61 protein-coding genes and 1 pseudogene (2 of these 62 cut by a window edge) are annotated in these 56331 nt (G+C 57.0%); 18 read left to right on the top strand and 44 right to left on the bottom strand.

The window, feature by feature from the left end; genetic code table 11:
• The 13 genes from I6L49_RS05555 to potA all read right to left on the bottom strand — a co-directional run.
• Positions 1-292, bottom strand: partial view of a substrate-binding domain-containing protein gene (locus I6L49_RS05555; RefSeq protein ID WP_216950808.1) — the 5' portion only. It extends 713 nt beyond the left edge of the window; only the first 292 of its 1005 coding nucleotides appear in the window; it begins with the start codon at positions 290-292; its stop codon lies off the left edge, out of view.
• The gene (gene rbsK, locus I6L49_RS05550) at positions 292-1224 is read right to left on the bottom strand and encodes a ribokinase (RefSeq protein WP_216950807.1); all 933 of its coding nucleotides are present in this window, start codon (positions 1222-1224) and stop codon (positions 292-294) included. Before rbsK ends, I6L49_RS05555 begins: the two co-directional genes overlap by 1 nt.
• 108 nt (positions 1225-1332) lie before the next feature.
• Positions 1333-2208 (bottom strand): ribose ABC transporter substrate-binding protein RbsB, encoded by an 876-nt coding sequence (gene rbsB, locus I6L49_RS05545; protein WP_216951598.1) that lies wholly within the window; start codon positions 2206-2208, stop codon positions 1333-1335.
• Positions 2209-2238: 30 nt separating this feature from the next.
• Positions 2239-3207, bottom strand: coding sequence for a ribose ABC transporter permease (gene rbsC, locus I6L49_RS05540; protein WP_005336670.1), 969 nt, complete (start codon positions 3205-3207; stop codon positions 2239-2241).
• Positions 3204-4733, bottom strand: coding sequence for a ribose ABC transporter ATP-binding protein RbsA (gene rbsA, locus I6L49_RS05535; protein ID WP_139730691.1), 1530 nt, complete (start codon positions 4731-4733; stop codon positions 3204-3206). Before rbsA ends, rbsC begins: the two co-directional genes overlap by 4 nt.
• Before the next feature lie 36 nt (positions 4734-4769).
• The gene (gene rbsD, locus I6L49_RS05530) at positions 4770-5189 is read right to left on the bottom strand and encodes a D-ribose pyranase (RefSeq protein ID WP_058052594.1); all 420 of its coding nucleotides are present in this window, start codon (positions 5187-5189) and stop codon (positions 4770-4772) included.
• A 233-nt stretch (positions 5190-5422) separates the two neighbouring features.
• Complete coding sequence (locus I6L49_RS05525; protein WP_216950806.1) at positions 5423-6040, bottom strand: glutathione S-transferase family protein; 618 nt, start codon at positions 6038-6040, stop codon at positions 5423-5425.
• 253 nt (positions 6041-6293) lie between these two features.
• Positions 6294-6533: a hypothetical protein gene (locus tag I6L49_RS05520; protein WP_139432905.1), complete on the bottom strand. Its 240-nt coding sequence runs from the start codon at positions 6531-6533 to the stop codon at positions 6294-6296.
• A gap of 1 nt (position 6534) precedes the next feature.
• On the bottom strand, positions 6535-6819 hold the full coding sequence (locus tag I6L49_RS05515; protein ID WP_139432903.1) for a hypothetical protein: 285 nt from the start codon (positions 6817-6819) through the stop codon (positions 6535-6537).
• Between the two features lie 389 nt (positions 6820-7208).
• Positions 7209-8276, bottom strand: coding sequence for an extracellular solute-binding protein (locus I6L49_RS05510; RefSeq protein ID WP_216950805.1), 1068 nt, complete (start codon positions 8274-8276; stop codon positions 7209-7211).
• An 81-nt stretch (positions 8277-8357) separates the two neighbouring features.
• Positions 8358-9128, bottom strand: coding sequence for a spermidine/putrescine ABC transporter permease PotC (gene potC / locus I6L49_RS05505; RefSeq protein WP_005345410.1), 771 nt, complete (start codon positions 9126-9128; stop codon positions 8358-8360).
• On the bottom strand, positions 9125-10012 hold the full coding sequence (gene potB, locus I6L49_RS05500) for a spermidine/putrescine ABC transporter permease PotB (protein ID WP_216950804.1): 888 nt from the start codon (positions 10010-10012) through the stop codon (positions 9125-9127). Before potB ends, potC begins: the two co-directional genes overlap by 4 nt.
• Positions 9999-11102 (bottom strand): spermidine/putrescine ABC transporter ATP-binding protein PotA, encoded by a 1104-nt coding sequence (gene potA / locus I6L49_RS05495; RefSeq protein WP_216950803.1) that lies wholly within the window; start codon positions 11100-11102, stop codon positions 9999-10001. The genes potB and potA overlap by 14 nt, the downstream gene beginning before the upstream one ends.
• Positions 11103-11303: 201 nt before the next feature.
• Here potA and I6L49_RS05490 point away from each other — a divergent pair, with 201 nt between their 5' ends.
• On the top strand, positions 11304-12041 hold the full coding sequence (locus I6L49_RS05490; RefSeq protein WP_005351939.1) for a hypothetical protein: 738 nt from the start codon (positions 11304-11306) through the stop codon (positions 12039-12041).
• 16 nt (positions 12042-12057) lie between these two features.
• Positions 12058-12744 carry a DUF2987 domain-containing protein gene (locus I6L49_RS05485; protein ID WP_216950802.1) on the top strand — a complete coding sequence of 229 codons (687 nt, stop codon included), beginning with the start codon at positions 12058-12060 and terminating at the stop codon, positions 12742-12744.
• A gap of 103 nt (positions 12745-12847) precedes the next feature.
• Here the strand turns inward: I6L49_RS05485 and ttcA are convergent, their stop codons facing one another.
• The 11 genes from ttcA to ccoN all read right to left on the bottom strand — a co-directional run bounded on the left by ttcA (position 12848) and on the right by ccoN (position 23090).
• Positions 12848-13756, bottom strand: coding sequence for a tRNA 2-thiocytidine(32) synthetase TtcA (ttcA, locus tag I6L49_RS05480; RefSeq protein ID WP_005336634.1), 909 nt, complete (start codon positions 13754-13756; stop codon positions 12848-12850).
• Between the two features lie 74 nt (positions 13757-13830).
• Entirely contained in the window at positions 13831-14778 is a 948-nt protein-coding gene (uspE, locus tag I6L49_RS05475) for a universal stress protein UspE (protein ID WP_005345417.1), read from the bottom strand.
• 150 nt (positions 14779-14928) lie between these two features.
• On the bottom strand, positions 14929-15684 hold the full coding sequence (locus tag I6L49_RS05470; protein WP_005351934.1) for an FNR family transcription factor: 756 nt from the start codon (positions 15682-15684) through the stop codon (positions 14929-14931).
• Positions 15685-15752: 68 nt separating this feature from the next.
• Entirely contained in the window at positions 15753-16439 is a 687-nt protein-coding gene (locus I6L49_RS05465) for a sulfite exporter TauE/SafE family protein (RefSeq protein WP_158112594.1), read from the bottom strand.
• Positions 16423-16611 (bottom strand): cbb3-type cytochrome oxidase assembly protein CcoS, encoded by a 189-nt coding sequence (ccoS, locus tag I6L49_RS05460; protein WP_005336630.1) that lies wholly within the window; start codon positions 16609-16611, stop codon positions 16423-16425. Before ccoS ends, I6L49_RS05465 begins: the two co-directional genes overlap by 17 nt.
• Before the next feature lie 138 nt (positions 16612-16749).
• Complete coding sequence (locus I6L49_RS05455) at positions 16750-19134, bottom strand: heavy metal translocating P-type ATPase (protein ID WP_216950801.1); 2385 nt, start codon at positions 19132-19134, stop codon at positions 16750-16752.
• An 86-nt stretch (positions 19135-19220) separates the two neighbouring features.
• On the bottom strand, positions 19221-19721 hold the full coding sequence (locus tag I6L49_RS05450) for a FixH family protein (RefSeq protein WP_115521478.1): 501 nt from the start codon (positions 19719-19721) through the stop codon (positions 19221-19223).
• A 140-nt stretch (positions 19722-19861) separates the two neighbouring features.
• Positions 19862-20845 carry a cytochrome-c oxidase, cbb3-type subunit III gene (gene ccoP, locus I6L49_RS05445; protein ID WP_021230094.1) on the bottom strand — a complete coding sequence of 328 codons (984 nt, stop codon included), beginning with the start codon at positions 20843-20845 and terminating at the stop codon, positions 19862-19864.
• Complete coding sequence (locus I6L49_RS05440) at positions 20845-21024, bottom strand: CcoQ/FixQ family Cbb3-type cytochrome c oxidase assembly chaperone (RefSeq protein ID WP_005336620.1); 180 nt, start codon at positions 21022-21024, stop codon at positions 20845-20847. Before I6L49_RS05440 ends, ccoP begins: the two co-directional genes overlap by 1 nt.
• A 10-nt stretch (positions 21025-21034) precedes the next feature.
• A complete protein-coding gene (gene ccoO, locus I6L49_RS05435) occupies positions 21035-21649 on the bottom strand; it encodes a cytochrome-c oxidase, cbb3-type subunit II (protein WP_216950800.1) in 615 nt (204 codons plus the stop codon).
• A gap of 16 nt (positions 21650-21665) precedes the next feature.
• On the bottom strand, positions 21666-23090 hold the full coding sequence (gene ccoN / locus I6L49_RS05430; protein WP_005336616.1) for a cytochrome-c oxidase, cbb3-type subunit I: 1425 nt from the start codon (positions 23088-23090) through the stop codon (positions 21666-21668).
• A gap of 281 nt (positions 23091-23371) precedes the next feature.
• Between ccoN and I6L49_RS05425 the strand changes: the two genes are divergently transcribed.
• The 9 genes from I6L49_RS05425 to I6L49_RS05385 all read left to right on the top strand — a co-directional run bounded on the left by I6L49_RS05425 (position 23372) and on the right by I6L49_RS05385 (position 37043).
• Positions 23372-23833 (top strand): hypothetical protein, encoded by a 462-nt coding sequence (locus I6L49_RS05425; RefSeq protein ID WP_216951597.1) that lies wholly within the window; start codon positions 23372-23374, stop codon positions 23831-23833.
• A gap of 93 nt (positions 23834-23926) precedes the next feature.
• Positions 23927-24385 carry a GAF domain-containing protein gene (locus I6L49_RS05420; RefSeq protein WP_216950799.1) on the top strand — a complete coding sequence of 153 codons (459 nt, stop codon included), beginning with the start codon at positions 23927-23929 and terminating at the stop codon, positions 24383-24385.
• A gap of 102 nt (positions 24386-24487) precedes the next feature.
• Positions 24488-25126 carry an RNA chaperone ProQ gene (proQ, locus tag I6L49_RS05415; RefSeq protein WP_005351923.1) on the top strand — a complete coding sequence of 213 codons (639 nt, stop codon included), beginning with the start codon at positions 24488-24490 and terminating at the stop codon, positions 25124-25126.
• Positions 25127-25134: 8 nt separating this feature from the next.
• Positions 25135-27150, top strand: coding sequence for a carboxy terminal-processing peptidase (gene prc / locus I6L49_RS05410; RefSeq protein ID WP_194496439.1), 2016 nt, complete (start codon positions 25135-25137; stop codon positions 27148-27150).
• 144 nt (positions 27151-27294) lie between these two features.
• A complete protein-coding gene (gene pepN, locus I6L49_RS05405; RefSeq protein ID WP_216950798.1) occupies positions 27295-29919 on the top strand; it encodes an aminopeptidase N in 2625 nt (874 codons plus the stop codon).
• Between the two features lie 70 nt (positions 29920-29989).
• Positions 29990-30211, top strand: a complete 222-nt coding sequence (locus tag I6L49_RS05400; protein WP_033136823.1) for a DUF2835 domain-containing protein — start codon at positions 29990-29992, stop codon at positions 30209-30211.
• A gap of 278 nt (positions 30212-30489) precedes the next feature.
• Complete coding sequence (locus I6L49_RS05395; RefSeq protein WP_216950797.1) at positions 30490-35328, top strand: NAD-glutamate dehydrogenase; 4839 nt, start codon at positions 30490-30492, stop codon at positions 35326-35328.
• 77 nt (positions 35329-35405) lie between these two features.
• Positions 35406-36416, top strand: a complete 1011-nt coding sequence (gene pyrD, locus I6L49_RS05390; protein ID WP_005336601.1) for a quinone-dependent dihydroorotate dehydrogenase — start codon at positions 35406-35408, stop codon at positions 36414-36416.
• Between the two features lie 90 nt (positions 36417-36506).
• Positions 36507-37043, top strand: coding sequence for a cell division protein ZapC (locus I6L49_RS05385; protein ID WP_216950796.1), 537 nt, complete (start codon positions 36507-36509; stop codon positions 37041-37043).
• On the opposite strand, the gene I6L49_RS21020 is transcribed toward I6L49_RS05385, so the two are convergent.
• A complete protein-coding gene (locus tag I6L49_RS21020) occupies positions 37031-37174 on the bottom strand; it encodes a hypothetical protein (protein WP_254127550.1) in 144 nt (47 codons plus the stop codon). The genes I6L49_RS05385 and I6L49_RS21020 overlap by 13 nt on opposite strands.
• A gap of 248 nt (positions 37175-37422) precedes the next feature.
• Here I6L49_RS21020 and I6L49_RS05375 point away from each other — a divergent pair, with 248 nt between their 5' ends.
• From I6L49_RS05375 to rmf, 6 genes are all read left to right on the top strand, one after another.
• Positions 37423-37686, top strand: a complete 264-nt coding sequence (locus I6L49_RS05375) for a type B 50S ribosomal protein L31 (protein ID WP_005336598.1) — start codon at positions 37423-37425, stop codon at positions 37684-37686.
• A complete protein-coding gene (gene ykgO / locus I6L49_RS05370) occupies positions 37687-37812 on the top strand; it encodes a type B 50S ribosomal protein L36 (protein ID WP_005336596.1) in 126 nt (41 codons plus the stop codon).
• 139 nt (positions 37813-37951) lie between these two features.
• Positions 37952-40147 (top strand): bifunctional 23S rRNA (guanine(2069)-N(7))-methyltransferase RlmK/23S rRNA (guanine(2445)-N(2))-methyltransferase RlmL, encoded by a 2196-nt coding sequence (gene rlmKL, locus I6L49_RS05365; RefSeq protein WP_216950795.1) that lies wholly within the window; start codon positions 37952-37954, stop codon positions 40145-40147.
• Complete coding sequence (locus I6L49_RS05360) at positions 40147-40377, top strand: glutaredoxin family protein (protein WP_005360505.1); 231 nt, start codon at positions 40147-40149, stop codon at positions 40375-40377. Before rlmKL ends, I6L49_RS05360 begins: the two co-directional genes overlap by 1 nt.
• 73 nt (positions 40378-40450) lie before the next feature.
• Complete coding sequence (locus I6L49_RS05355) at positions 40451-42364, top strand: ABC transporter ATP-binding protein (protein WP_216950794.1); 1914 nt, start codon at positions 40451-40453, stop codon at positions 42362-42364.
• Positions 42365-42525: 161 nt separating this feature from the next.
• Positions 42526-42702, top strand: a complete 177-nt coding sequence (gene rmf, locus I6L49_RS05350) for a ribosome modulation factor (protein ID WP_010674759.1) — start codon at positions 42526-42528, stop codon at positions 42700-42702.
• Between the two features lie 84 nt (positions 42703-42786).
• Here the strand turns inward: rmf and fabA are convergent, their stop codons facing one another.
• From fabA to I6L49_RS05275, 14 genes and pseudogenes are all read right to left on the bottom strand, one after another.
• On the bottom strand, positions 42787-43326 hold the full coding sequence (gene fabA / locus I6L49_RS05345) for a 3-hydroxyacyl-[acyl-carrier-protein] dehydratase FabA (RefSeq protein ID WP_196783564.1): 540 nt from the start codon (positions 43324-43326) through the stop codon (positions 42787-42789).
• A 98-nt stretch (positions 43327-43424) separates the two neighbouring features.
• On the bottom strand, positions 43425-45401 hold the full coding sequence (locus I6L49_RS05340) for a Lon protease family protein (RefSeq protein WP_069554855.1): 1977 nt from the start codon (positions 45399-45401) through the stop codon (positions 43425-43427).
• Between the two features lie 411 nt (positions 45402-45812).
• Entirely contained in the window at positions 45813-46265 is a 453-nt protein-coding gene (locus I6L49_RS05335) for a hypothetical protein (protein WP_216950793.1), read from the bottom strand.
• Entirely contained in the window at positions 46262-46414 is a 153-nt protein-coding gene (locus I6L49_RS05330) for a hypothetical protein (RefSeq protein ID WP_216950785.1), read from the bottom strand. Before I6L49_RS05330 ends, I6L49_RS05335 begins: the two co-directional genes overlap by 4 nt.
• Positions 46407-46613 (bottom strand): hypothetical protein, encoded by a 207-nt coding sequence (locus tag I6L49_RS05325; RefSeq protein ID WP_216950792.1) that lies wholly within the window; start codon positions 46611-46613, stop codon positions 46407-46409. Before I6L49_RS05325 ends, I6L49_RS05330 begins: the two co-directional genes overlap by 8 nt.
• Before the next feature lie 100 nt (positions 46614-46713).
• The gene (locus tag I6L49_RS05320) at positions 46714-46962 is read right to left on the bottom strand and encodes a hypothetical protein (RefSeq protein ID WP_139473302.1); all 249 of its coding nucleotides are present in this window, start codon (positions 46960-46962) and stop codon (positions 46714-46716) included.
• 11 nt (positions 46963-46973) lie between these two features.
• Positions 46974-48048: pseudogene (locus I6L49_RS05315) on the bottom strand (zonular occludens toxin domain-containing protein).
• A gap of 51 nt (positions 48049-48099) precedes the next feature.
• A complete protein-coding gene (locus I6L49_RS05305) occupies positions 48100-48423 on the bottom strand; it encodes a hypothetical protein (protein WP_139473300.1) in 324 nt (107 codons plus the stop codon).
• A 1-nt stretch (position 48424) separates the two neighbouring features.
• Positions 48425-48949: a hypothetical protein gene (locus tag I6L49_RS05300; protein WP_216950789.1), complete on the bottom strand. Its 525-nt coding sequence runs from the start codon at positions 48947-48949 to the stop codon at positions 48425-48427.
• Entirely contained in the window at positions 48933-49394 is a 462-nt protein-coding gene (locus I6L49_RS05295; protein WP_216950788.1) for a hypothetical protein, read from the bottom strand. The genes I6L49_RS05300 and I6L49_RS05295 overlap by 17 nt, the downstream gene beginning before the upstream one ends.
• 652 nt (positions 49395-50046) lie before the next feature.
• Positions 50047-50265 (bottom strand): hypothetical protein, encoded by a 219-nt coding sequence (locus tag I6L49_RS05290; RefSeq protein ID WP_139473298.1) that lies wholly within the window; start codon positions 50263-50265, stop codon positions 50047-50049.
• Between the two features lie 13 nt (positions 50266-50278).
• The gene (locus tag I6L49_RS05285) at positions 50279-50524 is read right to left on the bottom strand and encodes a hypothetical protein (protein WP_199416873.1); all 246 of its coding nucleotides are present in this window, start codon (positions 50522-50524) and stop codon (positions 50279-50281) included.
• A 1-nt stretch (position 50525) separates the two neighbouring features.
• Positions 50526-50867 carry a hypothetical protein gene (locus I6L49_RS05280; protein ID WP_139473297.1) on the bottom strand — a complete coding sequence of 114 codons (342 nt, stop codon included), beginning with the start codon at positions 50865-50867 and terminating at the stop codon, positions 50526-50528.
• Positions 50855-52756: a phage/plasmid replication protein, II/X family gene (locus I6L49_RS05275; RefSeq protein WP_216950787.1), complete on the bottom strand. Its 1902-nt coding sequence runs from the start codon at positions 52754-52756 to the stop codon at positions 50855-50857. Before I6L49_RS05275 ends, I6L49_RS05280 begins: the two co-directional genes overlap by 13 nt.
• A gap of 141 nt (positions 52757-52897) precedes the next feature.
• On the opposite strand from I6L49_RS05275, the gene I6L49_RS05270 reads away from it, so the two are divergent.
• Positions 52898-53107: a hypothetical protein gene (locus I6L49_RS05270; protein WP_234915500.1), complete on the top strand. Its 210-nt coding sequence runs from the start codon at positions 52898-52900 to the stop codon at positions 53105-53107.
• Positions 53108-53779: 672 nt separating this feature from the next.
• Here the strand turns inward: I6L49_RS05270 and I6L49_RS05265 are convergent.
• The 5 genes from I6L49_RS05265 to I6L49_RS05245 all read right to left on the bottom strand — a co-directional run.
• On the bottom strand, positions 53780-54301 hold the full coding sequence (locus tag I6L49_RS05265; RefSeq protein WP_216950786.1) for a hypothetical protein: 522 nt from the start codon (positions 54299-54301) through the stop codon (positions 53780-53782).
• Positions 54298-54450 (bottom strand): hypothetical protein, encoded by a 153-nt coding sequence (locus I6L49_RS05260; protein WP_216950785.1) that lies wholly within the window; start codon positions 54448-54450, stop codon positions 54298-54300. Before I6L49_RS05260 ends, I6L49_RS05265 begins: the two co-directional genes overlap by 4 nt.
• Before the next feature lie 300 nt (positions 54451-54750).
• Positions 54751-54999 carry a hypothetical protein gene (locus tag I6L49_RS05255; RefSeq protein WP_139473302.1) on the bottom strand — a complete coding sequence of 83 codons (249 nt, stop codon included), beginning with the start codon at positions 54997-54999 and terminating at the stop codon, positions 54751-54753.
• 11 nt (positions 55000-55010) lie between these two features.
• The gene (locus tag I6L49_RS05250) at positions 55011-56135 is read right to left on the bottom strand and encodes a zonular occludens toxin domain-containing protein (RefSeq protein WP_216950784.1); all 1125 of its coding nucleotides are present in this window, start codon (positions 56133-56135) and stop codon (positions 55011-55013) included.
• On the bottom strand, positions 56136-56331 hold the 3' portion of the coding sequence (locus I6L49_RS05245) for a hypothetical protein (RefSeq protein ID WP_139473300.1). It continues 128 nt past the right edge of the window; 196 of the gene's 324 nt are visible here — the last part of the coding sequence; its start codon lies off the right edge, out of view — the gene reads right to left on this strand; the stop codon is at positions 56136-56138.

The raw sequence follows: 56331 nt of genomic DNA, 5'->3' as shown, positions 1-56331 counted from the left end.
CGGTGTTGCCCAGCATCAGGTTGTAGCCCTGCTCGAAGCAGTAGCGCTCCACCCCGCGCACCACCTCGGCAAAGAAGGGGTTGCTGGAGGTGGTGACCAGCATGCCGATACTGTTGGTCTCCTTCACCTTGAGGCTGCGGGCAACCAGGCTCGGGGCATAGTTGAGCTCGCGCATGGCCGCAAAGACCCGCTCGCGGGTCTCCTCGGCCACAAAGCGGGTTTCGTTGATGACGTGGGAGACGGTGGTGGTGGAGACCCCCGCCAGCGCCGCCACCTCCTTGATATTGGCCATCAGTGCCCCTGCGCAGTCTGCTCAAGCAGGAAGGTGTCGACCTCCTGCTTGCTCGGGATGGAACTCTGGGCACCGAATCGGGTGACGGAGAGCGCTGCGGCACCGTGGGCAAAGCGCACCGCGCTGTGGAAATCGGCACCGGCCAGTTCCGCCGCCAACAGGGCGCCGTTGAAGGTATCGCCCGCGGCTGTGGTATCCACCGCCTTGACCCGAAAGCCCGGGATCAGCTGTTGCTGCTGTGCGTTGCTGCAATAGACCCCCTGCGACCCCAGGGTGATCATCACATCCGCAATCCCCATCTGGTGGAAGCGGGCTGCCGCCTCGCGGGCACTCGCTTCATCGGTGACTTTCACGCCGGTCAACAGCTCGGCCTCGGTCTGGTTGGGGGTGATAAGATCCACCAGCGCCAGCAGTTCGCTCGAGAGCGGACGGGCAGGGGCGGGGTTGAGCACCACCCGGGTGCCGTGGGCGCGGGCCAGCCGTGCAGCTTCATGGACGCTCTCGAGCGGCACTTCCAGCTGCAACAGCAGGGTGTGGGCGTCGGCGATCATGGCTTCGTGGTTTTTCACCACAGCCGGAGTGATGGCCCCGTTGGCTTCGGCGGAGATACCGATACTGTTCTCCCCCTCATCGCTCACATAGATGATGGCGATACCGGTCGGGAGCTTGGGATCGAGCTCGACGGCACTGACGTCAATGCCATCTTTGGCAAAGCCGGCTTTCATCTGGTGGCCGATGGCGTCATCGCCGATGCGGGCGATAAAGGAGACGGGGGCGCCAAGGCGGGCGGCCGCAACCGCCTGATTGGCCCCCTTGCCACCGGGCACTACCTGATAGCTGTGACCGGTCAGGGTTTCACCCGGGCGAGGAAAGTGGGGAACACGCAGCACATGGTCTGCATTGACACTGCCCAGAACGACGAGACGATTCATGTTGACTACTCCTGATGCATCTTGGCTTGAACACTGTGATGGCGTGAGCTCAAGCCGGGAGGCACCTGAACGAGAGGGAAAAGGGGAGGCGAACCTCCCCTCGAGAACTTACTTGCTGACCACTTGCAGCGGTACCGGAATGGATTTCTCGACCGGCTGACCTTTCAGCACCTTGTCGGCAGTCTCGACGCCGATGGCACCGATCAGGGCTGGTTGCTGGGCCACGGTGGCGGCCAGTTTACCCTTGGCAACGGCGGCTTTGCCATCGTCAGTGCCGTCGAAGCCGACGATCATCACCTCTTTACCGGCAGCTTGTACCGCGCGGATGGCACCCAGCGCCATCTCGTCGTTTTGGGCGAACACTGCCTGTACGGTCGGATGGGCGGCCAGCAGGTTTTCCATGACGTTCAGACCCTTGGTGCGGTCAAAGTCGGCAGGCTGGGAAGCCAGTACCTGCAGCTTGTTGGCCGCCACGGCCAGGGCAAAACCTTCACCACGGTCGCGGGCGGCGGAGGTACCGGCAATCCCTTCCAGCTGGATCACCTTGGCACCGGTACCCAGTTTTTCGGTGATGAAGTCACCGGCCAGCTTGCCGCCCGCCACGTTGTCGGAGGCAATGTGGGCCTTGACCTCACCCTGCGCAGCGCCGCGGTCCAGAGTCAGCACTGGAATGCTGGCGCGGTTGGCCAGACGAATGGCGTTGCCGACCGCTTCGGAGTCGGTGGGGTTGATCAGAATGGCGCCGACCTTGCGCACGGTGAGATCTTCCATGTTGGAGAGCTCTTTGGCCGGGTCATTCTGGGAATCCAGTACCACCAGCTCGTAGCCAAGCTCTTTGGCTTTGGCTTCGGCACCCTCTTTCATGGTGACGAAGAAGGGGTTGTTGAGGGTGGAGACCACCATCGCCAGGGTATGGTCAGCAGCCTGGGCGGTGCCCAGCACGGACATGATGGCGGCAGCGAGCAGGGTATTGAGCTTTTTCATCATTTCATTCCTTGTGTGTGGCTTGTCTTATCAACGATTGCTTTTGTTATCGATCATCACGGCAAGCAAGATCACGCTGGCCTTGGCGATCATCTGGTAATAGGAGGATACGTCGAGCAGGTTGAGGGCGTTGTTCAGGAAGCCGATGATCAGCGCCCCTATCAGGGTCCCCATGATACGGCCCTTGCCGCCCATCAGGCTGGTACCACCCAGCACCACAGCGGCGATGGCATCCAGCTCGTAACCCATGCCCGCTGTCGGCTGGGCAGAGGAGAGACGAGAGGTAACGATAAGCCCTGCCAGTGCCGAGAGCGCGCCGCACAGACCATACACCGCCAGCTTCACCCGATCCACATTGATGCCGGAGAGACGGGTGGCAGACTCGTTGCCGCCCAGCGCGTAGATGTAGCGACCGAGGCGAGTGTGGTTGAGCATGAACCAGGCGAGCAGGAAGACGATGGCCATCAGCCAGATGGGCACCGGCAGACCGAACAGGTAACCGGTACCGAGCCAGGCGAAGTGATCGGCGCCGTCACTGAAACCGGTGGAGATGGGGCGCCCCTCGGTATAGACCATGGTGATACCGCGCAGGGCAGTCATGGTGACCAGCGTCGCGATAAAGGCCTGCACCTTGCCCTTGGCAATGATGAGGCCGCTGACGCCGCCCAGCAGGGCACCGGCACCCAGAGTGAGGGGCACCACCAGCCAGATCGGCAGCTCCATGGCGACCATGGTGGCGGCCAGCGCGCCGCACAGGGCCAGCACAGAGCCGACCGACAGATCGATACCGGCAGTGAGGATAACCAGCGTCATGCCGACCGCCATGATGGCGTTGACCGAGGTCTGGCGCAGGATGTTGAGCAGGTTGTCGGCGGTGAAGAAGTTGGGGCTCAGGAAGGAGACCACACCAATCAGGACCAGCAGCGCGACCAGGGATTTGTTCTCGATCCACCACGCCTTGCTCATGACGCCACGGCGGGAAAGGGTTTGGGTTGTCATTGGGATGCCTCTTGCTCTGCTTGCCACTGTTTACCGACTGCCGCCGCCATCAGCTTCTCCTGATTGGCATCGCGGGTGTTGAACTCTGCGCTGATGCGCCCTTCGTGCATCACCATGATGCGATCACTCATGCCGAGCACTTCCGGCATCTCGGAGGAGACCAGAATGATGCTCATCCCCTCCTTCTTGAACTGGTTGATCAGCTGATAAATTTCCTTTTTCGCCCCCACGTCGACGCCGCGGGTCGGCTCGTCGAGGATCAGCACCTTGGGCCGGGTCAGCAGCCCCTTGGCGATGGCCACCTTCTGCTGGTTGCCGCCGGAGAGCAGCTTGATCAGCTGATCCTGACTCGGGGTCTTGATGTTGAACAGGCGCACATAGTCGCTCACCGCCTGCCGTTCGGCCTTGCCGTCAATCTTGCCGTTGCTGATGAACTCGTCGAGGGCGCACAGACTCATGTTTTCGCGCACCGACAGCTCCAGCACCAGGCCATCTCCTTTTCGATCTTCGGAGATATAGGCGATGCCTGCGGCCAGACCATCGGCCGGGCTTTTGGGCACCAGAGCATGACCGTCAACTTGCACTTCACCGGCGCTGATGGGGCTGGCGCCATAGATCAGCTTCATCAGCTCGGTACGGCCGGAGCCCATCAGGCCGCTAAAGCCCAGAATTTCCCCCTGACGCAGGGAGAAACTCACCCCGCGCACACCGGGACCAGCCAGATCTTTCACCTGCAGGCTGACGGGGCCAAGCTCGCGCTCAAGACGCGGGTACTGCTCTTCCAGTCGGCGCCCCACCATCATCTCGATGATCTTGTCTTCATCCAGATCGCTCACCGCCTTCTCACCGATCCACTTGCCATCGCGCAGCACAGTGACCCGATCGCAGATCTCGAAGATCTCCTTGAGGCGGTGGGAGATATAGACGATGCCGCAACCCTGCTCACGCAGCTCGCGGATAACCTTGAACAGCTGCTCGGTCTCGGTATCGGTCAGCGCATCGGTGGGTTCATCCATGATGATGACGCTGGCATCGAACGACAGCGCCTTGGCGATCTCCACCATCTGCTGTTCGCCGATGGAGAGATCCCCGAGCCGGGTATCCGGCCCATGCTTGACGCCAAGTCGCGCCAACAAACCGCTCGCCCGTTCGCGCAACTGTTTGTGGTCGATGCTGCCAAAACGGGTGCGCGGTTCGCGACCGAGGAAGATGTTGGCGGCAATCGACAACTCCGGCAGCAGGTTCAGCTCCTGATGGATGATGCTGATCCCCTGATCCTGAGAGTCGCGCGGCCCCTTGAAGTGAACCGGTTGACCGCGATAGCTGACGCTGCCCGCATCGGCCTGATAGATGCCGGTCAGCACCTTCATCAGGGTGGATTTGCCGGCGCCATTTTCACCGAGCAGGGCCATCACCTGGCCCGGATAGACCCGCAGACCCGCTTCGTCGAGGGCGCGTACACCGGGGAAGGTCTTGACGATCCCGGTCAGCTCCAGAATGGGTGAGAGGGGGGAGGTTGTGCTCATTTGCAGCTTCCTTGAAGAGGCCTTCTTTGAAGAATGTCAGAACGCCACACCGGCGCAGAGGATCAGGTTGGCGTAGGGAGTCACCTCGCCGCTGCGCACGATCGCCTTGCTCTGGCGGGAGCGGGTTTTGAACTCCTCGTGCAGGCAGTATTCGATGGCGATGGGTTTGCCCTGGGCGGCTGCGTGGGCCTCAAGCTGATCGACCAGTGCCTGATGGGCGGCGGGGCTGATCTGCTTGATCTCGCTTGCCATGATCACCTTCTCCACCACCAGATCGGTGAGCAGGGCGGTCAGTACGGTTTCAAGGCTGGGCGTCCCCGCCATCAGCGCCAGATCGATCCGCTCCGGACCTGCCGGAATGGGCAAGCCTGCATCGCAGACGGTGATCTCGTCGGTGTGGCCCATCTGTGCTACCAGAGCACTCAGGGGAGCATTGAGCAGTACGCCTCGTTTCATACAGCACCTCATCAGGCCTTGGCCCGTCAATCTGTGAACCGCTAGGCAACCGGTTACGCAACCGGTTGCGTCATGGCGCAAAGATAGGCTTTTTACCGGGGAAGGGCCACGGCAAAACCACGGAAATGTGAAAACGATCTCAAAGGCGGGAGAAGAAGTGCAGGGGAGGAGGCAGGAAGGGTGTCAGCAGAGCCCTGACACCCTTGTTATGCATCGAGCTATTGATTTTATGGTTAGTTGGCCAGTGCCTTGGTGACAGCCGGACGGCTCAGCATGCGCTGATAATGCTCGGCAACCTTGGGGAATTCACTGATCTCGACCCCATCGCTTTTCAGCCAGCCCGCGACCACGAACAGATAGATATCCGCCACGCTGAACTGCTCACCCAGCACCCAAGGGCCTGCCAGATAGTGCTGCTCAATCTGGGCAAAGCCATCGCGCATATTGCTGGCGACTTTCCGCTGCATGGCGGCAATGGCCTGCTCGTCATCGGCCCAGCGGCTGCCACGGCGACCGTGGGCGTGGGAGACATGCACGGTGGAGGCGAGGAAGCTGTTGACCTCCTGCATGCGGGCCAGCAGGAACGGGTTGTCCAGCGGCGCCAGTTTGGCATCGGGGAAGCGCTGTGCCACATAGAGCAGCAGGGCCGGTGTCTCGGTCAGGGTGCCCTGCTCGGTGACAAGGGCAGGCACCCGCCCTTTGGGGTTGATGGCAAGATATGCGGGGTTACGCTGCTCCCCTGCGGCGAGGTTGACGAGACGGGGTTGGAACGGGGCATTCGCTTCCAGCAGGGCAATCTGCACGGCCATGGCACAGGTGCCGGGAGCGAAATAGAGGGTCAGATCGGACATGAATACTCCTGATTGGCTCAGGCCACCCGCGATATCGGCGAAACCTTGCTTCGCACAGCACTACGGGCAGTCATGAAAAAAGAGAGGGGGCAACGTTTGCCCCCCGACCAATCTACACCCCTAAGGGGTAATGAAAAAGCGCAGAATTAATCGACAGTGGCCGCTTTACATACAGCTTGGTCATATCTGAAGCAAATCGTCCGAGCCAACGAAACAGATAGTGTTAGGTAATAACTAGCTCTGTACATGCTTGTTATGTTTGTTTCCGAAATAGTCTACGAAGCAATGCATTCAGGTTAAGACCAAACCCCATAAAATTGGGTTTAAGTTCAACAATATCATCCTCACGCTCTACTTTATGGGGAGGTACATATACTTCATTATCTTTTGCTTTAAAACCTTCAACATTTTTGAGCTTAGCTAACTTCTCACAATTTGTCTTATTCCCTTCAAGTTCGATATCTTTACTATCTTCTATATCAAACATTGGCATATTAGTTCCCTTTTAAGTTTGTTATGTAGCTTTTAACTAAATAAGCTATTAAAGTCATTTGAATTCCATTAACTGTTTCTGATATAGCTGAATGTTCGATGTTACCTTTTGCAACTAAGCCTTTAACTCTACGAGCCTTAACTGGACTTTTCACTCTATCAAAGCGATTGCCACTTAGGTGTACTTCAGAGCTGTCTTCCACATCAATCCCACCATCTAAACCAGAAAAACCACAATCAGTAATCCTGACTTCTGAACAACCAACAATCTTAATGCCAACTGCCAATTTGACCTCCTAAGGCCATAGGTTCGATTAGCGAAGCGTAATTGGACGTTCGCGGTTTCAATAATACTGCATCGTCATTCCTCATAAACTCACCCATTGTGCCTATATCTCAACAATGGGGCAACTCTGAATCTTATAGGAATGGCTCATATTCACCGCTACCATCTTCATATTTTACTTCAAATCTACCCTGAAGCAGGCTGCTTTGGAGAACTTAAATGAGTTGTGGTTTGTCTGGTTTAAAGGTGACTGTTCATATTTGCCGTTCACCGTATTGCTAGGTGTCAAGGACTGTTGTGCTGAGAAATGGTGCTGATGGTGAAAAAGAGAAGGGGGCAAATATTGCCCCCTTTATCCATTAAGCCTATAAGGGCTGACTAACCGCAGACTTAACCCGCCTTGGCCACCATGGCTTTCAGCTGCAGGAAATACTGCTCGTAGAGGCGGGAGGCATCACCCACATCGGACTGGAACTCCCCCTTGCGCTTGATCTCGTCGCTCGGGAAGACCATAGGGTTGTTGCGAAACGCCGGGGTGAGCAGGGGAATGGCATCCTTGACCGGAGTGGAGTAGCCAATCGCCTCGGCCACCTTGGCGGCCACATCGGGGCGCATCAGGAAGTTGATCAGGGCGTGGGCTTCCTTCACATGCTTGGCCTTGGCCGGGATGGCGAGGTTGTCCATCCAGAGCACGGCGCCTTCTTCGGGGTAGGTCATCTGGATGGAGGGGTATTCGCGCTGGGCGCCGTAGGCCGAGCCGTTCCACAGCATACCAATATTGACCTCACCGGCGATAAAGGGGTCGGCCGGGTTGTCGGAGTTGAACGCCTTGACGTTGGGCATCAGTTTTTTCAGGTATTCGAACGCTTCGGCAATTTGCGCCTTGTCCTGGGTGTTGGGGCTGTAGCCGAGTTGCACCAGCGCGATATGGAACAGCTCGCGGGCATCGTCCATCAGCAGCAGGCTCTCTTTCCACTCCGGTGCCCAGAGCTGCTTCCAGCTGGTAACCGGCTGCTCGATGATATCGGTGTTGGTGCCGATCCCGGTTGCGCCCCAGATATAGGGGATGGAGTAGCGGTTGTCCGGGTCGTACTCGTGGTTGAGCAGGGTAGGGTCGAGGTGCTTGAAGTTGGGCAGCTGGGCGCGATCCAGCGGCTGCAGCATTCCCTCCTTGGCCATTTTCGAGATGAAATAGGTGCTGGGCACCACCACGTCATAGCCGTCGCCATGGGTTTTCAGCTTGGCGTAGAGGGTCTCGTTGGATTCGTAGGTGGAGTAGATCACCTTGATGCCGGTCTCTTGCTGGAACTGCTCCAGCAGGCCATCCGGCACATATTCCGACCAGTTGTAGAAGTAGACCACCTTGTCGTCGGCCGCGTGAGCGCTCTGGCTCAGCAGCGGGGTGGTGAGGGTGAGGGCGGCTGCCAGCAGGGCGCCGGCCTTGTGTTGGATTGTCATCAACAACTCCTTGGGGTTATGGGGCCTTGCGGCCCACCGTGACAGAGTTCGCCAAAGGTGGCGGGGACGAAACGGGCAGGGTCAACCCTGCCGTTTACGCAGTAACAGTTGCGCCAGCAGCACCATCCCGAGGGAGGCGACCAGCATCAGGGTGGCCAGGGCGTTGACCTCGGGGGAGACCCCCACCTTGACCATGGAGTAGATCTTGAGCGGCAGGATCTCGTAGGCCGGGCCGGTAACAAAGGAGCTCACCACCACGTCGTCCAGCGACAGGGTAAAGGAGAGCAGCCAGCCCGCCATCACCGCCGGCAGCGCCAGCGGCAGTATGATGCGGCGCAGGATGATCCACTCGCCAGCCCCCAGATCCCGCGCAGCTTCCAGCATCCGCACATCAAAACCGCACAGCCGCGAGTAGACAGTGATCACCACGAACGGCAGACAGAAGGTGATGTGGGCGATCAGCAGCGACCAGAAGCCCAGCGCAATGCCGGTGGCCACAAACAGAGTCAGGAGCGAAATTGCCATCACGATATCGGGGGACATCATCACCACGAACAGCATGCCGCTCACGTACTGCTTGCCGCGAAAGCGGTAGCGAAACAGCGCCACGGCGGTGAGGGTGCCGATCAGGGTGGCTGCGGTGGCGGTGAGGGCGGCGATGGTCAGGGAGTGCTGGGCCGCCTGCATCAGGCTGGCGCTGGCAAACAGCTTCTCATACCAGCCCAGGGTAAAGCCGCGCCAGTCGATGCCATATTTCGACAGGTTGAAGGAGTTGGCGATCAGCACCCCGATGGGCACATAGAGATAGCCAAACACCAGTAGCAGAAAGAGTGCTTTCAGTGCGCGCATCATGCCAACTCCCCCTTCTTGCTGAGCAGTTTGCCCGCCCGCCAGTAGCAGTAGACCAACAGCGCCATCAGCACCGTCAGCATCACGCTGATGGCCGCACCAAAGGGCCAGTCACGGCTGTTGAGGAACTGGGTCTTGATCAGGTTGCCGATCAGCAGGTGCTTGGCGCCCCCCAGCAGATCGGAGACATAGAACATCCCCATGGCGGGCAGGAACACCAGCAGACAACCGGCGATGATGCCGGGCAGAGTGAGGGGAAAAATGATCCGCACCAGCCGCTGCCAGCCGTTGGCGCCGAGATCTCGCGCCGCCTCCAGCAAATGGCCATCCAGCTTCTCGATGCTGGAGTAGAGCGGCAGCACCATAAAGGGGAGCAGCACATAGACCAGCCCGATGATGACGGCCACCTCGGTATACATCATCTGCAGCGGCCGCTCGATGAGCCCCAGATCCAGCAGCCAGCCATTGATCAGTCCCCGGGTGCCGAGCAGCACTTTAAGCGCATAGGTACGAATGAGGGAGTTGGTCCAAAACGGCACCACCACCAGAAACAGCAGCAGCGGGCGGATACGCGCTGGCAGATGAGCCAGCAGCCAGGCAAAGGGGTAGCCCACCAGCAAGCAGATGGCGGTGGCGAGCAGCGCCAGCCAGAGAGAGTGGAGCAGCACCTCGAAATAGAGGGGGTCCAGCAGGCGGCCATAGTTGCTCAGGGTAAAGAGCGGCGCGATAAGCTCGGACTCGTCACGGGTCAGGAAGCTGACGCCGATGATCATCAGGTTGGGCAAAAAGACAAACAGCGTCAGCCAGCCGAGGATCAGCGCAATGGCCCCGTTGCGAAAGCCGTTGTGGGCAAAGCTGTGCGCTACCCGCAGATTAGTGAGGCTCATAGGGCAGCACCACCTCCCAGCTGTCAACCCAGTGGATCGCCACCTCCTGACCCAGGCGATAGTCAAAGTCGGGGTCATCCTCGTCGAAGAACTCGGAGATAAGCAACTGTTTGCCACTTTCGAGCTCGATCACCGAATCCAGCGTCGCCCCCTTGTAGTTGCGCTCGCGGATATTGCCCCGCAGCGCGCCGCTCTGATCGTCATCCTGATCGATAATGCGCAGATCTTCCGGGCGCAGCAGCACCAGCACCTTGTCGTCTGGCTGGAACGGCAAGGTGGTATGAAGCAGGCACTCGCGCCCCTCTACCTCCGCTTGCCAGATACCGGGTTCGCGCTGGCTGATCAGCTTGCCATCCATCACGTTGATCTCGCCGATAAAGCGGGCCACGAACAGGTTGGCTGGCGATTCGTAGATATCGCGCGGGGTGCCGCGCTGGATGATCTTGCCGCCCTCCATCACCAGGATGCGATCAGACATGGTGAGCGCCTCTTCCTGATCATGGGTAACGAAGACAAAGGTGATACCAAGGCGACGTTGCAGCGCCTTGAGCTCGCTCTGCATCTGTTTGCGCAGCTTGTAGTCGAGCGCCGAGAGGGATTCGTCGAGCAGCAGCAGGCGTGGCTTGTTGACCACGGCGCGGGCAATGGCGACCCGTTGTTGCTGACCGCCGGAGAGCTGATCCGGGCGGCGGTTGGCCAGCTCGGTGAGCTGCACCATGGCGAGGGTCTCCTCGACCCGCTGGCGGATCTCGCTGGCCGGTACTTTCTGCATCTCGAGGCCAAAGGCGACGTTTTCAAACACCGTCATATGGGGGAAGAGCGCATAGCTCTGGAACACGGTGTTGATGTGCCTGTGTTCGGCGGGGATATGGGTGATCTCGTCACCGGCCAGATGGATGGTGCCACCATCGACCGATTCGAGCCCGGCCAGCAGGCGCAGCAGGGTGGTCTTGCCACAGCCGGAGGGGCCCAGCAGGGTAAGAAATTCACCGTCATAGATTTCAAGGTCAAGGTCACTCAGGATCACCTTGCCATCGTATTTTTTGCTGATCTTGTTCAGCGCGACAATTACCTGTGGATTGTTCATCATCCGCCAGTCTCACCCCAGCCAGTGGCCATCGTGTTGAAAGAGGGCCGCATTCTATGCAGCCGACACATGAAATTAAAGGCTTTTTGGCCCGAATTAGCCGCAAGTGCGCAGGAAAAACGGCTACGAATAGCAGACCAAATCGCTATAATGTGCCACCTGATTTGGTCGTTTTCGATATTGGATAGTCAATTGAGTAATAAAATGCGTATTGGCGGCTCCCTTGAGCAGTCTCTGAACCAGGGCTACCGCCTTGATCTGAAAGGGGTCATCCAGGAGGGATGGCAACAGACCCGCCGTACCGGATTTGGCCTGCTGCTGGCGATTGTCGGGGTGACGGCGATTTGGATCCTGCTTAGCAATGTGCTGCTGTTGCCCTATCTGGGGGATGACAGCCAGATGAATGTGGCCATGGTGCTGAGCTTGCTGATGACGGTGGTGATGGCCCCCATGACCAGCTCCCTCGATATGCTGGGGTTGCAGCAGTCGGTCGGGGTGCGCGCCCGCGCCAACCAGGTGTTCGACTTCTTCCGCCACTTTGTACGCCTCGGCATGTTGAGCCTGCTTGGCAGTCTGCTCACCAGCCTGTTTGGCCCGCTGTTCGATCTGCTGGGATTGCCCGCAGTGCTCTCTTTCATCCCCTCGGCCCTGATCGGCATGGGGTTGCTCTTTACCGTCCCGCTGGTGCTGGAGCGCGGCCTGACACCGCCCCAGGCTATTCTGGTCTCTCTCAAACTCTTTGCACGCGGCTGGCCCAGCATTGTGCTGTTCCACGGCGTGATGACCGCGCTCTTCTTCCTGGCTCTGATCCCCATGGGGTTGGGGCTTATCTGGGTGGCACCGCTCTATTTCAACTGCAAGGGGATCCTCTATCGGGATCTCTGCGGGGTGGGGGTAGAGGTTAACGAGGTGACAGAAGGCCCCAACCATTTCAATGCATGATGCAAAAGGACGTTGAATGACCCGTCGATATGGAGTGACCAAGGCTGTGCGCCAGAGTCTGCTGGGCACGCTCTTGCTGCCAGGGCTGGCGCTGGCTGAGCCGGTGCTGGATCTGCAATACAGCACCTTCTACAGCCAGATGAAGACCTTTGCCAAAGGGGAGTTTGGTCACGCCAGACTGGGGTTTTATCTGACCGATCCGCAAAATGGTCAGCGCTGTGGCCTCACCTTTGCCCGGGTTGCAACCGACAGCAAGGAAGTGGCGGGCGAGGTAACGGTTGATAGCGAATTGCGCCTGCCTTTTGATGAGGATCTCAACCTCGACAAGGGGATCGTGACCGTCGGCCTGAAAGAAGAGCACGCCACTTGCGATATGACGGTACAGGTGATGGCCGATGCGCCGAACGGGCCCGAACTGCCGCTGGCCGAGCTGGCGGCCCGTCAGCAGCAGATGCAGTTGCTGCTCGACAAGATGGCGGGCATGGTCGGCAAGCACTTCCTGCCGAAGATGGAAGGGGTACGCATTACCCTGGTGCAGCAGAGCGGCACTGCTTATCTGATTGATGGTGCCCGCCAGGAAGCACTGCCCTGGCAGGAAGGCCACCTGCTGCTGAGCAATGAGCAACTGGCCGCGTTCGCCGCCGGGCAGCTGCGCCTGCAGGCTGACGTGCTGCGACTGACCCCCTGGCTGCATAAAGGGTGAGATCGGTCGCGCTGTCACCGCAGTGACAGGCCAATCCAGAAAGCAAAAAGGAGCGATGATCGCTCCTTTTTTATTGTTTGGCGTTTACTACTGTGAGCGCGGCTTAGCGCACTTCAATCACATCCAGCATGTCCATCTCGTCGATGTCCAGCAGCGGCGCCTTTGGCATCTCGGGCGGATCAAACGCCTTGTCGCCACCATCGATGATGCCGGAGTCGCGATTGATGCTCTTGAAGTCAAACAGCTTGTGGTCGAGCAGGTGGCTCGGGATCACGTCCTGAATGGCGGTGAACATGGTTTCGATACGACCGGGGAAGCGGCGATCCCAATCCTGCATCATCTGTTTGATGGCCTGACGCTGCAGGTTCTCCTGCGAGCCGCACAGGTTGCACGGAATGATGGGGAAGGCTTTGACGTCGGCGTAGCGGATCAGATCCTTCTCTTTGCAGTAGGCCAGCGGGCGGATCACCACGTTCTTGCCATCGTCGCTCACCAGCTTGGGCGGCATGGACTTGAGCTTGCCACCGTAGAACATGTTGAGGAACAGGGTCTCAAGGATGTCGTCGCGGTGGTGGCCAAGGGCAATCTTGGTGCAACCCAGCTCCTGGGCGGTGCGGTAGAGAATACCGCGGCGCAGCCGTGAGCAGAGGGAGCAGGTGGTTTTGCCTTCCGGTACCTTCTCTTTGACGATGGAGTAGGTATCTTCCTCGACGATCTTGTACTCGATGCCGAGGGAATCCAGATACTCGGGCAGCACATGCTCGGGGAAACCGGGCTGCTTCTGATCCAGGTTGACGGCAACCAGATCGAAATGGATGGGGGCACTGGCTTTGAGGCTCATCAGTATGTCGAGCATACCGAAGCTGTCCTTGCCGCCGGAGAGGCAGACCATGACCTTGTCGCCCTCTTCAATCATGTTGAAGTCGGCGATGGCCTGACCTACGTTGCGCCGCAGGCGCTTTTGCAGTTTGTTGAAACTGTATTTTTCTTTGGCGTTCAGCTCTTCTAGCATGCTCGTAAAACCCGGGACACAAATAAGCGCGTTATTATAGCCATGTCCCGGGGGAGGGCAAGGTGCCAGGCACCTTATGATTGATTGCGACGACTGTCGACCGGGCAGCTATAGTCCGCCGGTTTGAGGATCAGGATGTCGCAGGAGAGGCGGTCAATCACATGTTCGGCTGTATTGCCGAGCAAAGCTGCAGAAAGCCCGGTACGGCCGACGCAGCCCATGATCATCAGGGTCGCCTTGAGCTCTTCGGCCATATCCGGCAACACCTCTTCCGGTAGTCCTTCAGCTACCCGGGTCCAGAGATGACCGATCCCGAACTTGTCGGCATGGCTGAGCAGCAGGCTTTCGTGGTGTTTGCGGATCGCTTCGTTGTAGGCGTTGGGATCAAACTCCGGCAGCTCTATGGCCACGTTGACCGGGGTGCCCGGGTAGGTGTTGACCAGATAGAGGTTGGAGCCCAATAGTTCGGCGATGTCGCTTCCCTCCTGGGTGATCCGTTCGTTGAGCAGTTTCTGATCCGGATCGTCGCTTGAGCAGTTGATGGCGGCGATGATGTTGCCGCCCCGTTGCCAGTGCCCCTCCTTGACCAGCAGCACCGGACAGGGGCATTTGCGCAGCAGATGCCAGTCGGTGGGAGTAAAGATGAAGGTTTGCAGGAAGCTGTGATGGTGAGTGGCTTTGACCACCAGATCGTGGCGCTGCTCCAGCACCTCCTGAATGACGCACTCGAAGGGACGATTGTGCCAGACTACTTTCACTTCGCACTCTATCCCCTGTGCCCGATAGGGGGTCAGGATCTCGTCCAGCCACTCACGTCGCTGTGAAATGACGCCGTCGCGCATCTCTTGCCGCTCGTCCACCGAGAGCATGGCGGTCATTTCATACGAGAAGTCATAGATGGTGAGCAGCAGGGTCAGATGGGCGTTTTCGTCCAGCTCGGCGACTTTGACTGCCCGTTCGAGGGCGATTTGACGCTCCTCTTCTGGATTGATAACCACCAGAATATTCTGATATTTGACCATCTTCTCCTCCTTGGAAAAGTCCAATGACAGCAGAATCTTAGCCATTACAGCTTAGCGCAGGAGGAGGGTATGGGGAACGTACCGGATCACATTCCAGAGGAAAGGATCCGGCAGGGAAAGCAGGAAAAAGTGAGAGGGTAAGCGGAAAAATCAGCCGCAGGGCGGGCGAGTGGCACCGGCCATCATGCCAAGGGCGACCTGATCAAGCACGGTAATGTATTTGCCTTTGACGCTGATGAGACCGGACTTCTGGAAGCGGCCAAGCAAACGACTGATGGTCTCGACAGTTAGTCCCAGATAGTTGCCAATGTCACCACGGGTCATGGATAGACGGAACTCCTTGGCGGAGAAACCACGCTCGGAAAAGCGTACCGACAGATTGTGCAGGAAGGCGGCGAGGCGCTCTTCGGCATTTTTCTTGGAGAGCAGCAGGATCATCTCCTGATCGCCCATGATTTCGCTGCTCATCAGACGCATGATCTGCTGGCGCAGTTTGGGCATCTTGCCGGAGAGATCATCCAGCACTTCAAACGGGATCTCGCACACCATGGCCGTTTCCAGCGCCTGGGCGAAGGAGGGGTGGGCCTGCTTGTTGATGGCATCAAAACCGACCAGATCGCCAGCGAGGTGGAACGCAGTGATCTGCTCATCCCCTTGCTCGGTGATGGTGTAAGACTTGATGGTCCCGGAACGGATGGCATAGAGCGATTTGAACTCATCGCCAGCCTTGAACAGCTCTTCACCCTTCTGGATCGGCTTCTTGCGCTCGATGATGCTGTCCAGCTGATCAAGCTCGTTGTCGTTCAGAGTGAAGGGGATACAGAGCTGACTGATGCTGCAATCCTGGCAATGAATTGCACAGCCACCGCTCTGGATACGTCTGCCAGGTTTCTTTTCCGGGATCATAGGCTCATACGAATAATTGATTTATATCAAACAAGTTTACCATCAACTCATCCGTTTTGGATAGGGTTTCAAAAGGAAGCAATGCCAATCCAGAAGGTATGTACCCCGAACAAAATGAGCAGCAGGGCACCGCCAAGGCGCAAACTGCGCAGGGTGAGCCAGTATCTCAGGCGATCGGCGAGCCCGCCCAACGCAAACAGGGTGGGCAGGGTGCCGAGGCCAAAAAAGAGCATGATGAGCGCACCGCCACTGGCCGAACCGGCCGCCGCGCTCCAGGTCAGCATGGAGTAGACCAGCCCGCAGGGCAGCCAACCCCACACCATGCCAAAGGGCAGTGCCTGCACAGGTGAGGTGAAGGGGAGAAATTTGCCCGCCAGCGGTTTGATACGGGGCCAAAGTCTTGCGCCGAGCCGCTCCAGCAGCAAGATCCCTTGCCACCAGCCCGCCAGATAGAGGCCAAGCGCAATCATCAATAGTGCAGCCACCAAGCGCAATCCGGCGATGGCGTGTTTGCCAGCCCCCAGCTCGCTGGTGGTGGCGAGCAGGCCGCCCACCAGAGCACCTGCAATCACATAGCTCAGGATCCGGCCGAGGTTGTAGTTGAGCAGATAGGCGAGCCGCCCCCAGAAGTGCTGTTTGTTGGCGGGGATCGCTATGGAGAGCGCGGCGGAGACGCCACCGCACATGCCGATACAGTGGGCAGAGCCTGCCAGTCCGACCAGCAGGGCGCCGGCCAGATCAAGGTTGTGGGTCATGGTCAGCAGGCTTTACCGGTTTGTGGGCAGGTTGCTCTTCGTCAAACAGGATGTTGGAACCCTGCCGGTCGAGATCTTCAAACTGCTCGGAGCGAATGGCCCAGAAGAAGACGACCCCGGCGATGATCACAAACAGGATGGCGATGGGGATCAGGACAAAAATTATATTCATGAGAGGTACCTTGGCGTTCATCCTTGGCAAGCGTCCCCTATGGTAACCCTGTTCGGGCAGGGGGCCAGCCGCTATCAGTGAGAAATGTGGCCTGCATCGGAGGCAGGCCACATTTTCAGCTATTTTCCGCCACCAGCCTCATCGGTTGAGGCGCATGGAGTTGGTTACCACGATGAGTGAGCTGAGCGACATGCCCGCCGCCGCCAGATAGGGGGGCAGCCAGCCGCAGGCCGCCAGCGGCAACACCAGCAGGTTGTAACCGATGGACCAGGCGAAGTTCTCGATGATGATCTTGCGGGTACGCATTGCCAGCACTCTGGCCTCGAGCAGTCGGCTCAGGTCATCGGCCAGCAGGATGGCATCGGCGCTGTTTTTCGCCAGATCGGTGCCACCAGCCATGGCAAACGAGGCGTGAGCGCCAGCCAGTACCGGCGCGTCGTTGATGCCATCGCCCACCATGATGCTGATATCCCCTTGGGCTTCCCGGGCCTTGAGGTAGGCCAGCTTGCCATCGGGTGAGACCCCCTTGACCAGCTCATCCACTCCCAGCTCGCGGGCAATCTCTTCTGCTTGCAGAGAGCTGTCACCAGTCAGCACGGTAGTTTGCAGACCTGCTGTCTTGAATGCCGCGATCAGTGCCCTGGCATCGGGGCGCAGGGTATCTTCCAGATTGAAGCGGGCCAATACCTGCTGCTCGTCGGCCAGATAGATAGCCAGACCGCGGCCGCGTTCTTGCGCCGGATCCAGCCCAAGCCAGCGGGCACTGCCGATGCGGTAGCGTACGCCATTCACCAGCGCTGTGATGCCGTGACCGATGACCGGGGTGATCTCGCGGGCGGATGGCAGCACACTGATACTGTCGGCGGGCAGCCGGAAGGCGCGGGCAATGGGGTGTTCGGATTGCGCCTCCATGGCCCGGGCGATGGCGAGGCATTGCGTCTCGTCCATCTCTGCCAAGGTGGTGGTGCCTGTCAGACTGATCTCACCTGTGGTGAGCGTGCCAGTCTTGTCCATCACGATCCGGTTAGCCTTGGTCAATATATCCAGCACATGGCCACGGCGCAGCAGGATGCCGTTGCGGGTCAGATTGGCGGTCGCCGAGGTCAGCGCTGTCGGGGTGGCCAGTGACAGGGCGCAGGGGCAGGTGGCAACCAGCACGGCCAGCGCGATCCAGAATGCCTGTTCCGGTTGGTGGAAATGCCAGAAGGTCCAGACCGCCGCGGCAATGATCAGCAGCACCAGAATAAAGTGGCGCGACAGCTGATCCGCCATCTGGGCGATGGCCGGTTTATCATCGAGAGCGTGATCCTGCAGCCGCATGATCTGGGCGATCCGCGACTCTTCAATACGGTGGCTGACCCGGATCTGCAGCGGCGCATCCGTGTTGATGGTGCCGGCATAGACCTGATCACCACGCTGTTTGAGCAGGGGCAGCTGTTCACCGGTCAGCATGGATTCGTTGAGGCTGGCTTGTCCTTCGACAATGATGCCGTCCGCCGGCAAGGTGGCGCCAGCCAGCACACGTACCCGATCGCCGACCTGCAAGGTCTTGGCCGCTACCTCATGTTCCCCTTCCTCATCGATGCGGGTCGCCATGATGGGCACCAGTCTGGCCAGGTTGGAGCTTGATTCCGACGCCTTGCGCCGGGCCCGCAACTCGAGAAAGCGCCCCAGCAGCAGGAAGAAGACGAACATGGTGATGGAGTCGTAATAGACCTCACCGGTATTGAACACAGTGGCCCACATGGAGGCAACAAAGGCACCGATCAGCGCAAGTGACACCGACACATCCATCGACAGATGGCCCTGTTTCAGGCTGCGCCAGGCACCCACGTAAAAGGGCTGGGCCGAGTAGATCATGATGGGGGTGGAGAGCAGCAGGCTTATCCACTTGAAGTAGACCATGAACTCATCTTCAACGCTGATGAAGAGATCCATGTAGAGGGCCACGGCGCACATCATCACCTGCATCGAGCCCAGCCCCGCCAGTGCCAGCCGGAACATATAGCTGCGCACCTCTTTGGCGTAGAGCGCCTCCTGTTGATGGGTCTGGAACGGGTAGGCACGATAACCGATCTGGGCAAATCCCTTGAGGATGTCACTCAGGGAGAGCTGGTCTGGATCCCACTTGATGCGGGCCCGGTGGGTGGTGGTGTTGACGTTGATGTAGCGCAGGCCGCCAAGGGTCATCAGGTGGCGTTCGATAAGCCAGGCACAGGCGGCGCAGGTGAGCCCTTCAACTGTCAGCTGGATTTCGCGAAGGGTACCGCTGTCGGTGACAAAATCCTGTTGCACTTCTGCCAGATCGTAGTGGGTGAGGGCGGCCAGCTCTTCGGGTACCAGATCTCCCTTGGTACCGGGGGCGGTGCGGTGATCGTAGTAACTGGCGAGGCCGCACTCCATGATGGTTTCTGCCACAGCCTGACAACCGGGGCAGCACATGGGGCGAACAATCCCCTTTATCTCGAGGGAATAGCCACTATTGGTGGGTACCGGCTCGCCACAGTGAAAGCAGGGGGTCATGCGTTATGCCTCCCTGAATGCAGAATGCAAGCAGCAGGGGCGCTGGCGAGCACCGGCTCGCCACAGTGAGAACAGCCGGTCATGGCTTAGCGTCCTTTCGGGTCGAGTTCGACAGGGGCCAGGGTGGGCAGCTGGACGGTCTCTTGCAATCGCCACTCGTGATCGAAGGCATCGACCCGAATGTGCCACTTGCCGACCAGCGGCTTGTCGAAATGGAGACGATAGGTGCCGCTCGCATCGGCGGTGATCATGTGTTCGCTGTCCTGACCGGCCAAGGTCGGGTGAAACAATGAGAGATAGAGAGCTTGCCCGGCAGGAATGTCACCGCTGATGGGTTTGAGGGTCAGCTCGTTGCCGTCAACCTCCAGCCCAAAGCGGATATTGAGCGCTTCGGAGCGGTCAAACTTGCTCAAGTCCTGATTGATCTCTTTCCCTTGTTTGTAATAGTCCTCGGCCACCAGATTGACCCCATCCTTGCTGGCGATGATGGCGGTGGCGATGCTGCCGACAACGGCGGCAGAGGGGAGGGCGATGATAAACCAGGGCCAGAATTGGCGATACCACGGTTTGGATAGAGGTTGGGTCATGATTGCTACTGCCATGAAACGAATGATTAACGTGGAAGATGGTTTTTACGCAACACAAGATAACAAAAAGCCTCGAGGAGTCGAGGCTTTTTGCTGTGTAATCACGTGTTTATCACATGTTACAACGTTACGGGCGAACCTTATTTGGCAGACTGTTGATGAGACAGGCTGTAAACGTAGGAGGCCAGCAGGTGAACCTTGTCCTCACCCAGAATATCTTTCCAGGCTGGCATCACGCCGTGACGACCATGGGTGATGGTTTGCACCACCACTTCGCGGGAGCCACCGTAGAGCCAGGTGTTGTTGGTCAGATCTGGCGCACCGACGGCAACACCGCCCTTGGCATCGGCCCCGTGGCAAGCTGCGCAGATGGCAAAGCGTGCTTCACCTTTCTTCGCTTCCACCAGGTCGACCTTGCGACCGGAGAGGCTCAGCACATAGGAGGCCACTTCCTGAACACCATCTTTGCCGAGGATTTCACCCCAGGCCGCCATGATCCCCTGACGACCGCCCATGATGGTGGTCTTGATTTGATCAGGCTGGCCGCCCCATTGCCATTCGCTGTCGGTCAGGTTCGGGAAGCCGCGGCCACCACGGGCATCGGAGCCGTGGCACTGGGAGCAGTTCTGCAAGAACAGACGCTGACCCACTTTCAGGGCTTCCGGATCCTTGGCGATCTCGGTGATGGCACGATAGGTTTTGCCATCCGCTTCGTAGGTGAGTTCACGGAACTTGGCGCCGTAGATCTCGTCAGCCTTGGCGACCTCGCGGTCATACTCCACTGCGCGACCTTCGGCCTTGGCCGATTCGGTTGCAGCCTTGGACTCGGCCAGCGAGCGCACATCCTGGTTGGAACTTTGCCAGCCCAGCAGGCCTTTGAAGTTGCCAAGCCCCGGGAAGGCGACCAGATAGACCAGACCGGTGACTATGAAGAAGAGGAACATGTAAGTCCACCACTTCGGCAGCGGGTTGTTGATCTCCTCGATGCCATCGAAGGAGTGACCCATCGATTTGCCTTCTTCAACACCCATCTTGTCCTTGCGGCACCACATCAGCAGCAAGAAGCAGCCGAGGATGGTTCCCAGACTGATGACAGTCACAAAAATGCTAAACAGAGTGCTCATTATTGTTTCGCTCCTGCGTTCTTTTTATCAGCACCGGGTTGCTCATCATCGGCAAAAACCAGATTGGCAGCCTCGTCGAAAGAGGTCTTGCGGCGTTTGCTGTAGGCCCAGACGATGATGCCAATCATGATGGCCATCAACAGCAGGGTATACAGACCGCGAAATGTGCCGTAGTCCATCTTCGCCTCCTTATTTCAGGGCATGACCCAGTGATTGCAGATAGGCCACCAGCGCATCCAGCTCGGTTTTGCCCTTGACGGCTTCGCCCGCACCCTGAATATCGGCGTCGGTATAGGGCACACCGAAGTGATCGCGGAAGAGCACCAGCTTCTTGGCGGTCATCTCGCCGGTCAGCACATTGGTATCAAGCCAGGGGTAGGCGGGCATGTTGGATTCCGGTACCACATCGCGCGGGTTGATCAGGTGAACCTTGTGCCACTCGTCGGAGTAGCGGCCACCAACACGGGCCAGATCCGGACCAGTACGCTTGGAGCCCCACAGGAAGGGGTGCTCCCAGACGCTCTCACCGGCGACCGAGTAGTGACCGTAACGCTCGGTTTCGGCACGGAACGGACGGATCATCTGGCTGTGGCAGTTGGTGCAGCCTTCGCGAATGAAGATGTCGCGTCCTTCCATCTGCAGAGCGGTGTAGGGCTTGAGGCCCTCCACCGGCTCGGTGGTTTGCTTTTGGAAGAACAGCGGAGTGATTTCAACCAGGCCCCCCAGACTGATGGCGAATATGATGCCGACCACCAGCATGGGAACGCTTTTTTCAAATATTTCGTGACGGTTATTGTTGCTCATGGGTTGACCTCTTCAATCATGCTGGCTGGGCGACAGGTTCCAGAGAACCTTTGGGCGCAGTGATGGTGCGATAGGCGTTGTAAGCCATCAGCAACATGCCGGTGACGAAGAAGCAGCCTCCCAGGAAGCGCACGAAATAGAAGGGATAGGATGCCTGCAGCGCTTCAACGAAGCTGTAGGTCAGGGTGCCGTCTTCGTTGACTGCACGCCACATCAGGCCCTGCATCACGCCGGAAATCCACATGGCAACGATGTAGAGCACTGTGCCCACAGTCGCCAGCCAGAAGTGAACGTTGATCAGCTTGACGCTGTACATCCGGCCCTGGCCGAACAGGTTCGGGATCAGGTGATAGACCGCACCGATGGAGACCATGGCAACCCAGCCCAGCGCACCGGAGTGAACGTGACCGACGGTCCAGTCGGTGTAGTGGGAGAGGGCGTTGACGGTTTTGATCGCCATCATCGGGCCTTCGAAAGTCGACATGCCGTAGAACGACAGGGAGACGATCAGGAAGCGCAGGATGGGGTCATAACGCAGCTTGTGCCAGGCACCGGAGAGGGTCATGATGCCGTTGATCATGCCACCCCAGGAGGGCACGAACAGGATCAGGGACATCACCATGCCCAGCGACTGTGCCCAGTCTGGCAGTGCGGTGTAGTGCAGGTGGTGCGGACCGGCCCAGATATAGAGGGAGATCAGCGCCCAGAAGTGGACGATGGAGAGGCGATAGGAGTAAACCGGACGACCGGCCTGCTTGGGCACGAAGTAGTACATCATCCCCAGGAAGCCGGCGGTCAGCAGGAAGCCTACCGCGTTGTGGCCATACCACCACTGCACCATGGCGTCCATGGCGCCGGAGTACATGGAGTAGGACTTCATGCCGGAGAGCGGCACTTCCATATTGTTGACAATGTGCAGCACCGCAACGGTGATGATGAAGGCGCCGAAGAACCAGTTCGCCACATAAATGTGGGAGGTGGTGCGCTTCATCAGGGTGCCGAAGAAGACGATGGCATAGGCGACCCATACCACAGTGATGGCGATATCAATCGGCCACTCCAGCTCGGCATACTCTTTGGCGGAGGTGTAACCCAGCGGAAGAGAGATGGCGGCAGAGAGAATGATTGCTTGCCAGCCCCAGAAGACGAAGGTTGCCAGCGGGCCACCAAACAGTCTGGTTTGACAGGTGCGCTGCACCACGTAAAACGAGGTGGCCATAAGTGCACTGACGCCGAAGGCGAAGATCACTGCGTTGGTATGGAGGGGCCGCAGACGACTGTAAGTCAGCCACGGGGTCTCGAAGTTGAGGGCAGGCCAGATCAACTGGGCTGCGATCAGTACGCCAACCGACATGCCGACAATTCCCCAGACAATCGTCATGACGGTAAACTGGCGAACAACGGTGTAGTTGTACTCAGGATGGTTAGTTGTATGGCTCATCGTTATATTCCGCTTCCGATGCTGCTGTTGTTTGGTTTTGTATCCGGAGAACCGGACTGGCTTCATCAGCCACCGCCGACCAGTTGTTAACATCTGTTAACGAAAGGAAAAGCAAAAGATGGCTAAATGAAAACTGCATGGGAATGATACTGAAGTGACAGGTAAAATAACAGTATAAACAGTGATATATTTGGCTCCGTCCGGTCTCGATATGGCAGTTTTTTACCTTGTTCGAGATCACAAAAAACTATTTTAATTGCATCTTAATCGGGCTGTTTTTGATGAAAGAGAGACTTACCGCACGTAAAGTTTTGCACCTCGTACTGGTGTTGGCGCTGTTATTGGCGCTGATGGCCTATCGCACCTGGTTTTCGGCCGATCAAAGCGTCTCTGCTGACCAGAAAAAAGATCAGATTTGTGATCTTTCCCACACCCCTTGCAGCGCGCTGATTGGTGACAAGCCGCTGACGGTCGCCATCAAGGAATTACCGCTGCGCGCCGAACATGACTTTGCCATCGCTATTACCGGCGGCGATCCGGCCGTCAAACCGGTGAAGGCGACACTCGAAGGCAAAGATATGTTTATGGGCACCATTCCGGTGAGCTTTGAAGAAATAGACGGACAGTGGCAGGGGGTAACCCAGGTGGGGAGCTGTACATCACCCGTCATGATCTGGTTGTTAAATATCGAGTGGAGTAATGGTCAACGCCAGCAATTGGCGCTTTCCGTTACCCGGGAATAACGGCGCAAGAGGTGGGGAGTGGAAAAAATATTTGAAATTTCCCGGCCAGGCGTTACCTTCCCCAAACCATCAGGGAGTGAAGTTCATTTAATCATGATTGAAAAACAACCGTTTTATCGCACCCTCAACCAGCAGGCCAAGGCGCTGCTGGAGGGGGAAACCGATCTTATTGCCAATCTGGCCAACCTCTCCGCACTGTTGAATCAGGAGCTGGAGAAGATCAACTGGGTCGGTTTTTATCTGTTGCAGGGCGAGACCCTAGTATTGGGGCCATTTCAGGGCAAACCGGCCTGCGTGCGGATCCCGGTCGGCCGCGGGGTGTGTGGTACGGCAGTGGCAGAGGGGAAAACCCAGCTTATTGACGATGTCCACCAGTTCGACGGTCACATCGCTTGTGATGGCGCGAGCAACTCGGAAATCGTGATCCCGGTGCGCCGTGGTGGCGAGATCATCGGGGTACTCGATATCGACAGTCCGATTTTTAACCGTTTCGACCAGCAAGACCGGATTGGCCTCGAAGAAACGGTGCAAATTTTGGAAAGCATGCTCTAAGTCATTGCTAGATGGTTCGCAAAAGGCCCCAAGCTCTCTATAATGGGGCCTTTGTTGTGCTCGGGACGTGCCCGTGCGTTTATATGAAAGCCAAGGTTATACATGGAAAACACTGAGAAGCTGAAGAACAGTAAAGAGATCGTTGCCTACCTGGTCGAGAAATTCCCGGCCTGCTTCGTTGCTGAAGGAGAGGCCAAGCCGCTCAAGATTGGCATCTTCCAGGATTTGGCCGAGCGTCTTGCTGACGATGCCAGAGTCTCCAAGACCATGCTGCGTTCCGCACTGCGTCAATACACCTCCAGCTGGCGCTACCTGCACGGTCTCAAAGCTGGCCAGGCTCGCGTTGATCTGGATGGCAACCCGGGCGAGCTGCTGACCGAAGAGCACATCGAGCACGCCAAGCAAGCTCTGAAAGAGAGCAAAGAGCGCGTATTCGCCAGCCGTCGTACCAATACCAAAGAGAAGGATGAGAAGGCCAAGAAGCCCCGTCGTCCTGCTGTGCGCAAAACCGAGAAAGCTGATGTAGCTGCCAAGCCGAAAGCTGCCGCCAAGGCACCGGTCGCTGACGCTCCGCTGGTTAAAGTGGATGCCGCTACGCTGAAAGTGGGCCAGGATGTGCGCGTCGTTATGGGTAAATTCCCGGTTCCGGCAACCATCAAGGAAGTAACCAAGGACGATGTACAGGTCCAACTGCAGACCGGCATGATGGTGCGGGTCAAATCAGAGCACTTGGTTCTCTAAGGAGACAAATGTTGAAGCATGGCGTAATTCGTTTTTCCCTCGTTGCCTGTAGCCTGGCGCTTGCCGGGCTTGCACAGGCCATCGAGCCGGTGCTCAAGGAGAGTGATTTGCCTGTGTTGGCTCAAGAGAGCCAACATGCTACGGCCAGCAAGCGAATTACCAATCTGTTTACCCGCTCGCACTACAAACAGTTCAAGCTGGACGATGCCTTTTCCTCCGTGATTTTCGATAAATATCTGGAGAATCTGGACTACAGCCGCAACCTGTTTTTGGCCTCTGATATCAGCCGTTTTGAAAAGTACCGTAACGGTTTTGACACCGACCTCGAAAGAGGCCGTCTGGCTCCCGCCTACGAGATGTTCAACCTGAGTCAGCAGCGGCGTTATGAGCGGTTCGAATACGCCCTCAAACTGCTTGATACTCCTTTCGATTTTACCCAGACCGACAACTATGTGTTTGATCGGGAAGGGGCGGCTTGGCCCAAAGATGAAGCAGAGCTCAACGAGCTGTGGCGTCAGCGGGTCAAGTTCGATGCCCTGAGCCTAAAGCTCAGCGGCAAGGAGTGGCCCGAGATCAAGGAGCTGCTTGGCAAGCGTTACAACAACGCCATCAAGCGGATGTCCCAGACCGAGAGCGAAGATGTCTTCCAGCTCTTCATGAACTCCTTCGCTCGCGCCATCGAACCGCACACCAGTTACCTCTCACCGCGCAGTGCCGATCGTTTCAATACCGAGATGAACCTCTCGCTGGAGGGGATTGGTGCCGTGTTGCAGGCGGAAGATGACTTTACCGTCATCCGTTCTCTGGTGCCCGGTGGCCCGGCTGCCAAATCCAACCACCTCAAACCCGATGACAAGATCACCGGGGTGGGGCAGGAAGATGGCAAGATTGTCGATGTGATCGGCTGGCGTCTCGATGACGTGGTCGAGCTCATCAAGGGGCCCAAGGGGAGCAAGGTCAAGCTGGAGATCCAGCGCGGCAAGGGCGCAACTGCCAAGACCGAGCAGATCGAACTGACTCGCGACAAGGTGCGCCTTGAAGACCGGGCTGCCAAGTCCAAGGTGATTAACGCCGAAGGCAAGAAAATTGGCGTCATCGAGATCCCGAGTTTCTACGTCAATCTGCACGATGACGTGATCAAGGAGCTCTCCAGCCTGAACAAGAAGAAGATCGATGGTCTGATCATCGATCTGCGCGGTAATGGCGGCGGCGCCCTGACCGAAGCTTCCGCCCTGAGCGGTCTCTTCTTTGCCAGCGGTCCCGTGGTGCAAATTCGTGATCACATGGGCCGTATCACGGTCAATGGCGATGACGATGGCAACGTCTACTACGGCGGCCCCATGTCGGTGATGATCGACCGCTACAGTGCCTCGGCCTCCGAGATCTTCGCAGCTGCCATGCAGGATTATGGCCGCGCGTTGATTCTGGGTGAAAACTCGTTCGGCAAGGGGACGGTGCAGCAGCATCGCAGCCTCGCCAAGGTCTATGACTTCTACGAGCAGCCGCTGGGTCACGTGCAGTACACCATCGCCAAGTTCTACCGGATCGACGGTGGCAGCACCCAGAACAAGGGCGTTGCGCCGGATATCAGCTTCCCGACACCGGTTGCTCCGGAAGAGACGGGCGAAAGCCGTGAGTTCAATGCGTTGCCGTGGGACAAGATTGCCTCCGCCAACTACGAGAAACTCGGCAACTTCGCCAGCGTACTGCCCAAGTTGCAGGCGGCGCACGATGCCCGGATCGCCAAGGATCCCGAGTTTGCCTATGTGATGCAAGACATCGCCGACTACAAGGAGGAGAAAGACAAGAAGTCGGTCTCCCTCAACGAGGCGGAGCGTGTTGCAGAGCAGGCGAGACAGGATGAGAAAGCGCTCAAACGTACCAACGAGCGTCTGGCACGTCTTGGCAAGCCGGCGGTGAAGAGTCTGGATGAGCTGCCCGCTGATTTTGAAGCGCCGGATGAGTATCTCATCGAAGCGGCCAATATCACGGCAGATCTGGCCAAGGTCAGCAAACGCAGCTGACAAAGCGACCTCCAATGCACAAGGGCGACTGCGGTCGCCCTTTCTTTTTGTCTGGCTTATCTGGCGTAATGCAAATTGTTTGACCCCGCCAGTTGGTTGTGACAGCCTCTTTCTCGCCTTTAACAAGCGTGGAAGCAGACAATAATGACCGATCACTCCCAGGCCATGACGGCCAAATATCGCCAGGATTATCAGGCGCCGCTCTACTGGATCGACACTATCGACCTCGATTTCCAACTGCAGGAGCCGCTGACCCAGGTCACTGCCATCACCCGCATTCGCCGCAACGGCGAGCACAATGCGCCGCTGGTCCTCGATGGCGAGCAGCTGACCCTCAAGAGCATTGCCATCGATGGCATTCCCTGTGACCACTACGAGCAAGGCGAGAGCAGTCTGACCCTGTTCAACCTGCCGGCCGAATGTGTGCTGACCATTGTCACCCTGCTGGATCCGGCCGCCAACACCGCACTCGAAGGGCTTTACAAGTCTGGCGATGCCTACTGCACCCAGTGTGAAGCTGAGGGCTTTCGTCGCATTACCTATTATCTGGATCGCCCCGACATTCTGGCGCGCTACAGCACCCGCATTACCGCCGACAAAGCCAAATATCCCTTCCTGCTATCCAATGGCAACAAGGTCGACAGCGGTGATCTGGATGGCAGCCGTCACTTCGTGCAGTGGCAGGATCCTTTCCCCAAACCGAGCTACCTGTTTGCGCTGGTGGCCGGTGATTTCGATGTGGAGCGCAGCCACTACACCACCAAGAGCGGCCGCAAAGTGGCCCTCGAGATCTTCGTCGACAAGGGCAACCTCGATCGCGCCGGTTTTGCCATGGAGAGCCTCATCAACTCCATGCGCTGGGACGAGCAGCGTTTCGGCCTCGAGTACGATCTCGACATCTACATGATCGTCGCGGTGGACTTCTTCAACATGGGCGCCATGGAGAACAAGGGGCTAAACATCTTCAACTCCAAATTCGTGCTGGCCAATCCTGCCACCGCTACCGACAGCGACTACCACGGTATCGAACGGGTGATCGGTCACGAATATTTCCACAACTGGACCGGCAACCGCGTCACCTGCCGCGACTGGTTCCAGCTCAGCCTGAAAGAGGGGCTGACGGTATTCCGGGATCAGGAGTTCTCCTCCGATCTGGGCTCCCGCGGCGTCAACCGCATTAACAACGTGCGTACCGTGCGCGGCCCGCAGTTTGCCGAAGATGCCGGCCCCATGGCGCATCCGATCCGCCCGGATGTGGTGATCGAGATGAACAACTTCTACACCCTGACCGTCTATGAGAAGGGGTCGGAAGTGATCCGCATGATGCACACCCTGCTAGGTGAAGAGGCCTTCCAGGCCGGTATGCGCCTCTACTTCGAGCGTCACGACGGCTCGGCCGCCACCTGCGATGATTTCGTGCAAGCGATGGAGGATGCGTCCGGTGTGGATCTCGGTCGTTTCCGCCGCTGGTACAGCCAGTCCGGCACGCCCGAGCTGACTGTGACCGACGAGTACGATGCCGCCAGTGGTATCTATCGCCTCCATGTGAGCCAGCACACCCCGCCGACTCAGGATCAGCCGCAGAAGCTGCCGCTGCATATCCCCCTCGACATCGAGCTCTATGACGAGCAAGGTGCCGTCATTGCACTGCAATATCAGGGCAAGGCCATCGGCAACGTGCTCGATGTGCAGGAAGCGAAGCAGACCTTCGAATTCGATCAGGTGCCGGTCAAGCCGGTGCCCTCCCTGCTGCGGGACTTCTCCGCACCTGTCAAACTGCACTATGACTACAGCGATGAAGCGCTCGCCTTCCTGATGCGCTTTGCTCGCAACGAGTTTGCCCGCTGGGATGCGGCCCAGATGCTGATCAACAAGGCGGTCATCGACGGGGTGGCACGGGTCCAGCACGGGCAGGGGGTTGAGCTATCCCAAACCCTGCTTGCTGCCTTCGTCGCCATTCTGGACGACAGCGATCTCGATTTGGCCCTCAAGGCGGAGATCCTGGCGCTGCCGGGTGAAGCGACCCTGGCCGAGTTGTTCGAGGTGGCCGATATCGATGCCATCCATCAGGTGCGCGACGCGATCCACACCCGTCTTGCCGAGGCCTTTGGCGCGCGCCTGGCGACTTCCTATCAGAGCCTGCGTCTGAACGGTTATCATGTGGTGCACGCCGACATGGCCAAACGGGCCCTCAAAGGGGTGGTGCTCGGCTATTTGGCGGCGCTGGATGCGGAGCATGCCGATGCGCTGGCGCGCGAGCAGTACGCAACCGCCGACAACATGACCGACACCCTGGCGGCGCTACAGGTGGCCAACGGCTATCTGCTGCCATGCCGTGCCGCGCTGCTGGCCGATTTTGAAGGCAAGTGGGCCAAGGATGGACTGGTGCTGGACAACTGGCTGCGGCTGATTGGCAGCAAGCCGGCTGCCGATGTGCTGAGCGAAGTGAAGCAGGCGATGAGTCACCCCACTTTCAGCATTCGCAATCCGAACCGGCTGCGGGCGCTGATCGGCAGCTTCGCCATGAGCAATCAGGTGCAGTTCCATGCGGTGGATGGCAGCGGTTACCGCTTCCTGACCGATCTGCTGATCGATCTCAACGAGGTGAATCCGCAGGTGGCCTCCCGTCTCATCACTCCGCTTATCCAGTTCAAGCGACTGGATGAGGCGCGCAAGGCCCTGATCCGCGCCGAGCTGACCCGTCTTGCCAACCTTGAGGGGCTGGCACGGGATCTGTTCGAGAAGGTCAGCAAGGCACTACAGCAGTAAGTGTTGACGGGGCAGGGGCGTGAATGCGCCTGCCCCTATTGTGTGATTTGTCGTGTGATCAGGAGCAAGCGTGAAGCAGTTTACTTTTCGGCTCTCATTGAGCAGTGACGAGGTGATGCTGATGTATCAGGGCCATGCCAGACGGCTGGTGGTGCGCAGCGAACAGGGATTGACCCTGGAGCTTGGCATAGAAAAAATACGGCCCTTTGTCGCCATCAATGGTGTGCATGGCTATTTTCGGCTGAAAACCCAGGACGATTACCGCTTTATCAGCCTCGAACGCATAAATTAACAAAAATCGAACAGATTACCGACGGTTTATCTGCTTTGCCTCACTATCTATCCGGTAAACTGGCACAAAGGTAGTGGGAATTTCTGTATTTTTGGTTATTTGCAAAATTTCTCACAGTTTAAGCCGTGATCTGTACCTTGTTTTTAACATCTCGTTAGCACCTTTCCTCGCCTTCCCTTATCCAAGCCATTACACTTCGCAACAACTCTGCACCAGCGGGTAACCAGGGTGGTTGCCTCTGCGTCGGTGGTTAATGTCGTCCGATAAGGAATATAAAAATGGCATTGAAAGACGCCCCTACCTCAGTTCTGCTCGAAAACGTTCTCAGTCTGATCCATCAGAAGTTGCCCAAAAACAGTGCCTCTTTGGTCGAGCGCTTCGTTGCCAAGTTCTACGGCAACATGGCGAGCTCCGACCTGCACGATCGCAATGACAGCGATCTCTACGGCGCGGCCCTGAGCCTGTGGAATGCCCTCAATCAGCGCAGCGGTACCGATCCCTACATCCGGGTCTACAATCCCGAGCTGACCCGTCACGGCTGGCAATCGCCCCATACCATCGTCGAGGTGATCCTGCAGGACTCCCCCTTCCTAGTTGACTCCATCCGGATGGCGCTTAAACGGCTCAATATCACCGCCCACATGATGCTGCACCAACCGCTGCACCTCATTCGTGGAGCGGATGGCAAGATTGACGCCATTCTGGAGCTCGACAACACCGACGGGCAGACATCGGTTGAAACAGCATTCCTTATCGAGATCGATCACCTCACCAGCGAGGAGCAGATGGCCGCGCTGGCTACCGAGCTCAACTCGGTGGCCGGGGAAGTGGCGCTGGCAGTCGGCGACTGGCAGCCCATGCTGGCCAAGCTCAATGAGATCATCGACGAACTGCCCAAGCGCAAGCACCCGGTCAGCAAGGAGGAGGTGGCCTCCTGCGTTGCTTTCCTCAAATGGGTAGCTGCCCACAACTTTACCCTGATGGGGTATCGTCGTTACGACGTCAAGGCGGTGGAGGGGGATCACGAGATCCTGCCGCAGGCGAGCTCCAGCCTTGGGCTGATGAAGAACTCCATCAAGGAGGTGGGCCAGCGCCTTGGCAACATGCCTGCCAGCGCCCGTCACGCCGCCTTGAGTTCTGATCTGCTGATCCTCACCAAATCCAACAGCAAGTCCCGGGTACACCGTCCGGCTTATGTGGATTACATCGGCATCAAGCGCTTTGACGAGCATGGCAAGGTGATCGGGGAAGATCGCTTCATCGGTCTCTACGCCTCTTCCATCTACAACACCAGCGCGACCCAGATCCCGCTCATCAGCCATCGCCTCGAACGCATCATGGCGGCCTCCGGTCATGAGAAGGGCTCCCACGCCTACAAGGCGCTGCTGAACGTGCTGGAAACCTATCCCCGTGACGAGCTGATCCAGGCCCGTGAAGAGGAACTGCTGGCTACCGGCCTTGGCGTGCTGGAGATGCAGGAGCGGGACATGCTGCGGCTGTTCGTGCGCCGCGATGTGTACGGTCGTTTCTTCTCCTGCATGGTCTATGTCACCAAGGAGCGCTACAACACGGCGCTGCGGATCAAAACCCAGCAAATTTTGCAGAAATATTTTGGCAGCAATGAAGAGGTGGAGTTCAACGTCTACTTCACCGAAGGCGTGCTGGCGCGGACCCACTACATAGTGCGGGTCAACAACAACAACGTGGATGTGGATGTGAACGAAGTACAGAACAACCTGATTGAAGCGGCCCGCAGCTGGGACGACAGACTCGACTCCGTGCTGCTTTCCCACTATGGCGAGGCCCGTGGCAACGAGCTGCGTCGCCGTTTCAGTACCGCCTTCCCCCGTGCTTACAAGGAAGATGTGCTGCCTGGCTCTGCCGTGGCCGACATCATGGCGCTCGATAACCTGAGCGAAGCCGAGCCGCTGGGCATGCTGTTCTACCGCGCGCAGGAGGAGGAGAACGATCGTCGGGTACGGCTCAAGCTGTTCCACCGCACCGAGCCCATTCACCTCTCCGACGTGCTGCCGATGCTGGAGAACATGGGACTGCGGGTGATCGGCGAGACTCCGTATCAGGTTCGCACTCCGGGCGGCGATCTGTTCTGGATCCTCGACTTCTCCATGCTGCTGCATGGCGAGCAGCCCTTTGATCTGGCCCAGAGCCAGCAGCGCTTCCAGCAGGCGTTTGCCGCCATCTGGAACAAGCAGCTGGAAGATGATGGCTTCAACCGGCTGGTATTGGGGGCGGGTCTCACCGGCCGTCAGGTCTCTGTGCTGCGAGCCTATGCCAAATACATGCGCCAGACCGGCGTCTCCTTCAGCCAGTCCTATATCGAAGAGACCCTGACCCGCTACCCCGATATCGCCCAACTGCTGTTTACCCTGTTCGAACAGCGCCTGGATCCTGCCGGCAAGCAGGACGCAAAGGTACAGGCCAAGCTGCACGAGGAGCTTGCCGCCAAGCTGGATCAGGTTGCTAACCTCGATGACGATCGCATCATTCGCCGCTATGTGGAGATGATTGACGCTACCCTGCGCACCAACTACTACCAGCTGGACAAGGCGGGCAACATCAAGCCCTACATCTCCTTCAAGTTGGCGCCGTCCAGCATCACCGACATGCCGCTGCCGCTACCCAAGTTCGAGATCTTTGTCTACTCGCCACGAGTGGAAGGGGTACACCTGCGCTGGGGCAAGGTGGCTCGTGGCGGTCTGCGCTGGTCCGATCGCAAAGAGGACTTCCGCACCGAAGTACTGGGTCTGGTGAAAGCCCAGCAGGTCAAGAACACCGTCATTGTGCCGGTGGGGGCCAAGGGCGGTTTCTACTGCAAACAGATGCCGGTGGGGGCGCCCCGTGCCGTCATTCAGGAGGAGGGCAAGGCCTGTTATCGCCTGTTTATTCGTGGCCTGCTCGATGTGACCGACAACATCATCGGCGGCGAGGTGATCCCGCCCAAATCCGTGGTGCGTCACGACGAGGATGACTACTACCTGGTGGTTGCTGCCGACAAGGGCACGGCGACCTTCTCCGACATCGCCAACGAAATAAGCCTCGAATACGGTCACTGGCTCGGCGATGCATTCGCCTCCGGCGGCTCGGTTGGTTACGACCACAAGAAGATGGGCATCACCGCCCGCGGGGCCTGGGAGTCGGTCAAGCGCCACTTCCGCGAGATCGGCGTCAACTGCCAGACCACCGATTTTACCTGCGTGGGGATCGGCGACATGGCTGGCGACGTGTTCGGCAACGGCATGCTGCTCTCCGAGCACACCCGGCTGGTGGGCGCGTTCAACCACATGCACATCTTCGTTGACCCAACCCCGGATGCGGCCAAGAGTTTTGTCGAACGCCAGCGCCTGTTCGATCTGCCGGGTTCCAGCTGGGATGACTACAACCGCGAGCTGATATCACAGGGGGGGGGCATCTTCCTGCGCTCGGCCAAGTCCATCAAGTTGAGCCCCGAGATGCAGACCCTGCTCGGTACCGACAAGGCCAGCATGGCGCCGAACGAGCTGATCAAGGCGCTGCTTTGCCTCAATGTCGACCTGCTGTGGAACGGCGGCATCGGCACCTATGTGAAGAGCGCTCGCGAGAGCGATGCCGAGGTGGGCGATCGCAGTAACGATGCTCTGCGGGTCAATGGTCGCGATCTGCGGGCCCGTATTGTGGGTGAGGGGGGCAACCTTGGCTTTACCCAGCTCGGTCGGGTGGAGTACGCCAGTCAGGGCGGTCGCATCAACACCGATTTTACCGACAACGTCGGCGGTGTGGATTGCTCCGACAACGAGGTGAACATCAAGATCCTGCTGAACCAATTGGTGGCGGCAGGGGATCTGACTCTCAAGCAGCGTAACCAGATGCTGTATGAGATGACCGACGACGTGGCGCAGATTGTCATCACCAACGCCTATCGCCAGTCCCAGTCCATCTCGGTCACCAGCTTCCGCGGTTCTGAACAACTCAAAGAGCAGCAGCGCTTTATTCAGGGGCTGGAGCGGGAAGGCAAGCTCGATCGTGCACTGGAGTTCCTGCCATCCGATGAGGAGCTCTCCGAGCGGATGGCGGCAGGGCAGGGACTGACCCGCCCCGAACTGGCGGTGTTGGTGGCGTACGGCAAGATGGTACTGAAAGAGCAGCTCAACTGCCCGGAAGTGACCGACGAGCCCTTCCTCGCCAACATGCTGGTCACCAGCTTCCCGGCCAAAGTACAGCAGCAGTTTGGTGCCCAGCTGGCCGATCACCCGCTACGCGGCGAGATCATCGCTACCCGGGTGGCCAACATGCTGGTTAACGACATGGGGCTCAACTTCGCCAGCCGGATGAAGGACGAGACCGGTGCCTCGGTCGCCGAAGTGGCCTGCTGCTTCGCCATGGCCCGCGAAGTGTTTGGCATGAACCAGTTGTGGCGCGATATCGAAGGGTGCGACAACCTGGTGGATGCCCAGACTCAGCTCGAGCTGATGTTCTACAGCCGCCGCATTGTGCGCCGTGCCACCCGCTGGTTCCTGCGTGCCCGCAATCGCAGCTGGAGCATCAGCGAGAACATCGCCTTCTTCCGTCCTGCGTTCGAGACCTTAGGGAAGCACCTCTACGAGGTGATGGATGAGAGCGAAGTGGCCGAGCATCGTCAGGCTGTTGCCAAGTGGATGGATAAACAGGTGCCGGAGGCCATTGCCCGTCAGGTCGCCCATATGAGCAGCCTCTTCTCCAGCCTAGATCTGGCGCAGATTGCCGCGGAGCACAAGACCGATATTCTGCGCGCCGCCAATGTTTACTATCGCCTCGGGGCCAAACTGGATCTTCACTGGTTCCTCGACCAGATCAACCATCAGCCGGTCGGCAACCACTGGCAGGCGATGGCGCGAGCCTCCTTCCGCGAAGATCTGGACTGGCAGCAACGCAGTCTCACTTCTGTGGTACTGGAAGGGTGCAAAGATCAGGGAGAATGCGCTACCATACTGGCCGACTGGATTTCGGAGCATGAGCAACTCTTGTCCCGTTGGACCCACATGTTGGCCGACTTCAAGACCACCAGCACCCACGAGTTCGCCAAGTTCTCGGTGGCCTTGCGAGAGTTGAACCTGCTCCAGTTGAATTGTCGGGCACTTTAATTGCCAGATTAAGGCATGACACCGACATTACACCCAAAGCCCCGGCCAGTCGCCGGGGCTTTCTTTAAGGAGCAAAGATGTTGTACCCCATCGCCAGGCATTTCCTGTTCAAGCTCAATCCGGAACAGGCTCACGATCTCTCCATGAAATATTTGCCCCGCCTTCTCGGTACGCCACTCGATTGTTTCTTCCGCCAGAATTTGCCGAAACGCCCCGTCACTGTCATGGGGCTTTCTTTTGCCAATCCGGTGGGATTGGCGGCCGGTCTGGATAAAGATGGTGAGTGCATTGACGCGCTGGGCGCCATGGGATTTGGCTTTATCGAGGTAGGAACCGTCACCCCCAGACCCCAGAGCGGCAATGACAAGCCGCGCCTGTTCCGGGTTATTCCGGCAGAGGGGATCATCAACCGGATGGGATTCAACAACAAGGGGGTGGATCATCTGGTGGCCAAGGTAAAAGAGGCCAAATATCAGGGAGTCATCGGCATTAATATCGGCAAAAACAAAGACACTCCCATCGAACAGGGCAAGGATGATTACCTGATCTGCATGGATAAGGTTTATGATCATGCCGGTTATATTGCCGTCAATATCTCTTCCCCCAACACCCCGGGTTTGCGTTCGCTGCAATATGGCGAGGCGCTGGATGAATTGCTGGCAGCCCTCAAGGTACGTCAGCAAGAGCTGGCCGCCCAATATAAAAAGTATGTGCCGCTGGCGGTTAAAATTGCCCCGGATTTAAGCCTTGAAGAAATAGATCAGGTGGCCGCGTCGCTGGTACGGAATGGTATTGATGGGGTTATCGCCACCAATACCACCCTCGAGCGCGAGATGATTTATGACATGCCCCACGCCGGTGAAGCGGGTGGCCTGAGTGGTCGTCCGCTGCAGCACAAGAGTACCGAGGTGATCCGTCATCTGGCCAAGGCGCTCAATGGTGCTCTGCCAATTATCGGTGTGGGTGGTATTGATAGTGCCATGGCCGCCCGTGAAAAATTGGCCGCCGGTGCCAGTCTGGTACAAATTTATAGCGGCTTTATTTATAAAGGGCCGGGGTTGGTCAAAGAGATTGTGACCAATATTTAAGAAATAGATGGCGGGGCCCTTTATTTGACGTTGCTGATTTCCTGCATATGGAATAAAGTCAACTGGTAATTATCAAGTAAGGGCTCCAACATGTTTATCCAACCGACCGATAGCTGGCAATGGCACTATGATGCCCAGAGTGACCGTCTGATGTTGGACCTGTCTGATAACATGTTATTTGCGACCGAGTATAAAGGGCGGCAATTGGTGCCCAGCTCGTTTACGACCCAACCTTTTTGTGTCGATGATGCAGCCCTCTATTATCAGTTGATGGATAAAGCAGTCGAACTTGAGTGGAGTATTCCCCATCAGGTTCAGTTGGTGCTTAATGCCATCGCGGTCAGTCGTTTTTATAAACCCCTGATGCCGCAAAGCTGGTTTTTTAGTGAACAGCATCCGCAAGTGATCCCGCAAAACGGTGATCTGGTCTTGATGAATACACCTCATGGCAACGGCGAATTTATGGTCATTGAGACAGGGGAGCAGGCCAGCGTCTGTTTGAACCTCACTGCCGATCTGGTATTGACCACCAGTAAAACTCTGCCGCGTTTCGGGGTGATCAAGGTGATGAATAACCGGATGAAGCCGCGTATTACCGTGACCGAGCAATATCGTCAGGTCAGTTGATATATATTCATCAATCTTTTTATCTCTGTGATTACACCGCTGCCTGTTTTAACTGTGGACACCTCAATCGCGCCTCGTTTCTGATCCTTCATTGATCCGCGAACATCTTGCCCATTCTCATTGATCTTCATGGTTGTGATCCAGCCTCTCTGAGGCTTATTACATCCACTTGTACCTTGTGTTCTGACCCACGCAGTATCTTGGTCTTCCGTGCTGCAAGCATGGTGTCTCATTCTTGTTTCGTTCTGCTTGCCTAGTGCCTCCACCTCGCTATCAACACATCACTCACTGCTGCGATTTTCTACATACGACATTTTATGCTTGAAACGAGAGCTATTCTCACTTACATTTTGTTATAACATAACAAAATGGAGTTACCATGAAGCCTCATATTCATCCTGATTATCGTTTGGTGCTGTTCCATGACACGGCAGCAGATGCCTTTTTCCTGGTCGGGTCAACCATCAAGAGCGATCGCCGCTATACGTGGCAAGACGGGAAGGAGTATCCCTACGTATCGCTCGATGTTTCCAGCCAGTCGCACTCGTTCTATACCGGCAAGCAGAAGCAGGTATCGAGTGAGGGGAGTGTGGCCCGTTTCAACAAGCGCTTTGGCGCATTTTCAAGCAAGAAGGAGTCCTGAATGCAGGTCGTCTGTTCACTCAAATCCGCAAGGGCGCGTCATCCCGATTGTCAGTTGGTGCGTCGTCGGGGCAAATTGTTCGTGATTTGCAAAAGCAATCCCCGCTTCAAGGCTCGTATGAAGTGATCCGCTAAATGATGTCTGGCCCCATGATCTCGCCATCGGGTAGTCATGGGGCCTTTTACCTTTTCGCCACCTATCAATCTGTTTCTATCCTGCTGTTTGCGCCGACTTTTGCATGCTCCAGCCTGCCTGATGAGGTATAATGCGGCACTATTTTTATGGGTTCCCCGTGAGCGTGATGAAAGAATTTTTTGCAACCTGCCCCAAGGGGCTGGAAAACCTGTTGGCCGATGAGCTGACCAATCTTGGCGCAGAGCAGGTCCGTGAGACCGTGGCTGGCGTCCATTTCAAAGGCGAACTGGCGATTGGCTACAAGGCCTGCCTGTGGAGCCGTTTTGCCTCCCGTATCGTGCTGGTGCTGTCCGAATTCCAGATGAACGACGATCTGGATCTCTATCTGGGCGCCCACACCATTCCCTGGGAAGAGCACTTCTCCGGTACCTCTACCATCGCGGTGGACTTTACCGGTACCAACCCTGCCATTCGTAATACCCAATATGGCGCGCTGAAGATCAAGGATGCCATCGTTGACCGCTTCACCAAGCGCGGTCACGTACGTCCTGACGTGGACAAGAAGTCGCCGGATATTCGCATCATGGCGCACCTGGGCAAGGGCAAGGCCAATATCACGCTGGACTTGTCAGGCCCGGCGCTGCACCAGCGTTTCTATCGTCAAGGCACTGGTGAAGCACCGCTCAAAGAGAACCTGGCCTGCGCCATGATTGCCCGTAGTGGCTGGGCCGGTGAGCCCATGATGGACCCGATGTGCGGTTCCGGTACCTTGCTGATTGAAGCGGCCTTTATCGCCGCCGACATGGCACCGGCGCTGCGCCGCGAGCGCTTCGGTTTCGATCGCTGGCTGCAGCACGATAGCGAGCTGTGGCAGAGCCTGATGATGGAAGCGCAAGTACGTGCCAAACGTGGCATGCAGCGTTGCGAAGTAAAACTGTTTGGTTGCGATGCCGACAGTCGAGTGCTGCTCAAAGCCCGTGACAACGCCAAAGCGGCCGGTGTGGCCCACCTCATCACCTTCAAGCAAGCCGATGTCACCAAGCTGGAAAACCCGCTGCCGATGCCTGCCCCTGTTGAAGGGGAAGAAGGTCAAGGGGAGGCCCGCCAGGTCGGTATGCTGATCTCCAACCCGCCTTATGGCGAGCGTCTTGGCGAGTTCCCGGCGCTGCTGGAAGTGCATCAGGCGCTGGGCGATGCTCTGCGTCGCAGTTTCCAGGGTTGGAAAGTCTCCATTCTTTCTGCATCGCCCGAGCTGCTTAGCTGTCTGCGCCTGCGCGCCGACAAGCAATATCGCCTGTTCAACGGCGCCCTCGAGTGTCAGCTGCGCAATTATCAAATCGCACTGGACTCCGTGGCTTCCCAAAAAGAGGTCGCGCAGGACTTTGCCAACCGTCTGCGCAAGAATCTGAAAACCCTCGAGAAGTGGGCCAACAAAGAGGGCATCGATTGCTATCGCATCTACGATGCCGACTTGCCGGAATACAATGCCGCCATCGACCGCTATCAGGACTATCTGGTGGTGCAGGAGTATGCCGCGCCCAAGGATATCCCCGCTCAGAAGACTCGTCAGCGTCTGCTCGACATGGTTCAGGCCGCCATCAAGGTGACCGGCATGGACGGCGAGAAGGTGATCCTGAAGGTGCGTGAGCGTCAGGAAGGTAAACAGCAGTATCAGAAGCTCTCCGAAGAGCAGCACCGGATGGAAGTGCAGGAGTACGGTGCCCGTCTGTGGGTCAATCTCTACGACTATCTGGATACCGGCCTGTTCCTCGACCACCGTCAGACTCGCCGCATGCTGGGTCAGATGGCCCGTGGCAAGCGCTTCCTGAACCTGTTTGCCTATACCGGCAGTGCCACCGTGCACGCAGGTCTTGGTGGTGCCAGCGAGACCACCACAGTGGATATGTCGCGCACCTACCTCAACTGGGCACAGGACAACATGCGCCTCAACTCGCTGGTGGGCCGTCAGCACAAGTTTGTCCAGGCCGACTGCCTGAAGTGGCTGTCGGAAGCGGACGAGCAGTACGACCTCATCTTTATCGATCCGCCCACCTTCTCCAACTCCAAGCGGATGGACGAGAGCTTCGACGTACAGCGCGATCACCTGCTGCTGATGCAGCACCTGAAGCGCCTGCTGGCGACGGACGGCACTCTGGTCTTCTCCAACAACAAGCGTCACTTCAAGATGGATCTGGCCGGTCTAGAGGCCACTGGTCTCAAGGCCCAGAACATCACCCAGAAGACGCGACCGAAGGATTTCGAACGTAACCAGCACATCCACAACTGCTGGATCATCACCCATGCGCCGGAGCAAGGCGAGGCGTGATGCTGACCCTGTTTCATACCGACGGTTGCCACCTGTGCGAGCAGGCCTGGGCGCTGGTGGAGGAGGCTGGTCTTGCCACCGCCACCCGCCAGTGCGACATCATGGATGATGAGCAGTGGCTTGCCGCCTATCGGGTGCGCATTCCGGTGCTGCGTGACGAAGCAGGCCACGAGCTCGGTTGGCCCTTCACACTGGCCGAGCTCAAAAGCTGGGCCGCCCGTCAGGGGTGAGAGTGATTTGACGATAAAACGGGGGCAGACCCAGTCTGCTGCCCGTTTTTTTCATATGAAATAAGGAACACACATGGCTCTTTTAACATTGCACGGCGCATGTCTGTCGTTCAGTGATTTCCCGCTGCTCGACAATGCCGAATTGACCATCGAGCGGGGCGAGCGCCTCTGTCTGGTTGGCCGCAACGGGGCGGGCAAGTCCACCCTGATGAGGGTCATTGCCAGCGAATTGCCGCTGGACGACGGGCGTCTGGTGCTGCAACAAGATTTGAAAGTGACCCGCCTTGAGCAGGATCCGCCGGCTTCCAGCGAGCTGACGGTGTTTGACTATGCTGCCGAAGGGCTGGCGGGGGTGGGGGAACTGCTCAAGCAGTACCACCACATCTCCATGGAGCTGGCGAGCGATCCGTCAGACGCCAACATTCGCAAGATGAGCGAGTTGCAAGAGCAGCTCGATTATCAGAACGGCTGGCAGTTCGAGACCCGTATCAGTCAGGTGTTGACCCTGTTGGGGCTGGATCCTGACGTGACCCTCGATAGCCTCTCCGGCGGCTGGCTGCGCAAAGTGGCGCTGGCCCGTGCGCTGGCTTGTGATCCCGACTTGTTGCTGCTCGATGAGCCGACCAACCACCTGGATATCGAAGCCATCAACTGGCTGGAAGATTTCCTCAAGGATTTTCGCGGCGCCATCGTCTTTATCTCTCACGATCGGGAGTTCATCCACAAGCTGGCCACCCGGATCATCGATCTCGATCGCGGCGCCATCACCTCCTGGCCGGGCAACTACGACGAGTACCTGCAGGGGAAAGAGGAGTGGCTGCGGGTCGAAGAGCTGAAAAATGCCGAGTTCGACCGCAAACTGGCCCAGGAAGAGGTGTGGGTGCGTCAGGGTATCAAGGCTCGCCGTACCCGTAACGAAGGTCGGGTGCGCGCCCTTGAGGCGATGCGCATGGAGCGCAGCCAGCGCCGCGAGCTGCAGGGCAAGGCCAAGCTGCAACTGGACGAGGTCAATCGCTCCGGCAAGCTGGTGTTCGAGACCGAAGGGCTGGGGCTGGATTTTGGCGATCGCACCCTGTTCAAGGGGCTCGATCTGCAAGTGCTGCGTGGCGACAAGATTGCGCTGGTCGGCCCCAATGGCTGCGGCAAATCGACCCTGATCAAGCTGTTGCTGGGTCAGCTTGAGCCAACCCGTGGCACCGTCAAGGGGGGCACCAATCTGGAGGTAGCCTACTTCGATCAGTACCGCGAGCAGCTCGATCCCGAGCAGACCGTGGTGGACAACGTCGGGGAGGGCAAGCAGGAGGTGATGGTGCGTGGCCGCTCCCGCCACATCCTCGGCTACCTGCAGGACTTCCTGTTCGAGCCCAAGCGGGCCAGAACGCCGGTCAAGGCGCTCTCCGGTGGCGAGAAGAACCGGCTGCTGCTGGCCAAGCTGTTCCTCAAGCCCAGCAACCTGCTGATCCTCGATGAACCGACCAACGATCTGGATGTGGAAACCCTGGAACTGCTGGAAGAGCTGCTTTCCGACTACCCCGGCACCCTGCTGCTGGTGAGTCACGATCGTCGCTTCATCGACAACACAGTGACCGGCTGCTGGCTGTTTGAGGGGGATGGTCGCATCAGCGATTACGTGGGTGGTTACGCCGATATGATGGCGACCCGCGAACAGCAGAATGCCCAGCAACAGGCCAAGAGTGCACCGGTCAAGGCGCCCGAGCCGGTCGTTGCCGCCGCGCCAGAAGCGCCGAAGAAGAGCAAGAAGCTCTCCTACAAGCTGCAGCTTGAACTGGAAGGGTTGCCTGCTCGTCTTGAGCAGCTGGAAGCCGAGCTGGATGCGCTGCAAAACGAGATCAACCAGCCTGGGTTCTTCTCGCTGCCGGCAGATAAAACCCAGCCGAAACTCGATGCCCTCAATGCCGCTGAAGCCGCGCTGGAGCAGGCATTTGCTCGCTGGGAAGAGCTGGAAGGACTCAAAAATCAGGAGTAAGTTCCCTGTAATTAAAACTTAATCCAGTTCAGTGCCTTGTGTCACATAGCCCGGTTAGGGTGGAAGTTTTTGTTTGACCGAGTGCGCTCGCAGGAGTAAAGATGAAAGCGACCGATGCAGAATTGGTCGCTTTTTTTGTTCCACGAAGAGGGTCGTAGATGATGAAGAGACAGAAGCGGGACCGTCTGGAAAGAGCTCGTGCTCGTGGTTATCAGGCTGGCGTGGTCGGCAAACAGAAAGAAGCGTGTCCGTATCAATGCCTGGATGCCCGAGGGCATTGGCTTGGTGGTTGGCGTGACGCCATGGAAGGGCGGGGCTCAGGCCTCTTCATGAAGTAGCAGGTACTTCATCACTCATTACAAAAGGAAAGGGGCCGTTGTGGCCCCTTTGCGTTAATGCTGTTTTACCACCAATCAGAGAGATCAGAATGCGGTGGTATCTTTGAACAGGCCCACTTTCAGGTCGGTGGCGCTGTAGATCGGACGGCCGTCAACTTCGACCACACCATCAGCAATTCCCATCACCAGCTTGCGGTTGATGACGCGCTTGAAGGTGATCTTGTAGGTCACTTTCTTGGCAGTCGGCAGGATCTGGCCGGTGAATTTCACTTCACCTACGCCCAGAGCACGACCCTTGCCGGGGCCACCTTTCCAGCCAAGGAAGAAGCCGACGAGCTGCCACATGGCGTCCAGACCGAGACAGCCAGGCATCACAGGATCACCCGGGAAGTGGCAATCGAAGAACCAGAGATCCGGAGTAATGTCGAGCTCAGCCAGGATCTCGCCCTTGCCGTGTTCGCCGCCGTTGTCATTGATCTTGACGATGCGGTCCATCATCAACATGTTGGGGGCAGGCAGCTGACTGTTACCCTCACCAAACAGTTCGCCACGGCTGCAAGCCAGCAGCTCTTCACGGGTAAAAGAGTTCTTGCCCTGTTCGCACAGGGAAAGGCGGGCTTCCATGGTGGTATTGTCTACGGTCACGCGGTATTTCCTTCAAATGGGTCAAAGCTGGGCCAATTTAGCTTACAGTTGTTCGCTAAACAACTCCGATCACTTCATCAGCGGCCAAACAGGCGCCCCAGCAGGGATTGCAGCAGTCCGACTTTGGCAGTGGAGCCGTTCAACTCGTCCAACCGCTCCTGAATACGGCCAAACAGGGTATCGGGCATATCAGGCTCACCGGCGACACAGCCAGTCAGCAACTCGATGGCCTCTTCCACATGATCCACCGGGTGGATGTGGAACTGGCCCGCTTCAACCGCTGCAATCACCTCGTCAGAGAGGTTTAGCTGCTGGATGTTGGTGCCCGGCAAAATGATCCCTTGCTTGCCGGTAATGCCGTGGATTTTGCACACCCGGAAGAAGCCTTCAATCTTCTCGTTGACGCCACCAACGGCCTGCACATTGCCAAACTGATCGACCGCACCGGTCACGGCGAAGTGCTGATAGATAGGCTGGCGGGCGAGGGCAGAGAGCAGGGCACACAAGCCGGTCAGTGAGGCACTGTCGCCATCAATTTCGTGGTAAGACTGCTCGAACACCAGATTTGCCGACAGGGGGGAGGGGTTCTCTGCACCAAATTTGTTGGAGAGATAGCCGTGGATAATCATCATCGCCTTGGCGTGGATATGACCGGCCAGCTCCGCTTTGCGCTCGATATCCGCCACATCGCCATCACCAAGGTGTACGGTCGCGGTGAGGCGCACCGGCTCACCGAAGTCATAAGGGTGACCGGAGACCTGAATGACAGACAGGCCGTTGATCTGGCCAATCTCTTCGCCATCGGTTTGCAGCAGGATCTGGCCGTCGATAACCCCCTGATCGGACTGCTCAACCAGATAGTTGAGGCGGTAATCCTGCTCTTCCAGTGCGCCGCGAATATGTTCGTCGGTGACCACATCAGATTCCAGCTCCCGGGCCAGACTGTCAGCCATCCGCATGATGGCGGAGAGTTGCACTTCGGAGAGCGACAGCCACTCCTGATGGTCACAGAGGCGGCTGGCATGACGACAAAGGGCGGCGAGGGCGGCTGGCGTGAAGTCCAGCAGACTCCAACGCTGGCGCAGCCAGGCCAGGTACTGCAGAAATTCCTGCAGATCCTCTTCAATATTCACCTCTGACACCAGATCCGCGCGCAGGAAAATGCGTTCGGACATATCCCGATCCAGCATCTGGAACTCGGCCACATCGAGTCGGTCACCCACCAGGATCAGCTTGAGCTTGATGGGGGTCGCTTCAGGCGCGAAGAAGGGGGTCAGGGTTTTACCTTCCTGATAGGCGTTCCAGTCCAGCTCGCCTTTTTGCATGGCATTTTTCAGTTTGAACCAGAGATGCGGCTGATCCAGCAGCTCATCCAGTTGCAAAATGAGGTAGCCGCCGTTGGCTTCGCGCAACAAACCAGGCTCCAAAAGGTGCTGGTTGGCATAGACAGAGCCTTGTTCTGTCTGGTAATTGATGGAGCCAAACAGGGTATCCCAGTTGAGATCACGGCCATAAATCACCGGCGCTTCCTGCGCTTCGTGGTGGATCAGCAGGTTGATCAGAATGGGGTGCTGGAACTCCAGACCCAATGCCACGTGAGCCGCCAGATCGGAGAGGAAATCATCGATTTTCGGATCATTGTTCTGCTTGCGCATGATGCGGGTCACGATGCGTTCGGCATCGAGATGGTGGCTCAACAGCTTGAGTAGCTCGCCAACCATTTCGCAAAACTCAACGCCGGTGCCTGGTTGCAGGCGCAGCCAGATAGGCTTGTAGGGGTTGTTCAGATTCTCGGTGTAGCAGAGATCAAACAGGTCACCATCCTTGCCATTGGAGTCGGCAATCAACGTTTGGCAAACGCCTTCGTAATCTGCGCCGGGGAACCCGTTGAGCAGCATGACCGGACAGTCACCATCAAAACTGGCAAGACGTTTGATGCCGGAAATGGCTCTGGGTTGCAGTGCAGCAAAGGGGATAGGTTCAAGCTCGCTGAGCTTGGTGAACTGTTCAATCGCAAAAGCGGGTTTTAATTGTTCTGATGTTAATTCAGCCACTTAAGACATCCGGTCGAAGATAGGATCAATTGTTGCCATTATACACAGTTCAATAAGTGGTAACAGGAAACAAGATACTTGATTTAACATAATATACATTATGCGCAGTCGCACAAGCCTCTAGGAAAGGCGTCTTCAACGTTCGTGATGCGCTGCGGCGTTTGCTTCCCTCAGTACCGGAAAGCCTCAAAAGCCGGTTTTGCAGGGAAAGGAGTGGTGCTTGCCTCACAGCAGCATTCCAAAGAAGTTTCGGCGGGCCCACCTACGTCACGACAATCAACCGCAGAGGGCCGCCTTATACGCGCTATGGTCTTCGACCGCGCGTCAGCATGGGATGACACTCAATGCCATTGGGGATTGGATTTGTAGAAGTCCATGACGAAAGCACGAAGGCAACGGATGTTTCCCCACTCAGTAGGAATGAAACCCTCGGCAGCTGTCATAGCACAAAGGCGCTCGAGCAGTTGAAGGAAGAACAGATAGGTGAAGTTGAAGCCGTTTCTCCTCAGCCTCGTCAGCCACGCGAAAGAAACGCTCCTTGAGCTCGACGAAACCGAGCCGGTCAACAATGGATGACTCATAGACAGCCCACGCATCAGAAGCGGGGTTGGTTCGGCGCTCGACAACTGACTTAGAGGGAGCGAGTTCGGCGCTGGCCTGCTCGGTCAAAGGAAGGTCAACCTGGGTATGGCGATCGCCATCAGGCAGAGGATCCCCGATAACGGGCAAGGATCCGGTGTTTTTGTATACAGAAATCAAAGCGCGAACTTGCTCCAAGCAACCCTTGGGAACCCTGACCATCACGGTCTCTTCGCCTTTGGGACGACCTGCGCCATCACGGGCGCCACCACGCTTAGAAGTCATTTGCAGAGACTCGCAGTCATACGGCCAGAACAGAAGAGTTCAAGGGTATCTGGCTCCCAAAAGAACCAGATGGCCAGCTGAAGAGCAATATTGCCAGCGACGCCAATAGCAAAAAGACCGAAAACCACCATCCAAAGAACCTTAAGCATAGCGGCTCTCCTTGATCAGCTTCTTCACCTGGACAGCAGTAGCACCTGCAGGAACCGGCAGTTCGCCAAGGTCGGTACCGTCACAGGATACGTCAACCTTGCAATCTCCCTTGAACCAGGAGAAGTCATTGCCAGTACGGGTTGCGTACCCTTCCAAGATGCCTGACTTGTAGTCGAAGTTTACTGTTGCAGTTGCCATCTGATCACCCCGTTGGTTTGAATTCCGTTTACATGATTCATTATAGCGCACCTTTGAATTATGTAAACACTATTCAATAAAAAGATGCCGATAAATGGGGTTATCGGCGCAACGGGGGAAGATCAGGCATTGCTGAATAGAGCCGTTCGTGAAGCTCCTGGTTAACGGGGTCTGACCAGAACTTATCCATTGATTCAAGATGAGCTTGGCGACGGGCCAAAAGGACGGGATCACTGTCGCGTTCTGACTTGCGCAGCGCGTAGGCCTTCTTGAATTGGGCCATGGTTACATTAACCCCCTTCTGCTCGTTCAGTATTTCAAAAAGACGTGCGTCGATACGAACATTCATATATTCACCTATTAATTTAATGGGTCAGTAACAGACATATCTATATTGTCGGCCTTCTTGTTGGCGACATAATGAGGCAATCGCTTCTCTCTAAATAAAAGCTTGGTCTCTTTAATGCTGGCAATAATCATCCCCGTCTTCGTCAGGTCATATTTATATCCGAAGCTATCGAAGTCGGCCTTCTGCCAGACCTCTATGGTCTCCCCTCTTTCATCCCTGACCTCTACCCAAAAGTCCATTACTGCAGTACCAAGCTGCGCGAGATACGTCAGAGAGTAATCCTTCCCCTTCAATGACTTGTAGATGAAGTCATCGGGCTCAGGGGTCTTTGGCTTGGCCGTCACTACTTGCGCCGGCGCTGCGCCCTGCTGGACGGTCTGGGATACAGTGGTTTCCTCCTTGCTCTTATTATTGAATACATCACCTCTGAAAAACTGCGTGAGAAAATATACGCCATAGCAGGCGGCAAAGAAGACGAGCGGAAGACCAAATTTAACACTCTTCTTATTAAAGAAATTAAAGCGCTGGTCTTGGTAATTCCCCGTCTGTATCTCTTCGCTAACATGACTTTTATATGTCCCAAAGTATTTGGGGTCGTACTTCCCTACCCCATCGGCCATTTTGGAAAAGGACACGAAGGAATTACTCCCCCGCGTTCCCAGAGTCCCCTGGTATGCAGTCCAGTTGTATTTGGACTCCATGCCCACGGCGTCCAACTTAGTGAAGGTGATCTTCTTGTTCGTTCTGTCCTGGATGACCTTGTGCACTGAGTTGAAGGTCTGGGACATAAAGAGCATGTCCATGCCGCGATGGCCATGCTCGGCAACGAGGTTGCACATCTCCTCTGGAGGACGCTTGCGCCCGCTCGGCCAGAAACTTGTGCGCTTCGTCCAGGATGATAAGGGCGTTATCCCTAACGTACTTCCAGCACTCACTGGCCTGCTCGGTGGTCAGCTCAACAAGCAGCTCCTTGCATCGGTCAACATCGATACCAGCAAGACCGGCAATCTTCTCGTGGTCGAGACCGTACAAGTAGGCATCAACAGCCCGCCCCTTAGCCAGGGCGGGTATGAGGTGCTTCTCCATGCTCTCATAGGACTTGCCAGAGCGGGGCATACCCTCGTGGAAGAAAATCATTTACCACTGCCCCAGGGTGAACAGCTTGCGCAGGAACAGGAACGCATAAGCGCCCCCAACCATCAGCAGCCCTTGGGCGAGGCCAATCTGGGCCAAGTAGTACAGCGCCAGCTGCGGGAACCCAGAGAAAGAGTCGCCTAGTGAGCCCGACATGAAGTCGGGCAGGTCGAGGGATGAGAACAGGGCATAGATGCCGTCCAGGAACAGCTGGAACAGGTCAAGCACCAAGTCCTTGATCCATGTCACCACGGCGGTGACCAGGTCAATCAACCAGGTCAGCACCGCATTGATGATCGAGTAGAGCCAATCCATTAACTCTTGCACGTTAACCTCCATTACCTACGGCTATGCGCCATGCGAGAAAGCCGAACACCATCATCACGACGGCTCTGATGTACGGCATCATGTTGAGCACTGCAGGCGAGCAGAACGCCTCCAGCTGAAACGCTGTGGTGGCACCAAACAGCGAGAATGATCCCGAGTAAGTCGGGCAGGTGCTGCCCCCGAAGTTGGCAGTGAAGAAGCTGGACGGGGCCGAGAAGATAGGCAGCGCCTTGAACCGGTTGGCGTTGGACTCAAGGACGGTACCGAAGTTGCGGGTGCCCCAGTCATTGGCCTTGTGAATGTCCTTGGCGCTGGGCTCGATAGACGTCCCGGGCTTAACCGGCGGCTTAGGGTCTTCCTTCTGTTCGTCCAGCTTGTCGGAGATCTCCTGCAGGGTCTTGTTAGTGTCCTTGATGGCGTTGGTGGTCTGCAGCTGGGCAGCAGACGCACCAGCGCCGCTACCGTGGGCAGAGTCCTTGATCGCCCCTTGGATATCCTTGCCCACGTTCTCAATGACCTTGCCCATGGCGGCGTTTCTGCTCGCTCATGGCCTTGATCTCTTTGTTGCTGGTCTCGGCAACCTTGTTCACCACATCGTTGAGCGTGGCGGTGCCGGTGGCGCCGGAGGTGGGGTTATTTGTGGCATTGTTGGCCGCGTCCTGCAGGTTGCCCTGGGCGTTGTTGGTAGCGTCAGAGGAGGTAGGCGGGTTGTTGGGCTCAATGGTCTGTCCCTCGCCTTCTGCAGGGAACTTAACGGGGCACTCGGCGCCGGTAAACTGGATAGTCCCGAACTGTTCAAACGTGTTCGGGTTGCCGACAGTTACGCCGGTAGATACGACAGAACAGAGGCCGTAACAGAGCACAGTTGCACTCGGGAGGAATGCCTGGTTGTACGCCATGTTCTCGTGAACCTGACCGGCCACGCTGGCGCAGTTTGGCTTGCAGGTCTCAGCGCCGGTTGTCGAATCCATGAATAGCTGCTCGCCAATCTTGCAGCTAATGGGTTTCTTCTCACAGACTTGCTGACCGTTGACAGTCTTAGGGCCCACAGAGAAATCAGGCTTACCAGCAGGGGGGCAAGTATAGGAATCCTTAGCGGGGACATACGTAAACTTGATTACGTTATTTTCCCAATAAGAGGAGTTTTTTAGCTTAAAGCCGATGTAGATATAGGTAGCAGTGCCACCAGAGGTTGAGTACTCACCGGTGTATTTGGACTGCCCCCAAGGAGACGCCATCATGGCATCAACACACCCCTTAAGCGTGGACGCAGTTCCAAAAGATATACCGACGTTGGACCAACAGGTGCCGCCTTGAACTTTTTCAGCAGAGGTAAACTCGGCCGCGAACGCGGAGATCCCCCACCCCAGCACGAACAGCCAGAACAGGGCAACAAGGCCCCACCGGATGGTTTTCTTGAGGATCAAAAAAGGGTTCCTGACGACGAACCAGAGAACCCTTCCAGATTTACGAGCAAGCCAGCTGGCATGCGGTCTAATGTCCACTATCTAGCCCCCTGATGATGGCGGAGGCTGTAGCGATGCCAAACACGAAAAACAGTGGTATCCACACCATACAGCCCCCGAGGTAGAGGGGGGAGAACTGGCCTCCCCCTGGTTGTCATCAACGGCCAAACATCGCCATGACTTTACGGAAGGCCCACTTGCCCGCAGTCGGGGCAATCTGGATACCGACCACAGCGGCCACACCGGCCAACACTGCTTCACCGGTAACGAAGCCGGTGATGGCGGAGAAATCCAGACCTGCAGCGTTAGCAGAGCCAGAGGACAGGGCCACAGCGACAGCTGCGGGGGCAAACTTAACCAGGTTACGGATTTTCATGATTAGCTTCCTTTCAGTTTCTGAACATCGACAGAACCACTCCAAAGGCCCACCCGATGGCGTACCCGAGAAGCGGAGTTGTAATACCAACCCCGAAGGCCATGGTGATTTCATGCGCCCAGGGAGAAGGATCCAGCAGCAAAGCCGCCCATGCGTTGTCGGCAGCTTGCACGAGGTACAAACCAGTGCTGCAGGTCGTGCCATCGGCTGACGCGATGACCTGGATACTTCCATCTTCCAGAACCTGCACACACTGCATATCAGGAGGCCTTAGCCTGCGGGGCTGACTGACTGACCGGCTTCCAGCCGACCACAACGAGCTTCGTCTGCTTCATGCTGAACTGCGGGGCCATAGTGACTTCGATAAAGCCAGGGAGCACACCACCGGCACGAGCTGCAGCGTGCAGATCCTTGGCAAGCTTGTTGCCGTTCTGGGTATCCAGCGGCAGCTTACCGATGTTCACACCGGCGAAGCCGGAATCAATCTGCAGTTCGTCTTCGACAACGTGCATGTTTGCCCACTCGAAGCCTTCTTGCCCTTGCTCATCCATGCGACCGAAGCGCACCTGCAGGGCGTTAACAACCATGGTCATTCCTGACATATCATTTCCTCGCTTTTGATAGTGCGGCCCCGTGAGTCGGTGGCCTGATGTGCCCAGTACCAGAGCCGGTCAAGCCGTGCCTTGGTGTGGCGAATACGTTCGCGCAGCGCGATAGCCTGCGGGATTTTCTCGTGGTCGAGTTCGGCGTCGGCCAGTTCGGAGCGGAGCGAATCGAGCACAATGGACAACTTGCGATGTTCCACATCGGCATGTGACCGGACATCAAATTCAGTGGACTTTGGAGCCCCCAGGTAGTCGGCAAAATCAGCGGCCAACTGTTCATCGTCATACTCGACAACCTGCTCAGGTTCGGGGAGCTTGTTGTCTGCGCGGTACTCATTGACGTTGCCGCGAACGAGTTCGAACGTGCCATCTTCGAAGACGGCCAGGTGCAGCTGCTCGCCCCCCATGCCGCCGAGTTCGCCATTGAGGCGGATTGGCCGACCGGCGACCAGATGGGAAACGCAGTAACCGGCAGCATCCAGCGGCAGGCCAGCAACCTTGCTCACCTCTTTGGCTATCAGCTGTTCGCGGGATTCGCCGAGTGCCTGGACAAAGCCCTTGCCGAACATGGAGCCGATACTCGCCATATCGCGGGCGGTATCCATGACCGTACCAACGGGCTCCACGTAACCGGCGGGGCGTTGAGCGGTGAAGTCCATTTTGATCAGGTGCAGGAGCTTGGCAGTCTTCTTGTTGCGAAGGTTCTGCAGCTGCGCCTTAGTGATGCCGACATCCAGCAGAGCCTTCACAGAGTCATAGAACGAGCTGGACGCAGTGAGGCGCTTGGTCTTAGCCCAACCTTCGGTAGCCAAGGAGCGATAGAACATCATGAGCCGGTCGGCTCTGGTGTAGTTCCATTTGTCAGTGAAAGACCCGTCAGGGTTTGAAATCTGTTTACATCTTCCATAAGTTTCGCGCAGAAGCTTCTGCACTTTGACGTCTTGGGTCAGCTGTACCTTGCTATCACCGAGGGCGGTCATCATGTCGCTGAACATGTCACGCCATGCCCACTCACAGAACGTCATGCCCTCTTTCTTCTCGAACTCGGCCACCCAGGCGAGGAACTGCCACACGTTGCGCGGGATCTGCTTTTGCTCAAACCAGCGGGTGAGCCCACGGCCTTCAAAGCGCAGGCGATTGGTAGCGAAGTCCTGCAGTTCTGGCGAGGCCAGCGCGGCGATGACCGAGTTATACCGGCTGGTCTTCTCTTTACGTGCTGCAGCCTGCAGACGCTCAAGCTGATGGATCATCTCGTTGTGCTTGGCGTACACCACCAGAACCTTGCTACGGCCTGCATCCTGCTGGTCTTGGGAGCGGCGGTTGAAGTAGATGGTGCTCTCGTAGTCCGCCTCTTTGGCGGCGCGGAGGTGGCGGTGGGACAGCTGGCCAATGGCGCTCAAGCAGTTGGCCATGGTCTCAGCGTCAGGGAGCTTGATGGAGTAGGTAACGTCTACGCGGCGAATGTGAGCGGAGCCGAAGTCGAGCATATCGGCAACAGCGGGCAGGGCTCGACGAAATGCCGCGAGTAGTTCGAGGATGCCAGTAGCAGCACAGTCTGGCCCGTAGACGTTGTGACCCTGCAGCAGCTTAGCCGGTGATGCTTTGATAGCAATGCAAGGCCAACTGCGCTTGAGGTGAGCTTGGTGGAGCTTACAGGCAACGTCAGTGAAGCTTGAAGGGAGAGACTCCCAGGGATGGTACAGGTCATGGAGCGTTCCCTCTCCGTCTATTGCAAATTCGACTCGTCTAGAGCCCAGCTGTAAGCCTCGGCGCCCGCACTCTTCAAGATCCACCATTCCAACGATATCGGATGCACCAGCGCCAACGCGCTGCACAGTGCAGAACCGGTCGTGAAAAGGAATATGGATTTCCCAGAAGTCGTACATTTTTTGGCGTCCCGTGCCGATTATCGTTTTTGCCTAATTTTCTAAGAAATTAGGATTACACGGAACATTAGGTTCTCAGAGCTTAGATGTCAAGAAACTATGAATCTCAGATTCAAAGACGGTTAGACTGTATGGATACACATGGTTGAAATTGAAAGGGTTGATATGCCTACCAAACACATAGATGACGCGACGTGGAGACGGGTTGAATCTGAGACTGTAAAGGCAGTGATCGCCACAAAGACGAGCCTGAAGGACACAGAGGTGCTGAAGATCCTGATACAGAAGGGGCTCCAGGAGATCAGGGAGGAGGACTACCTGAACTACCTGCGGAAGAAGAAGGAGAAGTAGCTGATGGCCGTGATCTAGGTGTAATGAATCACGAGGCCTGCGGGGCTACGCCCCCCCGCGGGACCCCCGAACCCCCGAGTAACTCCCCTACCCTCATTTTATGCGCTAACCATCTGAAAAGACTAAAGACTTAGCCCCAGTGTGCGTCCGGCTCTCGGAGTCAAAGCCACAGTTAGAGTTCGTGGCTTCCGCCTGACCGGCCGAGGCTGACACCCCGCAAGCGGGGCCCCGTCAGGCTCGGTCGGTCAGGGTTCGGGAGGCTGGAACTCACTAGAGGGCTCGACCACGGAAGCGCGGGCGTACCTGGAGGGCATTCTCAGGGGGTTTTCATGCGGTTGCGCATAATGCGGTTTATATTCAACGCCCCTGCGGGCGTCCTGCTGCTGCGCAGGTTAGCAGGACGGCAGCGCTAAACATAAACACAGGACATTATGCGCAGTCGCACAAGCCTCTAGGAAAGGCGTCTTCAACGTTCGTGATGCGCTGCGGCGTTTGCTTCCCTCAGTACCGGAAAGCCTCAAAAGCCGGTTTTGCAGGGAAAGGAGTGGTGCTTGCCTCACAGCAGCATTCCAAAGAAGTTTCGGCGGGCCCACCTACGTCACGACAATCAACCGCAGAGGGCCGCCTTATACGCGCTATGGTCTTCGACCGCGCGTCAGCATGGGATGACACTCAATGCCATTGGGGATTGGATTTGTAGAAGTCCATGACGAAAGCACGAAGGCAACGGATGTTTCCCCACTCAGTAGGAATGAAACCCTCGGCAGCTGTCATAGCACAAAGGCGCTCGAGCAGTTGAAGGAAGAACAGATAGGTGAAGTTGAAGCCGTTCTCCTCAGCCTCGTCAGCCACGCGAAAGAAACGCTCCTTGAGCTCGACGAAACCGAGCCGGTCAACAATGGATGACTCATAGACAGCCCACGCATCAGAAGCGGGGTTGGTTCGGCGCTCGACAACTGACTTAGAGGGAGCGAGTTCGGCGCTGGCCTGCTCGGTCAAAGGAAGGTCAACCTGGGTATGGCGATCGCCATCAGGCAGAGGATCCCCGATAACGGGCAAGGATCCGGTGTTTTTGTATACAGAAATCAAAGCGCGAACTTGCTCCAAGCAACCCTTGGGAACCCTGACCATCACGGTCTCTTCGCCTTTGGGACGACCTGCGCCATCACGGGCGCCACCACGCTTAGAAGTCATTTGCAGAGACTCGCAGTCATACGGCCAGAACAGAAGAGTTCAAGGGTATCTGGCTCCCAAAAGAACCAGATGGCCAGCTGAAGAGCAATATTGCCAGCGACGCCAATAGCAAAAAGACCGAAAACCACCATCCAAAGAACCTTAAGCATAGCGGCTCTCCTTGATCAGCTTCTTCACCTGGACAGCAGTAGCACCTGCAGGAACCGGCAGTTTCGCCAAGGTCGGTACCGTCACAGGATACGTCAACCTTGCAATCTCCCTTGAACCAGGAGAAGTCATTGCCAGTACGGGTTGCGTACCCTTCCAAGATGCCTGACTTGTAGTCGAAGTTTACTGTTGCAGTTGCCATCTGATCACCCCGTTGGTTTGAATTCCGTTTACATGATTCATTATAGCGCACCTTTGAATTATGTAAACACTATTCAATAAAAAGATGCCGATAAATGGGGTTATCGGCGCAACGGGGGAAGATCAGGCATTGCTGAATAGAGCCGTTCGTGAAGCTCCTGGTTAACGGGGTCTGACCAGAACTTATCCATTGATTCAAGATGAGCTTGGCGACGGGCCAAAAGGACGGGATCACTGTCGCGTTCTGACTTGCGCAGCGCGTAGGCCTTCTTGAATTGGGCCATGGTTACATTAACCCCCTTCTGCTCGTTCAGTATTTCAAAAAGACGTGCGTCGATACGAACATTCATATATTCACCTATTAATTTAATGGGTCAGTAACAGACATATCTATATTGTCGGCCTTCTTGTTGGCGACATAATGAGGCAATCGCTTCTCTCTAAATAAAAGCTTGGTCTCTTTAATGCTGGCAATAATCATCCCCGTCTTCGTCAGGTCATATTTATATCCGAAGCTATCGAAGTCGGCCTTCTGCCAGACCTCTATGGTCTCCCCTCTTTCATCCCTGACCTCTACCCAAAAGTCCATTACTGCAGTACCAAGCTGCGCGAGATACGTCAGAGAGTAATCCTTCCCCTTCAATGACTTGTAGATGAAGTCATCGGGCTCAGGGGTCTTTGGCTTGGCCGTCACTACTTGCGCCGGCGCTGCGCCCTGCTGGACGGTCTGGGATACAGTGGTTTCCTCCTTGCTCTTATTATTGAATACATCACCTCTGAAAAACTGCGTGAGAAAATATACGCCATAGCAGGCGGCAAAGAAGACGAGCGGAAGACCAAATTTAACACTCTTCTTATTAAAGAAATTAAAGCGCTGGTCTTGGTAATTCCCCGTCTGTATCTCTTCGCTAACATGACTTTTATATGTCCCAAAGTATTTGGGGTCGTACTTCCCTACCCCATCGGCCATTTTGGAAAAGGACACGAAGGAATTACTCCCCCGCGTTCCCAGAGTCCCCTGGTATGCAGTCCAGTTGTATTTGGACTCCATGCCCACGGCGTCCAACTTAGTGAAGGTGATCTTCTTGTTCGTTCTGTCCTGGATGACCTTGTGCACTGAGTTGAAGGTCTGGGACATAAAGAGCATGTCCATGCCGCGATGGCCATGCTCGGCAACGAGGTTGCACATCTCCTCTGGAGGACGCTTGCGCCCGCTCGGCCAGAACTTGTGCGCTTCGTCCAGGATGATAAGGGCGTTATCCCTAACGTACTTCCAGCACTCACTGGCCTGCTCGGTGGTCAGCTCAACAAGCAGCTCCTTGCATCGGTCAACATCGATACCAGCAAGACCGGCAATCTTCTCGTGGTCGAGACCGTACAAGTAGGCATCAACAGCCCGCCCCTTAGCCAGGGCGGGTATGAGGTGCTTCTCCATGCTCTCATAGGACTTGCCAGAGCGGGGCATACCCTCGTGGAAGAAAATCATTTACCACTGCCCCAGGGTGAACAGCTTGCGCAGGAACAGGAACGCATAAGCGCCCCCAACCATCAGCAGCCCTTGGGCGAGGCCAATCTGGGCCAAGTAGTACAGCGCCAGCTGCGGGAACCCAGAGAAAGAGTCGCCTAGTGAGCCCGACATGAAGTCGGGCAGGTCGAGGGATGAGAACAGGGCATAGATGCCG

This window comes from Aeromonas sp. FDAARGOS 1419, from assembly GCF_019047045.1.
Classification (GTDB): Bacteria; Pseudomonadota; Gammaproteobacteria; order Enterobacterales; family Aeromonadaceae; genus Aeromonas; species Aeromonas veronii.
Note: the sequence above shows the minus strand (reverse complement) of the source record. Positions and strands in the feature narration are given on the sequence as shown.

Coding starts and splice junctions, on each gene's coding strand:
- rbsK (WP_216950807.1), bottom strand. CDS start 1,224: ATGAATCGTCTCGTCGTTCTGGGCAGTGTCAATGCAGACCATGTGCTG.
- rbsB (WP_216951598.1), bottom strand. CDS start 2,208: ATGAAAAAGCTCAATACCCTGCTCGCTGCCGCCATCATGTCCGTGCTG.
- rbsC (WP_005336670.1), bottom strand. CDS start 3,207: ATGACAACCCAAACCCTTTCCCGCCGTGGCGTCATGAGCAAGGCGTGG.
- rbsA (WP_139730691.1), bottom strand. CDS start 4,733: ATGAGCACAACCTCCCCCCTCTCACCCATTCTGGAGCTGACCGGGATC.
- rbsD (WP_058052594.1), bottom strand. CDS start 5,189: ATGAAACGAGGCGTACTGCTCAATGCTCCCCTGAGTGCTCTGGTAGCA.
- I6L49_RS05525 (WP_216950806.1), bottom strand. CDS start 6,040: ATGTCCGATCTGACCCTCTATTTCGCTCCCGGCACCTGTGCCATGGCC.
- I6L49_RS05520 (WP_139432905.1), bottom strand. CDS start 6,533: ATGCCAATGTTTGATATAGAAGATAGTAAAGATATCGAACTTGAAGGG.
- I6L49_RS05510 (WP_216950805.1), bottom strand. CDS start 8,276: ATGACAATCCAACACAAGGCCGGCGCCCTGCTGGCAGCCGCCCTCACC.
- potC (WP_005345410.1), bottom strand. CDS start 9,128: ATGATGCGCGCACTGAAAGCACTCTTTCTGCTACTGGTGTTTGGCTAT.
- potB (WP_216950804.1), bottom strand. CDS start 10,012: ATGAGCCTCACTAATCTGCGGGTAGCGCACAGCTTTGCCCACAACGGC.
- potA (WP_216950803.1), bottom strand. CDS start 11,102: ATGATGAACAATCCACAGGTAATTGTCGCGCTGAACAAGATCAGCAAA.
- I6L49_RS05490 (WP_005351939.1), top strand. CDS start 11,304: ATGCGTATTGGCGGCTCCCTTGAGCAGTCTCTGAACCAGGGCTACCGC.
- I6L49_RS05485 (WP_216950802.1), top strand. CDS start 12,058: ATGACCCGTCGATATGGAGTGACCAAGGCTGTGCGCCAGAGTCTGCTG.
- ttcA (WP_005336634.1), bottom strand. CDS start 13,756: ATGCTAGAAGAGCTGAACGCCAAAGAAAAATACAGTTTCAACAAACTG.
- uspE (WP_005345417.1), bottom strand. CDS start 14,778: ATGGTCAAATATCAGAATATTCTGGTGGTTATCAATCCAGAAGAGGAG.
- I6L49_RS05470 (WP_005351934.1), bottom strand. CDS start 15,684: ATGATCCCGGAAAAGAAACCTGGCAGACGTATCCAGAGCGGTGGCTGT.
- I6L49_RS05465 (WP_158112594.1), bottom strand. CDS start 16,439: ATGACCCACAACCTTGATCTGGCCGGCGCCCTGCTGGTCGGACTGGCA.
- ccoS (WP_005336630.1), bottom strand. CDS start 16,611: ATGAATATAATTTTTGTCCTGATCCCCATCGCCATCCTGTTTGTGATC.
- I6L49_RS05455 (WP_216950801.1), bottom strand. CDS start 19,134: ATGACCCCCTGCTTTCACTGTGGCGAGCCGGTACCCACCAATAGTGGC.
- I6L49_RS05450 (WP_115521478.1), bottom strand. CDS start 19,721: ATGACCCAACCTCTATCCAAACCGTGGTATCGCCAATTCTGGCCCTGG.
- ccoP (WP_021230094.1), bottom strand. CDS start 20,845: ATGAGCACTCTGTTTAGCATTTTTGTGACTGTCATCAGTCTGGGAACC.
- I6L49_RS05440 (WP_005336620.1), bottom strand. CDS start 21,024: ATGGACTACGGCACATTTCGCGGTCTGTATACCCTGCTGTTGATGGCC.
- ccoO (WP_216950800.1), bottom strand. CDS start 21,649: ATGAGCAACAATAACCGTCACGAAATATTTGAAAAAAGCGTTCCCATG.
- ccoN (WP_005336616.1), bottom strand. CDS start 23,090: ATGAGCCATACAACTAACCATCCTGAGTACAACTACACCGTTGTTCGC.
- I6L49_RS05425 (WP_216951597.1), top strand. CDS start 23,372: ATGAAAGAGAGACTTACCGCACGTAAAGTTTTGCACCTCGTACTGGTG.
- I6L49_RS05420 (WP_216950799.1), top strand. CDS start 23,927: ATGATTGAAAAACAACCGTTTTATCGCACCCTCAACCAGCAGGCCAAG.
- proQ (WP_005351923.1), top strand. CDS start 24,488: ATGGAAAACACTGAGAAGCTGAAGAACAGTAAAGAGATCGTTGCCTAC.
- prc (WP_194496439.1), top strand. CDS start 25,135: ATGTTGAAGCATGGCGTAATTCGTTTTTCCCTCGTTGCCTGTAGCCTG.
- pepN (WP_216950798.1), top strand. CDS start 27,295: ATGACCGATCACTCCCAGGCCATGACGGCCAAATATCGCCAGGATTAT.
- I6L49_RS05395 (WP_216950797.1), top strand. CDS start 30,490: ATGGCATTGAAAGACGCCCCTACCTCAGTTCTGCTCGAAAACGTTCTC.
- pyrD (WP_005336601.1), top strand. CDS start 35,406: ATGTTGTACCCCATCGCCAGGCATTTCCTGTTCAAGCTCAATCCGGAA.
- I6L49_RS05385 (WP_216950796.1), top strand. CDS start 36,507: ATGTTTATCCAACCGACCGATAGCTGGCAATGGCACTATGATGCCCAG.
- I6L49_RS21020 (WP_254127550.1), bottom strand. CDS start 37,174: ATGAAGATCAATGAGAATGGGCAAGATGTTCGCGGATCAATGAAGGAT.
- I6L49_RS05375 (WP_005336598.1), top strand. CDS start 37,423: ATGAAGCCTCATATTCATCCTGATTATCGTTTGGTGCTGTTCCATGAC.
- ykgO (WP_005336596.1), top strand. CDS start 37,687: ATGCAGGTCGTCTGTTCACTCAAATCCGCAAGGGCGCGTCATCCCGAT.
- rlmKL (WP_216950795.1), top strand. CDS start 37,952: ATGCGGCACTATTTTTATGGGTTCCCCGTGAGCGTGATGAAAGAATTT.
- I6L49_RS05360 (WP_005360505.1), top strand. CDS start 40,147: ATGCTGACCCTGTTTCATACCGACGGTTGCCACCTGTGCGAGCAGGCC.
- I6L49_RS05355 (WP_216950794.1), top strand. CDS start 40,451: ATGGCTCTTTTAACATTGCACGGCGCATGTCTGTCGTTCAGTGATTTC.
- rmf (WP_010674759.1), top strand. CDS start 42,526: ATGAAGAGACAGAAGCGGGACCGTCTGGAAAGAGCTCGTGCTCGTGGT.
- fabA (WP_196783564.1), bottom strand. CDS start 43,326: ATGGAAGCCCGCCTTTCCCTGTGCGAACAGGGCAAGAACTCTTTTACC.
- I6L49_RS05335 (WP_216950793.1), bottom strand. CDS start 46,265: ATGACTTCTAAGCGTGGTGGCGCCCGTGATGGCGCAGGTCGTCCCAAA.
- I6L49_RS05330 (WP_216950785.1), bottom strand. CDS start 46,414: ATGCTTAAGGTTCTTTGGATGGTGGTTTTCGGTCTTTTTGCTATTGGC.
- I6L49_RS05325 (WP_216950792.1), bottom strand. CDS start 46,613: ATGGCAACTGCAACAGTAAACTTCGACTACAAGTCAGGCATCTTGGAA.
- I6L49_RS05320 (WP_139473302.1), bottom strand. CDS start 46,962: ATGAATGTTCGTATCGACGCACGTCTTTTTGAAATACTGAACGAGCAG.
- I6L49_RS05300 (WP_216950789.1), bottom strand. CDS start 48,949: ATGGGCAAGGTCATTGAGAACGTGGGCAAGGATATCCAAGGGGCGATC.
- I6L49_RS05295 (WP_216950788.1), bottom strand. CDS start 49,394: ATGGATTCGACAACCGGCGCTGAGACCTGCAAGCCAAACTGCGCCAGC.
- I6L49_RS05290 (WP_139473298.1), bottom strand. CDS start 50,265: ATGAAAATCCGTAACCTGGTTAAGTTTGCCCCCGCAGCTGTCGCTGTG.
- I6L49_RS05285 (WP_199416873.1), bottom strand. CDS start 50,524: ATGCAGTGTGTGCAGGTTCTGGAAGATGGAAGTATCCAGGTCATCGCG.
- I6L49_RS05280 (WP_139473297.1), bottom strand. CDS start 50,867: ATGTCAGGAATGACCATGGTTGTTAACGCCCTGCAGGTGCGCTTCGGT.
- I6L49_RS05275 (WP_216950787.1), bottom strand. CDS start 52,756: ATGTACGACTTCTGGGAAATCCATATTCCTTTTCACGACCGGTTCTGC.
- I6L49_RS05270 (WP_234915500.1), top strand. CDS start 52,898: ATGGTTGAAATTGAAAGGGTTGATATGCCTACCAAACACATAGATGAC.
- I6L49_RS05265 (WP_216950786.1), bottom strand. CDS start 54,301: ATGACTTCTAAGCGTGGTGGCGCCCGTGATGGCGCAGGTCGTCCCAAA.
- I6L49_RS05260 (WP_216950785.1), bottom strand. CDS start 54,450: ATGCTTAAGGTTCTTTGGATGGTGGTTTTCGGTCTTTTTGCTATTGGC.
- I6L49_RS05255 (WP_139473302.1), bottom strand. CDS start 54,999: ATGAATGTTCGTATCGACGCACGTCTTTTTGAAATACTGAACGAGCAG.
- I6L49_RS05250 (WP_216950784.1), bottom strand. CDS start 56,135: ATGATTTTCTTCCACGAGGGTATGCCCCGCTCTGGCAAGTCCTATGAG.